41 protein-coding genes, 1 tRNA gene and 2 pseudogenes are annotated in these 52550 nt (G+C 37.4%); 19 read left to right on the forward strand and 25 right to left on the reverse strand.

Translation table 11 applies throughout. From position 1 onward, the window contains the following. Both H4J39_RS00695 and H4J39_RS00700 read left to right on the forward strand, forming a co-directional pair. Positions 1-193 (forward strand): annotated as a pseudogene (locus tag H4J39_RS00695) (GNAT family N-acetyltransferase); the annotation flags it as partial. 219 nt (positions 194-412) lie between these two features. Then, positions 413-1456 (forward strand): Glu/Leu/Phe/Val dehydrogenase, encoded by a 1044-nt coding sequence (locus H4J39_RS00700; protein WP_182225544.1) that lies wholly within the window; start codon positions 413-415, stop codon positions 1454-1456. A gap of 152 nt (positions 1457-1608) precedes the next feature. On the opposite strand, the gene H4J39_RS00705 is transcribed toward H4J39_RS00700, so the two are convergent. After that, positions 1609-3057: a glyceraldehyde-3-phosphate dehydrogenase gene (locus H4J39_RS00705; RefSeq protein WP_182225545.1), complete on the reverse strand. Its 1449-nt coding sequence runs from the start codon at positions 3055-3057 to the stop codon at positions 1609-1611. Positions 3058-3223: 166 nt separating this feature from the next. On the opposite strand from H4J39_RS00705, the gene H4J39_RS00710 reads away from it, so the two are divergent. Then, complete coding sequence (locus tag H4J39_RS00710; RefSeq protein ID WP_182225546.1) at positions 3224-4024, forward strand: DUF2989 domain-containing protein; 801 nt, start codon at positions 3224-3226, stop codon at positions 4022-4024. A 28-nt stretch (positions 4025-4052) separates the two neighbouring features. Here the strand turns inward: H4J39_RS00710 and msrB are convergent, their stop codons facing one another. Together msrB and gndA are read right to left on the reverse strand one after the other, a co-directional pair. Continuing rightward, positions 4053-4427, reverse strand: a complete 375-nt coding sequence (msrB, locus tag H4J39_RS00715; RefSeq protein ID WP_182225547.1) for a peptide-methionine (R)-S-oxide reductase MsrB — start codon at positions 4425-4427, stop codon at positions 4053-4055. 14 nt (positions 4428-4441) lie between these two features. Then, positions 4442-5980 (reverse strand): NADP-dependent phosphogluconate dehydrogenase, encoded by a 1539-nt coding sequence (gndA, locus tag H4J39_RS00720; RefSeq protein WP_182225548.1) that lies wholly within the window; start codon positions 5978-5980, stop codon positions 4442-4444. A gap of 202 nt (positions 5981-6182) precedes the next feature. Between gndA and gap the strand changes: the two genes are divergently transcribed. Then, entirely contained in the window at positions 6183-7187 is a 1005-nt protein-coding gene (gene gap, locus H4J39_RS00725; RefSeq protein WP_182225549.1) for a type I glyceraldehyde-3-phosphate dehydrogenase, read from the forward strand. A gap of 245 nt (positions 7188-7432) precedes the next feature. Beyond that, positions 7433-9619, forward strand: coding sequence for a bifunctional diguanylate cyclase/phosphodiesterase (locus H4J39_RS00730; RefSeq protein ID WP_182225550.1), 2187 nt, complete (start codon positions 7433-7435; stop codon positions 9617-9619). Between the two features lie 47 nt (positions 9620-9666). On the opposite strand, the gene H4J39_RS00735 is transcribed toward H4J39_RS00730, so the two are convergent. Genes H4J39_RS00735 through zwf form a run of 5 tightly spaced genes read right to left on the reverse strand, consistent with a single transcriptional unit; the run spans position 9667 to position 15358 of the window. Further along, positions 9667-10308: a bifunctional 4-hydroxy-2-oxoglutarate aldolase/2-dehydro-3-deoxy-phosphogluconate aldolase gene (locus H4J39_RS00735; protein ID WP_310649700.1), complete on the reverse strand. Its 642-nt coding sequence runs from the start codon at positions 10306-10308 to the stop codon at positions 9667-9669. A 9-nt stretch (positions 10309-10317) separates the two neighbouring features. Continuing rightward, complete coding sequence (locus tag H4J39_RS00740; RefSeq protein WP_182225552.1) at positions 10318-11304, reverse strand: glucokinase; 987 nt, start codon at positions 11302-11304, stop codon at positions 10318-10320. Beyond that, positions 11301-13139: a phosphogluconate dehydratase gene (gene edd, locus H4J39_RS00745; RefSeq protein WP_182225574.1), complete on the reverse strand. Its 1839-nt coding sequence runs from the start codon at positions 13137-13139 to the stop codon at positions 11301-11303. Before edd ends, H4J39_RS00740 begins: the two co-directional genes overlap by 4 nt. 15 nt (positions 13140-13154) lie before the next feature. Then, complete coding sequence (gene pgl, locus H4J39_RS00750) at positions 13155-13850, reverse strand: 6-phosphogluconolactonase (RefSeq protein WP_182225553.1); 696 nt, start codon at positions 13848-13850, stop codon at positions 13155-13157. A 38-nt stretch (positions 13851-13888) separates the two neighbouring features. Then, entirely contained in the window at positions 13889-15358 is a 1470-nt protein-coding gene (gene zwf / locus H4J39_RS00755; protein WP_182225554.1) for a glucose-6-phosphate dehydrogenase, read from the reverse strand. Positions 15359-15729: 371 nt separating this feature from the next. Here zwf and H4J39_RS00760 point away from each other — a divergent pair, with 371 nt between their 5' ends. From H4J39_RS00760 to H4J39_RS00770, 3 genes are all read left to right on the forward strand, one after another. Then, positions 15730-16578, forward strand: a complete 849-nt coding sequence (locus H4J39_RS00760) for a MurR/RpiR family transcriptional regulator (protein ID WP_182179949.1) — start codon at positions 15730-15732, stop codon at positions 16576-16578. A gap of 72 nt (positions 16579-16650) precedes the next feature. Then, a complete protein-coding gene (gene pyk, locus H4J39_RS00765) occupies positions 16651-18102 on the forward strand; it encodes a pyruvate kinase (RefSeq protein WP_182225555.1) in 1452 nt (483 codons plus the stop codon). Positions 18103-18255: 153 nt separating this feature from the next. Continuing rightward, positions 18256-19257 carry an ATP-dependent 6-phosphofructokinase gene (locus tag H4J39_RS00770; RefSeq protein WP_404842674.1) on the forward strand — a complete coding sequence of 334 codons (1002 nt, stop codon included), beginning with the start codon at positions 18256-18258 and terminating at the stop codon, positions 19255-19257. A gap of 76 nt (positions 19258-19333) precedes the next feature. On the opposite strand, the gene H4J39_RS00775 is transcribed toward H4J39_RS00770, so the two are convergent. The 7 genes from H4J39_RS00775 to H4J39_RS00805 form a co-directional block, all read right to left on the reverse strand. Beyond that, positions 19334-20545 (reverse strand): EAL and HDOD domain-containing protein, encoded by a 1212-nt coding sequence (locus H4J39_RS00775; protein WP_182225557.1) that lies wholly within the window; start codon positions 20543-20545, stop codon positions 19334-19336. Positions 20546-20714: 169 nt separating this feature from the next. Beyond that, positions 20715-21611: a M28 family peptidase gene (locus H4J39_RS00780; protein ID WP_182225558.1), complete on the reverse strand. Its 897-nt coding sequence runs from the start codon at positions 21609-21611 to the stop codon at positions 20715-20717. Positions 21612-21636: 25 nt separating this feature from the next. Continuing rightward, a complete protein-coding gene (locus H4J39_RS00785) occupies positions 21637-22836 on the reverse strand; it encodes a lipopolysaccharide assembly protein LapB (protein ID WP_182225559.1) in 1200 nt (399 codons plus the stop codon). Positions 22837-22987: 151 nt separating this feature from the next. Continuing rightward, a complete protein-coding gene (locus H4J39_RS00790; RefSeq protein WP_182225560.1) occupies positions 22988-24259 on the reverse strand; it encodes a hypothetical protein in 1272 nt (423 codons plus the stop codon). A 34-nt stretch (positions 24260-24293) separates the two neighbouring features. Further along, positions 24294-24866: a tRNA-(ms[2]io[6]A)-hydroxylase gene (locus H4J39_RS00795; RefSeq protein WP_182179935.1), complete on the reverse strand. Its 573-nt coding sequence runs from the start codon at positions 24864-24866 to the stop codon at positions 24294-24296. Between the two features lie 100 nt (positions 24867-24966). Then, positions 24967-29172: a thrombospondin type 3 repeat-containing protein gene (locus tag H4J39_RS19010; protein WP_182225561.1), complete on the reverse strand. Its 4206-nt coding sequence runs from the start codon at positions 29170-29172 to the stop codon at positions 24967-24969. 170 nt (positions 29173-29342) lie between these two features. Then, positions 29343-30014 (reverse strand): hypothetical protein, encoded by a 672-nt coding sequence (locus H4J39_RS00805; protein ID WP_182225562.1) that lies wholly within the window; start codon positions 30012-30014, stop codon positions 29343-29345. Between the two features lie 162 nt (positions 30015-30176). Here H4J39_RS00805 and H4J39_RS00810 point away from each other — a divergent pair, with 162 nt between their 5' ends. Then, positions 30177-30707, forward strand: coding sequence for a DUF2937 family protein (locus H4J39_RS00810; RefSeq protein ID WP_182225563.1), 531 nt, complete (start codon positions 30177-30179; stop codon positions 30705-30707). Positions 30708-30965: 258 nt separating this feature from the next. Here H4J39_RS00810 and H4J39_RS00815 read toward each other — a convergent pair whose 3' ends face one another. The 9 genes from H4J39_RS00815 to H4J39_RS00855 form a co-directional block, all read right to left on the reverse strand. After that, positions 30966-31256 carry an integration host factor subunit alpha gene (locus tag H4J39_RS00815; RefSeq protein ID WP_070373739.1) on the reverse strand — a complete coding sequence of 97 codons (291 nt, stop codon included), beginning with the start codon at positions 31254-31256 and terminating at the stop codon, positions 30966-30968. Positions 31257-31259: 3 nt separating this feature from the next. Continuing rightward, complete coding sequence (gene pheT / locus H4J39_RS00820) at positions 31260-33671, reverse strand: phenylalanine--tRNA ligase subunit beta (protein WP_182225564.1); 2412 nt, start codon at positions 33669-33671, stop codon at positions 31260-31262. Between the two features lie 11 nt (positions 33672-33682). After that, complete coding sequence (gene pheS, locus H4J39_RS00825) at positions 33683-34663, reverse strand: phenylalanine--tRNA ligase subunit alpha (protein WP_182179926.1); 981 nt, start codon at positions 34661-34663, stop codon at positions 33683-33685. Positions 34664-35374: 711 nt separating this feature from the next. After that, positions 35375-36478: a phosphoribosylaminoimidazolesuccinocarboxamide synthase gene (locus H4J39_RS00830; RefSeq protein ID WP_182224374.1), complete on the reverse strand. Its 1104-nt coding sequence runs from the start codon at positions 36476-36478 to the stop codon at positions 35375-35377. 289 nt (positions 36479-36767) lie between these two features. Continuing rightward, positions 36768-37127: a 50S ribosomal protein L20 gene (gene rplT / locus H4J39_RS00835; protein ID WP_182179924.1), complete on the reverse strand. Its 360-nt coding sequence runs from the start codon at positions 37125-37127 to the stop codon at positions 36768-36770. A gap of 15 nt (positions 37128-37142) precedes the next feature. Then, on the reverse strand, positions 37143-37337 hold the full coding sequence (rpmI, locus tag H4J39_RS00840) for a 50S ribosomal protein L35 (protein WP_070373745.1): 195 nt from the start codon (positions 37335-37337) through the stop codon (positions 37143-37145). A gap of 215 nt (positions 37338-37552) precedes the next feature. Then, a complete protein-coding gene (gene infC / locus H4J39_RS00845; RefSeq protein WP_182179923.1) occupies positions 37553-38107 on the reverse strand; it encodes a translation initiation factor IF-3 in 555 nt (184 codons plus the stop codon). A 114-nt stretch (positions 38108-38221) separates the two neighbouring features. Next, a complete protein-coding gene (thrS, locus tag H4J39_RS00850) occupies positions 38222-40132 on the reverse strand; it encodes a threonine--tRNA ligase (RefSeq protein WP_182225565.1) in 1911 nt (636 codons plus the stop codon). 140 nt (positions 40133-40272) lie between these two features. Next, a complete protein-coding gene (locus H4J39_RS00855; RefSeq protein ID WP_182225566.1) occupies positions 40273-41916 on the reverse strand; it encodes an NAD(P)/FAD-dependent oxidoreductase in 1644 nt (547 codons plus the stop codon). A gap of 151 nt (positions 41917-42067) precedes the next feature. Here H4J39_RS00855 and fdxA point away from each other — a divergent pair, with 151 nt between their 5' ends. The 9 genes from fdxA (at position 42068) to H4J39_RS00900 (ending at position 50175) form a co-directional block, all read left to right on the forward strand. After that, entirely contained in the window at positions 42068-42397 is a 330-nt protein-coding gene (gene fdxA, locus H4J39_RS00860; protein WP_182225567.1) for a ferredoxin FdxA, read from the forward strand. Positions 42398-42499: 102 nt separating this feature from the next. Continuing rightward, entirely contained in the window at positions 42500-43366 is an 867-nt protein-coding gene (locus tag H4J39_RS00865; RefSeq protein WP_182225568.1) for a fructosamine kinase family protein, read from the forward strand. 127 nt (positions 43367-43493) lie between these two features. Further along, complete coding sequence (locus H4J39_RS00870) at positions 43494-43715, forward strand: CPXCG motif-containing cysteine-rich protein (RefSeq protein WP_182225569.1); 222 nt, start codon at positions 43494-43496, stop codon at positions 43713-43715. Positions 43716-43862: 147 nt separating this feature from the next. Next, complete coding sequence (locus tag H4J39_RS00875; protein ID WP_182225570.1) at positions 43863-45224, forward strand: MATE family efflux transporter; 1362 nt, start codon at positions 43863-43865, stop codon at positions 45222-45224. A 102-nt stretch (positions 45225-45326) separates the two neighbouring features. Further along, a tRNA-Val gene (locus H4J39_RS00880) sits at positions 45327-45403 on the forward strand. A gap of 195 nt (positions 45404-45598) precedes the next feature. Next, complete coding sequence (locus tag H4J39_RS00885) at positions 45599-47044, forward strand: P-loop NTPase fold protein (protein ID WP_182225571.1); 1446 nt, start codon at positions 45599-45601, stop codon at positions 47042-47044. Between the two features lie 233 nt (positions 47045-47277). After that, entirely contained in the window at positions 47278-48435 is a 1158-nt protein-coding gene (locus H4J39_RS00890; protein ID WP_182225575.1) for a phage major capsid protein, read from the forward strand. Positions 48436-48445: 10 nt separating this feature from the next. Continuing rightward, a complete protein-coding gene (locus H4J39_RS00895) occupies positions 48446-48988 on the forward strand; it encodes an HK97 family phage prohead protease (protein WP_182225572.1) in 543 nt (180 codons plus the stop codon). Then, positions 48988-50175, forward strand: a complete 1188-nt coding sequence (locus H4J39_RS00900) for a phage portal protein (RefSeq protein ID WP_182225573.1) — start codon at positions 48988-48990, stop codon at positions 50173-50175. The genes H4J39_RS00895 and H4J39_RS00900 overlap by 1 nt, the downstream gene beginning before the upstream one ends. A gap of 524 nt (positions 50176-50699) precedes the next feature. Here the strand turns inward: H4J39_RS00900 and H4J39_RS19015 are convergent. Next, positions 50700-51341 (reverse strand): PEP-CTERM sorting domain-containing protein, encoded by a 642-nt coding sequence (locus tag H4J39_RS19015; protein WP_259368711.1) that lies wholly within the window; start codon positions 51339-51341, stop codon positions 50700-50702. Between the two features lie 985 nt (positions 51342-52326). Between H4J39_RS19015 and H4J39_RS00910 the strand changes: the two are divergent. Beyond that, a pseudogene (locus H4J39_RS00910) lies at positions 52327-52550 on the forward strand (hypothetical protein); the annotation flags it as partial.

Raw genomic sequence — 52550 nt, forward strand, 5'->3', positions numbered from 1 at the left:
ACTCGCTATTGCAAAAGACCTCAAATTGGATGAGGTTTTTATTTACAGCCCACTTGATAACGTTGAATATTTTAGAAACTTTAACTTTATCAGTGCAGGGGCCGTTTTTATGGAGGCAGGCATGCCACGACAGCGTATGGCTTGCTCTGTTGACAATGTCAGTAAATCCACCAACTTCGCTTTCAATCACTGATTTATTACCCTTATAAACAGTAATCACCGCTGTTGTTTTGCCTACCTTTTAATTGTTGTGCTTTATTCTATACATTTATCCTAACAAACCGACAATAATTTTTTGATGCCACATCTAGCGAAGCATTAGGCTAAATGCTATTGTGCGCACCGAAACAATACAACTCTTATTACATAAGTAAAAAGAACATTAAAAAACTTTTTACGTGGAGATTTAGAAGTGGCAATTTTTGATTTAGTAGATTTCGACAATCATGAACAAGTTGTTTATTGCAGCGATGATGCAACAGGCTTAAAAGCGATAATTGCAGTACATAGTACAGCACTCGGACCAGCAGCAGGTGGCTGTCGTTTTTGGGATTACGTAAACGATGAATCAGCATTAAAAGATGTTTTGCGTTTATCAAAAGGCATGACCTACAAAAATGCTATGGCCGGCTTAAAGCTCGGCGGTGGTAAAGGGGTTATTATTGGTAATCCTAAGCACTTAAAATCAGATGATTTATTCAAAGCTTATGGTCGAGCAGTAAATAACTTAGGTGGTCGTTATTACACCGCTGAAGATGTAAATATTACCACAGGTGATATGGCTGTTGTTAACCAAGTAACTGACTTTGTATCAGGTTTAGAAGGAAAAAGTGGTAACCCTGGCCCCTTTACTGCGCTAGGGACTTTCTTAGGTATTAAAGCTGCCGTTAAGTTTAAATTAGGCACAGATGATTTAACGGGAATTAAAGTTGCCGTTCAAGGACTTGGTAGTGTTGGTTATTCATTGTGTGAAAAACTTCACGCTGCGGGTGCAAAACTGATTGTTACTGATATCAATCAACAGATTTTAGATAAAGCGGCCACAGAGCTAAATGCAACGATTGTCAGTCTTGATGATATCTATAAACAAGAGGTTGATGTTTATGCGCCTTGTGCATTAGGTGCTTCAATTAATGATGATACGCTTGCAGAAATTAAAGCAGTAATCATTGCTGGCTGTGCTAACAATCAACTTGCAGAAAGCCGACATGATCAAGTACTTTTAGAGAAAGGTATTTTATACGCACCCGATTACGTTATTAACGCAGGTGGTATTATTAATGTTGCTCTTGAGATTTATCCAGAACCTTACTGTGCAGATAAAGCGACAAGTTTAGTCCAAAATATCTATCATACCCTAATGAATGTATTTGAAACGGCGAAAGAGAAAAACTTACCTACCGGTCAAGTCGCTGATGAAATGGCGAGAGCTATTATAGCAAAAGGTAAAAAGTAGCATTTCATAAAAATAAAGAACCGCATTTATGCGGTTTTTTTTTCGCTAAAATTAGTGGGAGAGGGAAATAAAAAAGTCGCTTAAAAGCGACTTTTTATTAATAAAATTGACGTTGAATGTAAAAAAACAGTAAAGGTCAATTCATAACAAACTTAGGTAATTGGTAACGTGGGTACTTGAATACCTGCCATTTCTAGCATAACACGGACAACCTGACAGCTGTAACCAAATTCATTGTCATACCATACATATAATACAGCGCGATCGCCATCGACAATCGTTGCTTGAGAATCAACAACACCCGCGTAACGCGAACCCACTAAATCTGTAGAAACAATTTCAGTTGAAGCTGTGTAGTCTACTTGATTTTGTAGTTTTGAATTTAACGAAATATTACGCAAATAATCGTTTAGAGCGGCTTTATCTGTCGACTTTTTCAAGTTCAAATTCATGATAGCCATTGAAACGTTTGGTGTAGGCACACGAATGGCATTACCTGTTAACAAACCTTTCAATTCAGGTAATGCTTTAGCAACAGCTTTAGCAGCTCCCGTTGTACTAATCACCATGTTTAACGGTGCACTGCGGCCACGACGTGGTGCTGGATGGTAGTTATCAATCAGGTTTTGATCATTCGTGTATGAATGAACCGTTTCAACGTGACCATTTTTAATACCAAACTCATCGTTAATAGCTTTTAAAACAGGTGTAATAGCGTTAGTTGTACAACTAGCAGCAGAAATAATTTTGTCATCGGCTAAAATCATATCTTGGTTTACGCCATAAACGATATTTTTAATATCACCTTTAGCGGGAGCTGTTAACAATACTTTCGCAACGCCTTTTGACTGTAAATGTTGACCTAAACCTTCTTCGTCGCTCCATACTCCTGTGTTATCAACGACTAAAGCGTCATTAATTCCATATTGTGTATAGTCGATATCGCTAGGGCTTTTTGCATAAATCACTTGGATAAAGGCACCGTTAGCTTTAATGACACTATTTTCTTCATCTATAGTAATACTGCCGTTAAAAGCACCATGCACTGAATCACGTCGTAATAAACTTGCACGTTTAGCTAAATCACCTTTACCGCTGGGACGAATAACAATAGCGCGTAAATTTAATTTTGAACTTGGACCAGCACGTTCAATTAATAGTCGAGCTAATAAGCGTCCAATACGACCAAAACCATAAAGAACAACATCTTTTGGTTTTTGAATGTCTGAATTTTTGTTAATAGTCACTAATTCTTTTTCTAAAAATTGTTCAATTGATAAGCCATTGGCTTGACCTTGAAACAAGTAACGATAAGCTAATTTACCTACATCAATGCGAGCAGGTGCTAAGTCCATCTTGTTTAATGCATCAATAAAAGGAAAGCTTTCACGTAAACGTAATTTACTCTCCTCATGTAAAGCGACAGACTTATGTGCTTTAATAATGTCAATTGCAGAAGCATTGACTAATGGTCGACCATAAATAGATACTTCAAGACCTTTGTTTCTGAAAAGTTGCCCTATAATAGGTTGCATATTTTCAGCAAATGTTTGGCGTTCTTGCCAGCTAGCTTGGTATTGTTCCTCAAGAAGAGAAGTCATTGCGTAAACCTTTTTATTTCAGTCAATTGAACGATGAGTTATTATTAATATTAGCTATAATATTAGCACTAACTACAATAATAATTAAATGCGGGACTATTGTAATCGAACCTGAAAACTTTCGCCACTAGTTACACAGGATTTTACTTTCAAATATGGTACTAAAATGAAGACAATATTAGGGTTTTTCTCACTACTTTTTTTATTATCCGCCTGTGATAACCAACCAAATTTTGCGGAGCTTTGTGAAAATAATACAGAAATTTGTGATGAATTTAAGGAAGACTCGTGGTGTAAGCGGGAACGTATCATGGTAGGTTTTGCAAATTTAGAACATAAATCAAACGCTTCAGATTTACAAAAGTATCACCAGTTACTCAGTTATGAAAATTATGCGCAATGTATGGTTCATGCATCAAAAATTGAACATATTAAATTAAAGCATAAACAAACGATGCGAGTAGACAATGCCATTAAAGCAAAAAATCGTATTAAAGAAATTTCAAAAGAAACAGAAATGTCTGAACACCCTCACCTACTTTATTACCATTGGTCACGTTACATTAATGAAGGGGCATTAGACAAGTTTTTAGCCCAAGAAGGTAGCATCGCATTAGAGAACCCTCGGTCTCAATTCAACTTAGCCACTTACTATACAAAAATAGACCCAAAGAAAACGCTTAAGTTACTTTATCACTCTCTTGAGTTATCAAACGAAAATGAGCAAATAAATCCAGAGATTTTTGAGTCAATATCAACTATATTTGTCGAAAAGCAACAAGTAAAACAAGTCTACATTTGGTTACGGATCTTACGTTTATATATGCCAGATCATAAAGAAGTAACAGAGAAGTCTCTAGATAATTATATCAGTGGCTATAACTTAGACAAAAATTTATTAGATAAAGTAGCTAAGTCTACATTAGACAGAATAAAGTCGGGGACGTTTAAAGCCCCCAAAATATAATATTATTTAGCTATTCGCTTTATAGATACTAACGAGAAACAAACTGTAAACTGAGTGAATTAACACAGTAACGTTTACCTGTTGGCTTAGGTCCGTCATCAAAGACATGGCCGAGATGTGAATCACAATCACTACAAGTGATCTCTGTACGTGTCATACCGTGGCTAACATCTTCAATGTAAGCAACATTTGGACTGATCGCTGCAGAAAAACTTGGCCATCCACAACCTGATTGAAATTTATCAGCTGAGGAAAATAATTCTTTTTCACAGCACGCGCAATGATAAATCCCTTCTAGCCAATGATCATTATATTCACCACTAAACGGTTGCTCTGTAGCCGCTAATCGGCATACCTTGTATGCCTCTGGTGATAATTTATCTTGATAAGCGTCTGTAGACATATTGTTATTACCTTTTATTTAGAGTGACCAAATTCGATCATTTCACGTTCAGGATGAGACCATTCGACATGAAATTTCTTTCCTGCTTCTTGATCTAACCGTTCAAAAGTATGGGCGCCAAAGAAATCTCGTTGCCCCTGTAATAAATTTGCAGGAAGTACCGCTGTGCGCATAGCATCGTAATAAGTTAACGATGAACTGATGGCACTGGTTGAAATCCCCATTAAAGCAGTCTCTGCAACGGTTTTCCGCCAATTCAATTGGTGAGCGTTTAGTTGCTCAACAAAGAAGGCATCTAACATTAAGTTTTCTAACTTCGCATTGCGTTTAAAAGCTTCAGTAATAGATTGTAAAAATGCCGCACGAATAATACAACCTGCACGCCATATTTTAGCAATACTGGCAAAATCTAATTCCCAGCCATGTTCTTTTTCAGCTTGCTTCATTAACTGAAAACCTTGCGCATATGCACAAATTTTAGCGCAGTAAATGGCATCATGTAAGCGCGCAATAAAGGCTAATTTCTCTTGTGGGTTTAATGTTATTGCTTCAGGTCCATTGAGCAAACTCGCACTCTGCACTCTTAAGTCTTTAAAAGAAGAAATAGAGCGCGCATATACCGCCTGAGCTATAGTGGGTGCTGGTGTACCTAATTCTAAACTGCTCGTGGCTGTCCATAAGCCCGTACCCTTTTGCCCTGCTTTATCAAGAATCAAATCAACCAGAGGGATGTTATCATCCGTTATTTTATGGCGTAATACTTCTACAGAAATCTCCATTAAATAACTGTCTAAAGGGCCTTGGTTCCATTGTTCAAAAATATCAGCGATTTCATCTGGTGATAAATTCAAACCAGCGCGGAGGGTGTGATAGGCTTCACATATAATTTGCATATCGGCATATTCAATACCGTTATGCACCATTTTCACATAATGTCCGGCACCTGCAGGGCCAATATATGCAGCACAAGGTTCACCTTTTTTAATTGTTTCTCCAGGCTTACTTCGCTCTAGAGGCTTACCTGTTTCGGCATCAACTTTTGCTGATATAGCTTCCCATATAGGTTTGATACGTGTCCACGCATAAGGAGAGCCACTAGGCATTAATGCGGGTCCAAATCGAGCGCCCACTTCACCGCCAGAAACAGCAGAAGAAAATAAAATAAAATTGTTTTTATATTTTTTCTCACGGGCTACCGTATCAACCCAAAGGCTATTACCTGTATCGATAATAATATCATCGGGTTGGATACCTGCACCGATCAGGCTTTCAGAGACTTGATCAACAGGCGCGCCAGCAGGCACAGAGAGTACAATAAGATGAGGGGTTTTTAAGCGTGAGAGTAATTCGGTATATGAAGAACAACCATGAACACGTTGTTTATTTTCACCATTTTCCAACTTGTCTTGGGCAATAACACCAAGCACCTTTTCATTGTCTAAATCAAAAGCAGCAATACTATAGCCATTATCAGCTAAATTTAGCACCAAATTTTTACCCATTACACCTAGGCCAATAAAGCCGATGTCACACAAACTATTGTCTTGTGTCATATTAGAAAGTCCATAAATACTAAGAAATATAATGGCATGCATTCTACCATGAACAAAACTAAGCCACTAGCAATAAAAGCATCCTTATATTCGTAATAAAACGACCTTTAAAGCACTAAAACTCAACTAACCGCAAAGTATTGCTTGTAAAAATCTCAAAATGATGTAATTTTACTACATTATTTTCATTTAAGGTTTCAACATGACTATTAAAGTTGGTATCAACGGTTTTGGACGCATTGGCCGTTTCGTATTTAGAGCAGCAGCACAAAGAAGTGACATTGAAATTGTCGGTATAAATGATCTAATCGACATTGACTACATGGCTTACATGCTTAAATATGACTCAACACATGGTCGATTTAATGGAACTGTAGAAGTAAAAGATGGCCAACTAATTGTTGATGGTAAAGTCATTCGTGTAAGCGCAGTTCGTAATCCCGAAGAATTAAAATGGGATGAGATAGATGTTGATGTTGTCATTGAATCAACCGGTTTATTTTTAACCGATGAAACTGCCCGCAAACATCTCATAGCTGGTGCAAAAAAAGTTGTTCTTTCGGCTCCATCGAAAGATGACACACCGATGTTTGTTTGTGGTGTAAACCTCAACGAATATAAAGGTCAAGACATTGTATCAAATGCATCATGTACCACCAATTGTTTAGCGCCTATTGCTAAAGTACTTAATGATAATTGGGGTATTGAAAGTGGTTTAATGACTACTGTTCATGCAACTACAGCAACACAAAAAACTGTGGATAGCCCTTCAGCTAAAGATTGGCGTGGTGGTCGTGGTGCAGGGCAAAATATAATCCCTTCATCGACAGGTGCAGCAAAAGCGGTCGGTAAAGTTATTCCTGAATTAAATGGTAAACTTACCGGCATGGCATTTCGAGTACCTACACCGAATGTCTCTGTCGTTGACCTAACCGTTAATCTTAAGAAGAGCGCAACTTATCAAGATATTTGCGATGCGATGAAATCAGCCGCCTATGGAGATTTGGAAGGAATTTTAGGTTACACCGAAGATCAAGTCGTTTCTAACGATTTTATTGGCGAAACTTGCACTTCTGTTTTTGATGCGGGTGCGGGGATTGCACTTACTGATAAATTTGTGAAAATAGTTTCTTGGTATGACAACGAAATTGGTTACTCGAACAAGGTACTTGATTTAGTTGCCTACATTAGTGCCTATAAAAGCTAAAATTATTTATCAATACCTGTAACATGAAAAGCCAAATATTTATATTTGGCTTTTTGATTTAAATAAAATGATATAAGTAACATTTACTTATATAAATATTGATTTTAATCAATATTGTTTAACTCCCTCTCTACAAGCCATACATTTCCCTATAAAACGTAAATGATAAGCGATAAGATCATTCTTTAAAGTGTTGACCTTAAGCTTTTTTATTGTGGTTTCCCTTCTCAACAACAAGTTAGCGTATGAACGAATATCGTATTAAAAGTATTGTTAAAAGCTTAGCCAATATAAACAGTGCTAATTTCTTCCATGACATTTGTTTATCATTGAGTAAAGCTATCAATGCTGACTTTGTCTACATTGCATCATTAGATGATAACGACACATTGGCAACCACTATTGCTTTAGCTAGCCAAGGAGAGATCATTGAAAATATTTCTTATTCTTTACCTAATACGCCATGTGAAAAGATAGTTAATTCATTAATTTGTACCCATCGCTCTAATATCCAGCAACTATATCCTAATGATGCACGATTAATTGATATGAGTATTGAAGGCTATGTTGGCGTTCCTCTTAAAAATGTAGAGGGAAATATTGTCGCTATTTTAGTTGCTCTTTTTCAAGAGCCTATTTCTAACACCAATGAAATCGAAACATTATTCCTGTTATTTTCCGGGCTTATTGAAAGAGAGTTACACAAAAAATCCTATTCTGAAAAGTTGGAGTTAACGAATACTATTATAGAAAATAGCCATGAAGCTATTTTAATTACTGACGCACACACTCGTATTATCCATACCAATAAAGCTTTTAGTAAAATTACTGGGTATCACATCGATGAAGTGATAGGGGAAACGCCAAAGTTTTTCCAATCGGGTCATCATGACAAAAACTTCTATCAAAAAATGTGGTCTCAGTTAAAACGTCGAGGACACTGGCAAGGAGAAATTTGGAATAAGCGAAAAAGTGGCGAAATATACCCTGAATGGCTGTCCATAAGTACTATTTATAACAAAGTAAATCAAGAGACTCACTATGTGTCTTTTTTTTCAGATATTACGCAACAAAATAAAGATAAAAGCAAAATAAAGCGCCAGTACTACTTTGATTCGTTAACGAAACTCGCCAATAAGAAAATGTTATTTCAACAAGTTGATCAAGTCATAAAGCAAAATTGCCAAGAAGCGCAGAACATACAATCTTTATGTGGATTATTTGTTATGGATCTTGATCTATTTAAGCATATTAATAACACCTACGGGCATGCCTTTGGCGACAAGCTATTAAGGCTAGTCGCGAATCGTTTGAAATCACTTATACGTGATACAGACACTGTAGCGAGAACAAGTGGTGACAGTTTTGCCCTTTTTATTAAAAACCTGCCAGATGAACAAGGAGCGCAGCGTATTGCTGAAAACATAGCGAAATCTTTTTCAGATCCGTTTCACTTAGATGGTATCACCACAAACTGTTCGCTCAGTATAGGCATTGCACTATTTCCACATGACGAAAAAAATGCAGCAGGTTTATTTAAAAAAGCGGAACAAGCGATGTTTGATGCAAAAGATAATGGGAGAAATTCATTCCGCTTTTTCACCTCTAATATGGGAGAAAGTGCCGCTCGAATTTTAAAGGTAAAAAATGAACTTGAAGAGGCAATTAACAGTAATAAACTCGATGTTGTGTTTCAACCTATAATTTCATTAAAAACCCAATTATGTACCAAATTTGAAGCCCTTGTACGTTGGAATAATAACGGGACTTGGGTGTCTCCTAGTGATTTTATTCCTGTCGCTGAGCACTTTAACTTAATTGATAGAGTAGGTGCTATTGTATTAAAGAAATCTTGCCAAGTACTTAAAACACTTAAAAATGCAGGTTTTACTGACATTATTTTTAATATAAATCGTTCTATTTATGAATTCCCCAAAGATGAAGCCAATAACAATTTATGGTTACATGTTATCGAGGCGTCGGGTCTATCACCTAGTGATATTTGTTTTGAATTAACGGAGAGCGTATTAGCGCCAGAAAACGACAACAATATATCTTTATTAAAAAGCATCCAAGATGCTGGTTGTAAAATAGCGCTTGATGACTTTGGTACGGGCTACTCATCGTTAAGCTATTTACGGCGTTTTTCTATTGATATTCTAAAAATAGACAGAAGTTTTATTAAAGAAATGACCATGGTTAGGGATGACAAAACACTTGTAACCGCAATTATTTCAATGGCAAAAGCATTAGGAATTGCCGTGGTCGCTGAAGGCGTAGAAAAAAAAGAACAAGTAGAAATATTAACAGAGCTCGGTTGTGACTTTATCCAAGGGTACTATTTCTCAAAACCTTTACCTTCTCAAGCATTAGAGAATTTTTTAACAAAATTCAGCTTTACTCACCCTCTCACTGAAAGTACCAATAACTAAACAAAAAGGCTGAAGTAACTTCAGCCTTTTTAGTCTTTAATGAAACGTTATTTTATTTGGGCTAACGCTTGCTTTGCTAGTTCAGTAATTTTAGGCCAGTCTTTATTTTTTATGATCTCGTCAGTAACCAACCAAGAGCCACCACAACAAGCAACATTTGATAAAGCTAAGTAATCATTAACGTTACTTAAATTTATGCCACCCGTTGGGCAAAAACGAATGTCGGGGAATGGCCCACCCATTGACTGTATTGCTTTAACGCCGCCAGAGGCTTCTGCGGGAAAAAACTTCAAATGGTCATAGCCAAAGTCGATACCATCCATCATTTCTGAAATAGATGAAATCCCAGGGATAAGCGCAATGTTACCTTCGTTGCCTGCTTGTAATAAGTCTTTTGTTAAACCTGGGCTTATCGCAAACTTAGCACCAGCTTCTTGGCAACGTTGGAGCATTTCTCGGTTAGTAACCGTTCCTGCACCGACACAAGCTTCAGGTAACTCTTTAGCAATGATTTTAATGACATCAAGTGCTGCAGGTGTTCGTAAAGTCACTTCTAAGACTTTTATGCCTGCAGCAAGTAGTGCTTTGGCAATAGGCAATGCATCTTCAACATCTTTGATAACAAGAACAGGTACTATTGGCCCCATAGCGAAAATGTCTTTTGGCGATAGTTGCCAAGTTTTTGTTATGGTCATGATTTACATTTGTCCTTTCATTGAAGATAATTGTTGACGAATATAGGCTGATGCCCCAATCAAACCGGGTTGAGCTTCGGTGATCACATACGTCGGAATATTGTTAATAAAACTCGATAAACGGCCTTTTGCGTCAAAACGCTGCCTAAAACCACTATCATTTATAAAGTTGATAAAACGAGGCACAATACCTCCAGCAATATACACACCACCAAAACACCCTAATGTTAAGGCCAAATTACCCGCGAAGCTGCCTAAGGTCTTACAGAATTGCTGTAATGCTTTTTCACAGAGTGGACAAGAACCCTCAATCGCTTTAGCTGATATTTCTTCAGCAGATAAGTTGTGCTTAGGCAGGTTGCCAATCGACAGGAAAGCTTGATAAATTTGCTCTAACCCTCTGCCACAAAGTAATTGCTCATATGAAATTCTATGCTGTTTTAGATCAAGTAAATAACTTAATATTTTAATTTCATCTGCGTCAACAGGCGCAAAATCAACATGCCCGCCTTCACCACCTAAACAACACCAACCATCACTGGTCGGTACTAAATTAGCGACACCTAAACCGGTTCCAGGCCCACAAATAGAAATAGGTTTGCCTGCAATAGCAACCCCTTCACCAATCTGTACTTTTTGTGAATCGTTAAGTAAAGGTACGGCATGAGCGATTGCTGTATAGTCATTAATTAAAAATAACTGCTTAATATTCAATGCATTTTTTAATGCCGATTGAGAAAATGTCCACGGTAAGTTGGTCATGGTAATTTGATCATTCTCTACCGGGCAAGCAATGGCCAAACAAGCGTTTAATGTTTTTCCTTCACATGCATGTGAAGATAAATAAACACCAATAACATCGGCTAAGCTGTCATATTTGTCGCACTGATAGGTGTTAATATCAGACGTTGTTCCGTCGTCGTTAACCAGACCAAATCTGATATTAGTACCACCAATGTCAGCAACTAAATTGATGGTTGATTCACTCATGACATTTTTCCGGCTATATCAGTTTCATCAAATAATGAACAAGCACCCGTTTCAGCTGTACTTAAGTTACGACGCATAAAACCAAAAAGCTCTCGTCCCATGCCTTGATGATGACCATTAACTTGAAAAATAGCGTTGTCACGTTGGGCAAGCTCAGCCTCGTCAACCATTAAGGTCAGCTCTCCGGTTTCACCGTTAACTAGAATCATATCGCCCGTTTTCACTTTCGCGATTAAGCCACCATCAAGTGCTTCAGGACACAAATGTATCGCTGCAGGTACCTTGCCGGAAGCCCCTGACATACGGCCATCTGTCACCATTGCGACTTTAAAGCCTTTATCTTGTAAAACACCAAGTGGTGGTGTTAATTTATGTAACTCAGGCATTCCTCGGGCTTTCGGCCCTTGAAAGCGAACAACAGCAACAAAATCTTTCTCTAGCTCACCAGCGTCAAATGCCGCTTGCAATTCATGTTGATCTTCAAAAACAACCGCGGGTGCTTGAATAACAAAACTACCTTCGCGCAGCGAAGATGTTTTAATAACAGAAACACCTAAATTACCTTTAAGGACGCGTAAGCCACCCGTAGGTTTAAATGGCTGAGCAACCGTAGCGATAATACTATCGTCAAGTGACTTTTCAACACAGTCAACCCATTTGAGCTCACCGCTCTCTAAAACGGGTTTTTTAGTGTATCGCGTTAAACCACGACCACAGATGGTTTCTACATCTTCAAAAATTAAGCCACCTTCTATCAATTCTCTAAAAAGTAGTGCCATACCGCCTGCTTCTTGGAACTGGTTAATATCGGCTTCACCGTTAGGGTATATACGTGTTAAAAGTGGAACCGCTTCAGATAAGTCATTAAAATCTTGAAAGTTAATGATAATACCCGCAGCTTTTGCGAAGGCAATAATATGCATTGTCAGGTTAGTTGAACCACCCGTAGCAAGTAATGCAACAATGGCGTTAACAATTGAGCGTTCATTAACCATTCTGCCAATCGGCATATAGTTACCTGATTGTTGTGTTAACCGTGTAACTTGACGTGCCGCTGCTTTGGTTAATTCTTCACGAAGCTGGGTATTCGGCGCGATAAATGAAGCGCCTGGTAAATGAAGTCCCATAACCTCAACCACTAATTGATTTGAGTTAGCCGTACCGAAGAAAGTACACGTACCCGCAGAGTGGTAAGATGCAGATTCAGCTTCGAGTAGCTCGTCTTCATTGGCTTCACCTTTAGCATGTTGCTGGCGTACACGTGCTTTTTCTTTATTGGGTAAGCCTGAAGGCATTGGACCTGCAGGTATAAAAACAGTCGGTAGGTGTCCAAAAGTCATACTGGCAATTAATAAACCAGGCACAATTTTGTCACAGATGCCGAGCATCGCTGCGCCATCAAACATATTGTGAGATAAACCAACAGCAGCAGACATCGCAATAACATCGCGACTCATTAAACTTAAGTCCATGCCGGGCTGACCTTGCGTTACACCGTCACACATAGCAGGAACACCTGCAGCAAACTGTGCTACACCACCCGCATCTCTGACTGCTGCTTTTATAATCGCAGGGTAAACTTCATAAGGCTGATGTGCCGACAACATATCATTGTAAGCTGATACAATGGCGATATCTGAGTGATGTATGCCACGTAGTGAGGCTTTGTCTTCTTTACCACAAGCCGCAAAACCATGGGCTAAGTTACCACATGACAAACCAGCACGATGGACAGTTTGAGAGCTTTCAGCTTCAATTTTGGCTAAGTATTTAGCGCGTGAAATTTTACTACGCTCTATAATTTCATTGGTGATCGCTAAGATCTTTTTATTCATTTTAATCGTCATATGTTACTCCGCCCAATACACTTGTGTATTGATATCTGGGTTTTGTAAGAATGCCCTTATTGGCATTTCTTTTTGATTTTTACTTGAAAGTGCTTTGTCTAAAACGACTTTTTTACCTTTTCCACATACATGCAAAATAATATTTTTACTCTGTGCTAAATGCGCATAAGTAAAAGTGATGCGATCGTTAGGAGCGGTTTGAGGAACAACTTTCATTAAGGCCACTGTATTCTCTAGTGCTAGTGCTGTTGATATTTCATTACTACACGGAAATAAAGAAGCGGTATGACCATCTTCGCCCATACCAAGAATAAGCACATCTAATGGCAATAAGTTACTTTTAGCATCTGCATTTAATAACGCCAAGGTTGCTTGATTACATTCGCCGGCTTTTTTGAGATGAAAAAAACGAGCAGCAGAGGCTTTATTTTGCAATAAGTTTTCATGTACCAAACGCGTGTTACTTGCCTCAGACTCAAACTCAACCCAACGTTCATCGGCTAACGTTACGGTGACCTTTTGCCAATCAATATCTTTATTTGATAATGCAGTAAAGAAACCTTTCGGTGTAGAGCCACCAGAGACAGCAAGGCTTGCTTTACCTTTTTTACTAATAGCGTCTGATAACATTTCGGCCACTGCATTGGCTAAAGCATTATCTAAATCTGCTCGCTGAGCAAAATCATTTAATTGATACATAGTTATTCCCTGAAATTTACATTATCGCTAAAATTTAGTTACTCAACCCACTGGCGATCATCACGAGCAATCATTGAAAGCGATGCAACGGGCCCCCAGGTTCCTGCAGGATAAGCTTTAGGTGCTTCATTACTTGTCTGCCAAGCTTCAATAATACTATCAGCCCAAGTCCAAGCCGCCTCAACTTCATCACGACTGACAAATAATGACTGATTGCCATTAATAACTTCTAGCATCAATCGTTCATAAGCATCAACAACACGCTGATTTTCATAGGTTTCTGAAAAGCTCAAATCGAGTTTATTTTCTTGAATATGCATTTGTGATGCAATACCCGGAATTTTATTCATCATTTGTAACTCAACGCCTTCATCGGGCTGCAAACGAATGGTTAATTTATTAGCGGGTAAATCTACATGGCTCTCTTTGAATATATTGTGAGCTTGGGGCTTAAATTGCACCACAATTTCACTGTGCTTAGCGGGCATACGTTTACCTGTGCGAAGGTAAAACGGAACACCTGCCCAACGCCAATTGTCAATTTCCGCTTTTATTGCGACAAAAGTTTCGGTATCACTTTTTTGATTGGCATCTTCTTCATTTAAATACCCTGGTACAGGTAAACCATTTAAGTAACCATCTGCATACTGTCCGCGTACTGTTTTTTCTTTCACGTTCATGCGGTTAATGGGTACAAGCGCCTTCACAGCCTTTAATTTTTCAGCACGAATGCTCTCTGCACTTAAATCAGCTGGCGGCTCCATCGCTAATAAAGATAGAATTTGTAATAAATGATTTTGTATCATGTCACGCATTTGGCCTGCGTCATCATAGAATCCCCAGCGCCCTTCAATACCAACACTTTCAGCAACGGTTATCTGTACATGATCAATACTATTACGGTCCCAGTTATTGGTAAAAAGTGAGTTGGCAAAGCGCAGTACTAATAAGTTAAGTACGGTTTCTTTACCTAAATAATGATCAATACGGTAAATTTGGTTTTCATTAAAATAACGAGAAACTTGGTCATTAATAACTTTAGAAGAAGCGAGACAATTACCAATCGGTTTTTCCATAACGACACGGTCTGCGTCAGTAATAAGTTTTGCTGATTTTAAACCGTCGGTAATATCGCCATAAATAGCAGGAGGTGTTGAGAAATAATAAACGCGCGTTTCATGTCCACCTTTTAACGTGGTCGCTAAATGGCTGTACGAAGCGGTATCTTTAAAATCTAATTGTTGATAAACCAAACGGGTAATAAAACGAGTCATCACCTCTTTGTCTAAACCCTCTTTAACAAATTCGGTAAGGTTTTCAACCACAAAAGCAGTAAATTCTTCGACTGAATGGTCTTGTCTAGCAACACCTAAAATTCGACTCTCATTGTTCAATAAGCCGGCTTGGTCTAATTGATACAAAGCGGGTAATAATTTACGACGAGACAAGTCACCAAGTGCACCAAAAATGACGATTTCACTGGCAGACTGAAGGTCTGAATTTTTCATATAACATTATCTCTTATGTTGGCTTGTTTTACTGATACCTAATAATAGCTAAAATTATGTCATCAATAAATACAGCATATATTGTAACTAAACTACATTTATCCATAATTTAACGGGTATACTCACATCAGTAAAGAACTTTTTGTAATTAAATTACATTTTAGGTATTATAAATAAATATAGAGTTCAAGAGATGATTTCACTAAAAATTCTCGGCTGGTTAGCTATTTTAGGTTAAAACATTAATTAAAAATTTGCTAAAAATTGCTAATGTGTTTTATATTAGCGGTAATTATGAAATAAATTTTCATTATTCTCGTCATTTAGACAGAAAATTAATTACAATTTTTGTAAAAGTAGGATTAACCGACATGAATATTTTAGAAAAAATCGCCAACGAGTTAGATACGTTCAGTAAATCTGAACGTAAGGTGGCGGAAGTAATATTATCTTCTCCCAGTACTGTTATTCATGCCAGTATCGCAGCATTAGCTAAGCAAGCAAATATCAGTGAACCCACTGTTAATAGGTTTTGTCGTCGTTTAGATACTAAAGGTTACCCTGACTTTAAACTTCACTTAGCGCAAAGTTTGGCAAATGGTACACCTTACGTTAACCGGCACGTTGACGAAAATGATACGGCTGATGAATACACGGATAAAATTTTTGAATCAACCATGGCAAGTCTTGAATTAGCCCGTAAAAGTTTAGATGCTAATGTGATCAACCGATCGGTTGATGTATTAACACAAGCCAATAAAATTTCATTTTTTGGGCTAGGTGCTTCTGCTGTTGTTGCACATGACGCTTTAAATAAGTTCTTCCGCTTTAATGTCCCTGTCGTTTATTTCGATGACATATTAATGCAACGTATGAGTGCTATTAATAGTCGTCAAGGCGATGTAGTGGTGGTTATTTCACATACAGGACGAACAAAGTCACTGGTTGAAGTTGCAAGTTTAGCCAAAGAAAATGATGCGATTGTTATAGGAATTACAACCGCGGGTAGCCCTTTATCAAAAGAATGTAATATCGTTTTATCTGTTGATGTTGCTGAAGATACCGACTTATATATGCCCATGTCATCACGTATTGCTCAACTTGCACTTATTGATGTGCTGGCAACCGGGTTTACATTAAGACGTGGCACGAAATTTAGAGATAATTTAAAGAAAGTCAAAGATAGTTTACGTAGCTCACGTTTTGAGCGTAAAGACTAACTATCAATATTAATGAAGACAAACCTCAATATTTGTCTTCAACAATCACTCCATTATATAATAAGGATTAAGATGCCTAGAAGAACGAAAATTGTAGCGACCTTAGGGCCAGCCACTGATGACAAAGCCGTATTGAAAGAAGTACTAGCCGCTGGTGTAAATGTGGTTCGATTGAACTTCTCTCATGGTATTCCTCAAGATCACATTGATCGTGCTAACAACGTACGCGAAATAGCTAAAGAATTGGGTATATATGTTGGCATTTTAGGCGATTTACAAGGCCCTAAAATACGTATTTCTACGTTTAAAGAAGGTCCCATTAGATTAGCGATCGGTGATAAGTTTGAACTTGATGCGACATTAGAAAAAGGTGAAGGCTGCCAAGAAAAAGTCGGTATTGATTACAAAAAATTACCACAAGACGTTATTCCTGGCGATATTCTTTTACTTGACGATGGTCGTGTGCAATTAAAAGTATTAAGTACACAAGGACAATCAGTTTTCACTGAAGTCACTGTCGGTGGCCCTTTATCAAACAATAAGGGCATTAACCGTCAAGGTGGTGGTTTAACCGCTCCAGCCTTAACCGATAAAGATAAAGAAGATATTAAGTTAGCGGCAAAAATTAACGTCGATTTCTTGGCGGTATCTTTTCCTCGTGATGCAGCAGACATGCGTGAAGCACGTTTATTAGCCCAAGAAGCGGGTTGTGATGCTCGTTTAGTGTCTAAAATTGAACGTGCAGAAGCAGTAAATGATGACAAGATCCTTGATGAAATTATTTTAGCCTCTGACGTTGTTATGGTTGCTCGTGGTGATTTAGGTGTTGAAATTGGTGACGCTGCATTAGTGGGTAAACAAAAACATATTATTGCTCGTAGTCGTCAATTAAACCGTGTAGTCATTACCGCGACGCAAATGATGGAAACGATGATTGAAAACCCGATGCCAACACGCGCTGAAGTTATGGATGTAGCAAACGCTGTGCTTGATGGTACTGATGCAGTTATGCTGAGCGCTGAAACTGCCGCGGGTAAATACCCAGTAGAAACAGTAAAAGCAATGGCATCTGTATGTATTGGCGCTGAAGAACATCGCTCGGTCAACATTTCAAACCACCGTAATGAACTCACTTTTTCTGAAATTTCAGAAACCATCGCAATGTCTGCTATGTATGCTGCAAATCATCTTGTTGGTGTTAAAGCGATCATATCTTTGACTGAATCAGGGCATACCAGCAAAATAATGTCGCGTATTACTTCTGGCTTACCTATATATTCTTTATCTCGTCACCAGAAAACACTCAATAAAACCGCTATTTACCGTGGTGTTTATCCTGTTGAGTTTGACTCTACTCATTTTTCAGACGAAGAATTGTCAAATGAAGTACTGAATAAAGTACTTCATAAATCAAATTTAAAAGTTGATGACATCGTTATATTCACTCATGGTGACATGATGGAAACTGTTGGTGCAACCAATACATTGAAAGTGTTAACGGTGACCAAAAAGCATTTAAGTTAATTAGATAAAGTTAAGCAATAAATAGGCACGTTAAAAAGGTAGCACTTTAGCTACCTTTTTTTATTGGCAAAATTTGCTTAAGGTAAGCAATGACGAATGTAAAAAACTTCAGTAAGATAGACCTTACGATATAACGTTAAAAAACTGATTATGATGATAAAAAAGGTTGCAGTGTTAACAAGTGGGGGTGATGCTCCCGGTATGAATGCAGCGATACGTTCGGTGGTACTTGCTGCCCATCACTATAAATTACAGACTATCGGTTTTTATTCTGGCTATAACGGTTTAATAGAAGACAGTTCAACCCCCCTAACCCCAGCAAGTGTTAATGGTATTATCCACCGCGGTGGCACTATTTTAAAAAGTGCTCGCTGCCCTGCTATGCATACTGAGCAAGGCTTAAAATTAGCCGCAGCAACACTGGAAAAAGAAGAAGTAGATGCATTAATTGTCATCGGTGGCGATGGTTCTTTTAACGGTCTACTCGCTTTAAATCAACATTGGACAGGCCGTATTATTGGTATTCCTGGAACCATTGATAATGATATTGACGGCACAGACTTCACCATTGGTTTTTCTACGGCGGTCAATACCGGTATTGAAGCTATTGATAAAATACGCGATACCGCAGAAGCTTTTGAACGCATTTTTATTGTTGAGTTAATGGGACGCCGTAGCGGCCATATCACTTTTAACGTTGGCATTGCTTGTGCTGCTGAGCAAATACTTTCCTTCGAGAACTTCTCTCAAGATGACGAGCAAGAAAAGCTTAGCCATTTAGCAAAAGAAATTAGCCGAGCACAGCAAAACAGGCATGCGAGTTACATCATTGTTATAGCCGAAAACCTTTGGCGAGGTGGGGCAACCGAGCTTGCAAGACAATTAAAGGAAACGGCAAACATTGACTGCACCGCTTGTATACTTGGCTATATTCAACGAGGAGGATCTCCTGTCGCTAAAGACCGAATTTTAGCAACAAAAATGGGCGTTGCCGCGGTACAAGAACTGATTGCAGGCAATGACAAAGTGATGATCGGAGAACGTAATAATCAGTTGTTAACGGTACCCCTTGCGGTTGCTGTTTTGCATAAAGAAAAAGTCAGTGAAAATTTAGTTTCAGCCCAAGAAAATATCCTCGCCCTTACCGCTCAGTAACGTTACCTCAACAAAAACGCCTATACAAAAGGGAATGAATAGGCGTTTAAAATTTCACAGAGTAATGAACGATAAGTTATATATCGAGGTCTTTACACCATTGACAAGCGGCAACAAACTCTTGTTGAATAAAAGTGGCATCAAGTGAGTACAACTCAATTAATTGATTTATATTTTCGCCATTACCCGTTATATATTTCATGGTAAAATCAAGTAATTCACCCAACAAGCCAGAATGATCAACTAACGCGTTTTCAATTGGAATAGCCAACGGCATTGTTTTAACAATTTCATTAATGGGCATGCGTAAAACAACTTCAATGGCACTTAATAAGCCAGTGATAAAAGCAAAATCACTGATCTCTTTAAAGACCCCTTCTTTTGCTAGTGAGGTCATCAATTTTGCAGTGATTAACGCTTGCTTCGATATTTCATCTGTTTTTTCTGACGTCAGCTTAGATAAAGCCAAAATAGTAACAAACTGTTTAAGTTTATCTTCACCTAAATAAGCTGCGGCTTGTTTTAGAGAAGTAATTTCAACCCGTGTTGATGTTGCAACATTGTTGACCATTTTTAATAAACCAACCGTCAAATTCACATCATGGCTGATGATAGTCGCGATAGTTTCAAAATCGAGTGGAGAATGAAATGTTTCACTGATTAAATTCAACATTTGAGTTTTTATTGGCGCAAGTATTTGCCCTTCTACCATTTCAGGTTCGTGATAAAAGTAACCTTGATAATAGTTAAAACCGACTTCTGCTAAGGCTTGTACTTGAAAATTGGTTTCCACTTTTTCTGCAGCAAGTTTAATGTCGTGATCTTTTAAACGTTCAAGTACTTTATGTAAACGTTTAGGATTAACCACTTCTATGTCAACTTTGATGATTGCTATATAAGGAAATAGCACATCCCACTTTTCGTCCAGATCATACTCAGTTAGTGCAATTTTATAACCTTTTTCGTGATAAAACTTAATGATTTTAAACAAACGCTCTGTCGGTAGTTTATGACCAACAAGTTCAATGACAATCGCGTTTTTATCAAACATTAATGGGTATTTGTTAACCAGACATTTTTCAGTAAAATTAATAAAAGCCAGCTTGCCCATGCTAATAGAACGAATGTCACCTTGGAGATGATTTTGAATGATTAATTTTGAGCTCGCGACGTCTTGATCAATATCAGGAAATTTATTATCAGGGCTATCTCTAAATAAAAGTTCGTAACCAATAGTGGTATGGGTTCTATCTAATATTGCTTGTCTTGCTATATAGGTGTTATACATATATTAAAACTAAAAATGTCATTGTGTATTATTAACTTTAACATACCTTACTTTTCTTACATTTGGAAAGTAAATAAGCCCTGAGGGCTTAATTTATTGAGAATTGAGCCTGTAATATATCTTTTGGTATTTTACAAAATAAATATATCTACTGATCTACAGTAAATATTTATATATTGTGATCAAGAAAGATCAATTGTTGATAAATCGCATCAGTCGCCAAATGGAAAAACTCATGATTAACATTACTGTAGGTGTCACTCGATTCGTGGTAGTTAATGTGAGTACCCACGCCAAAATAAATAAACGGGATCCCTGCCTGATGAAATACTCCATGATCACTCGATAATAACCATTTTATCCGACGGTTTCCTCTAAAGCTTTTAACCTTAAAGCCCTCTATTATTGGAATATCGAATGAATTTTGCAAAGCCGTTAATTGTTCTATATTACGATCGTTAAGTAATTGATTAAAGCCTCGGGTCATATAGCGTAATTTTTTTGTTCTTTTACTACCTGCCAACATATCTAAATTTATATTAATTTTAGTATGGCGCATAATATTTGGATGATCTTTAACAAACGCTTTAGCCCCTGTTAACTTAAGTTCTTCACCATCAGTAAAAAGTAAAATAATATTATGCTTTAAAGGATTTTTAATAAGTTGTTGAGCAATAGAGAGTAACGCAGACGTTCCTGATGCATTATCATCTGCTCCGTTGTAAATTTTGTTTCCTTTTTTACCGATATGATCAAAGTGCGCAGAAAAAACGATATAACTCTCTGTTTCCTGGTGGCCAGGGATCATCGCAATAATATTACTTCCGCTCATATGACTAAAAAACTTATGTCGATAATCTTTATTCAAAGGGGGTATTGAATGACTAACTAATTGATTAATTATATACTCTTGAGCTTTTCTATTACCAATACTATCAATTTTACGTCCAGCTAATTCGTCAGACGATAAGTAAGATAGATGCTCAAGTAATTGCTCTTTGTTAAGTGTAATATTCGCTATATCGACGATGGAAGCGCGAGCGTAGCCGCTTAAAGTCAGGTACATAAATAAACTTAACGTTAGTAACTTTTTAATGACCTAGCTCCTGCTTTTTTAAAAAATTCAATTTTGCTATGTATGTTTCATCAATGCTATTAATCCTGTTATACGAAATAGCCTTATCCATTGCTCGTTGTGCTTTTCTATTTTCATTTAAGGCATAATAAACTTTTGCTAAACCAAAATAAAAGGCATGTTCATGTTTATTTAGTTTTATCGCTTGACGATAATAAGCTAACGCTTGTTTGTTATTGGCTAAATAAAAGGCTTCATCTGCAAGTAAGGCAAAATAATATGGATTATTTTCTCTTTCATTTTTTAGTGTTTTTCTTATATTCGCTAACTCTTTTCTGTCTTTTTGATTATCAAGTAATAATGACATATTAGACATTGCAGTAAAGTTTTCAGGGTTAACCTCAAGTGCATATTGATAGCTTTTTTTAGCCAAGGCGACATGACCACTCATGCGGTACAAAATACCTAAGTTTGCCCAAGCCGGACTAAAATTTGGTGCTATGGTTGTTGCTGCTTTAAAATAGGCATAAGCTTTACTGAACTGTTTATTAACCAATGCTTGTGCTCCTTTATTGCTATAAAACATTGACAACACGTATGACTGGCTAATAATCGTTTTAGGAAATGACGCTTTAATAACAAAGGGATCAAAATCAATCGTTAAAATGTCACTACCGAATACAACTTGAGCATGTGGACTTTTAGGCTTAGTAACTACTAAATTCACGTGACCAGTTAACATATTATATGCACCATTTCGTACCCAATACTCAGGTATTTTAACCTCCTGAAAATCGACCGCTAACTGAGCTTCTTTGGCTAAAGCATAGGCCATAATAGTAAGCGATAAACAGTTCGCCTGTTGATTATTATATGCACCAATAGCACTGACATTAGCCGCACTGTTATAAGCTAAGGCTACATTGTCTTGATCAAATATATGTTTAAGTAATTTTGTTGCTCTTCTTTTTATATCCCGCTCAGTCATTAACTTTTCTTTTACCATTAGGCGCATTCGATCATCTAAAGCAAAGATGTCTTCTTTGCTTTCTACTTTCACAGCTTGGTAGTTAGGAAAATACTCATCAAAATATAGATTTTCATTCACATAAACATTTTTATGCGCTAACTTACCACTGGTTTGACATGCCGATAACAGTAAAGTTAAAAAGAATAAACAGAGCACTTTACTGAAATTATTTATAAAAATATTCATAAATCCTCCCATAAAAATGTAATGACCTTGGGAAAAAAATTCCGGTCTCTTAAAAGTATACTAGGGATCTCATATTTATTTATATTATTGAGGAATATTAGTAATCAGTAACTGTGATATTTTTTATAGAAGACTTTAGCTGGTTAGCTTATTAAACCCTAAATGGCGCTTTTGATAATGCTTGTGCTAGGGGAATATCTTGATAATAATTTGCGCGAACACTATGAATAAATTTTAGTGTTTTGAAGGCGTCAAACCAAACGTCTAACTGTTTATTAAATTGCTTTTCGCTATTATTTATTTGTTTCTTAACAAAACTATCAAATCCAATTTCAGTTAACGCTATGCTTACTGGTGTTGAGCGTTGTTGTAACCATGTTGGTAAATCAGCACGGTGATGCCATAAATCAGAAAATGAACACAGTGTAGATTTCAATAATATGAATATTTCAGGATGGTAGTAACAATAATCTTGCTTATTCTCTTGTAAGTCTAGAATTTTTTGTACTGCGGGCCCCGTGCCAAAAGGCACTCGCTGAGACGTTCTTGCTTCAAGCGTTACAATCACTTCTTCAATAAATTCAACATCGCCTAACTTAGCGAGTTTGTTTAATAAATAAAAGTCTTCACCTGCGCTTCTTTTTGGAAAACCGCGCGCTTGAACATAAACCTCCGCTTTAAAAGCTAAAAGACTACCAATAGTGAAAAAAGCATACGGTGAATTAGCATAATGTAAGCCGGCAACATAATAACGTAATGCGGTTTCATACAGAAAATTAGCCTGATGAACACGTTTATCATCGCTACTATGCTGAAAATTAAAACAACAAACTACCGTACTTTTATCGCGTGAATGAAGTGCACTAAAGTAATTGTCGGGTAAATAAGCATCGGCATCACTTGAGCAAATCCATGGCTGCTCTACTCTCTTTATCGAGATTAAATAAGCGCAGAGATCTGCGCCTATTTTACGGGCGAGCCCTACGCCCTGCTCTTTTTCTATCCCATGCGTAAACCTGTCAACCACTAAAAGCCAGCTCTGGCTTTGATGTACTTTAATTAATGTTAAGTTTTCATGCTGCCACGATATATCACCGCAAGAGAGTGAGTATTTGTGTAATGTTTTTTGAGGGTTAAGACTATTAACGTGGGTGTTTTTTAAATCTTTACTATAGCGTTCAGTGATTTGAGCAGCTGAAGATTGGGCTATTGGCTCGTTAATAACGACGACCATAAGCACAGGAGACTTTACAAGTGATGAAGCTAAAAAGCGCTCAATAAAAGCGCTCGTTTCTTGATAAGCAGGGATCACTAATACGTGTTCCACCAAAAATTCGTCAGGTAAAAGTAATTCGTGCTGAATTAATACCTCAACTTCATTTTCAGCATAGCGGCTAAAATATTGGTTAAATGCTTTTGACATCAGCTTAGCCTGTTAATACTTTATCGTTAAAGCATTAATGCAGAGCTGCTCTAAAAGGGAGTTTTGCACAAATTTCAGCTTCCAGCGTTAACACTTCGTCTAAACGTATATCGACTTCTTCTTTATCAAAATATTCGTATGCAAGCTCAATAAAAAGATTTTTATGCTTTTCTTCAGATTTTGCAATAGCGTCATATAAAACTTTATCTTTGCCTTCAGGTAATGCTTCAGCAATAAGAGAAAATCGTTCATAGCCTCTTGCTTCAATAACGCCAGCAACGATTAATCGGTCCATAAAAAAGACTTCAGTGCCATTGCGAAACGCCTTGCGAATTTGCGAGATATAAGGGTCTTTTGTGTCTGCACCCAACTGAATTCCACGCGCATTAATTAATTTTAACACTTGTTTAAAATGAATCAGTTCTTCGATAGCTAAATCAGCCATCGCTTTAACCATATTTTTCCTATCCGGATAATGTGAGATCATAGACATTGCCATACCTGAGGCTTTTTTTTCTGCGGTAGCATGGTCAAGTAAAAAGGCATTAAAATCAGCGAGTGCAACTTGCGCCCATTCTTTGGGAGTATGGTATTTAAGTTCAAACATAATAATACTTATTATTTATTGGCAGAGGAAATTTGCCCGCTATTTTATAGGAAAATAACGGGCGAACAAACATAAATGTTAACTTGTTTGTGAAACTATTTTATAGACTGCTTTGCCTAAATTTTTTCAAACGTAAACTGACTACAATAAATAATAACAGCCAATACATACTGCCACTGCTTGATTGCTCTGGATCTGTTTCTTTTGCCACTTCGGCATTAGGGACTAACGCAATTCCACCCGGATCGTCAATAATACCATTCACAAGGCCATCGGCATCATTTGCACCACCATCTTCAATCCATAAACGTACACATTGATGTCCTGCCGATAAACCGGCTTGATATAAATTGCTTTGCGGTGGTGGACATACATCGTTGTCTGCTGCGCTAGACGCTAAACTATTATTGCTGTTTTCCACAAAATTCTGCCAACCATTTAGACGGTTAAATTTTCGATAAAGCGAATTGTTTGGAATGCCATCATTTAAAGGGATAACAACATATGCAGATGCACCAAACGGAGTAACATTATGAATTTCAAAATCAAAATAATCACTACGATGATCATATTCATCGGTTGGCACTAAGCCTGTTGCATCCATTTCTTGTTGGCTCATTTGCACGCCATCCGAAAATTGCTGTAAAGCATATTTACCCAAACGTAATCTCAAGCCCGGTTCAGTTTCCATCAATTTAGTTTCACCAGCGTTTACATGCAATGGCTGGAGATAGGCAATATTGTTATTGTCAAGAAATGCTGGAACACCATCGTTGTCATTATCAGCATAGCCTTCAATATTGTCAGCAATACCATCACTGTCGGTGTCACTGCCATCGAGTCGAGCTAAAGTGTCATTAACAGGGATATTAAGGCGATGTGTTTGTGATAATTCGCCGTTACCATTATCGGTAACACTGACTTCTACCACAATTAAACGCTGTATTTCATCAGGTAAAAGAAATGAATCTGGTTGTAAATAAACTTTTAATTGATTCGCGCTTATTTCGGCATTGATATACTCAGGCAATAACCAATTAATGATGTGTAAATCATCAGGGTTAACATCCTTTATTTTTAATTCGATCGTCACTTCACCTTGATCTTTACTAATGCTTGAAACGGCTATGTTATTTTGCGTCATGCGCAACTCTGTCACCGGTACAATGTTAGTTTCAGTAATAACAATGGTATGGGTTTTGTGTACACCCGCATTTATTTCACTGCCAAAGCTCAATATAAGTTGTTCATCATTTTCTGCTTGAAAGTCTTTATTGATCAAGACATCAATAAAGCCTGAGGTTCCCTCATTAATAACCACTTTATTATCGGCTATCTTATAATCAAGTGAGTCAGCATTACCTGAAATAGCAAAAGGTAATTCAATAGGATAATAAGGTGCTTCGCCTGATAGAAGAACTTCTACTCTAGCTGTTACACCTTCACCTAATATTTGCGTGGCACTAAAATTCACTAACGGATAAACATTAAGGATTTGTTGTATGGTTGAAACATTTCCTGCATCGTCAACCGCGCGCCAAGTAATATTGTAAACCCCAGAGGTAATATGCTTTTGACCCTGTTCAAAGCCAACGGGCGTTAATGAGCAACAATTAGCGCCGTCACGTCCATCTTCAACAGAAACTTCCGTTAGCCTAACCAACTGCTCGCGTGTTAGTGCGGTAAAGGTATGGTTAGCGTCAAGGTGCACAGCTTCAGGTACCGTGATCACCGGCGCATAATCATCAATTAATGGATTGGTGTTATTGCGCTCTTCATCTACGTTTAAGGTGCCGTCAGAATCTGTATCAGCTAAAGCATCATTAACGTTTAATGGGTTAAAGCCATATTGAAGCTCAAAAACATCACTCATGCCGTCATTGTCATCATCAGGGTCAGCATTATTACCTAAGCCATCTTCATCAGAATCTGTTGACTCAGAGGCATCTTCTGGAAAGTCATCTTGAGAGTCAATCACACCATCATTGTCATCATCGGGATCGGCATTATTGCCAATACCATCCCCATCAGTATCAGTATCTTCAGCTGCATTAAATGGAAAGGCATCATCAATATCAAGCACACCATCATTATCGTCGTCACTGTCACTGTTATTGCCAATACCGTCATTATCACTATCTTGAGACTCATCAGCGTGAAACGGAAAAAGATCGTCACTATCAGGGACACCATCGCCATCGTCGTCGTCATCGGTATTGTTACCTATGCCGTCACCATCGGTATCGAGTCTCTCAGTAAAGTCTAATGGAAAGTCGTCAATGGAGTCTACGAAGCCATCATTATCATCATCACTATCGTTATTATTACCAACGAGATCGCCATCGCTATCAAGTGTTTCTGAAGCATCTAAGGGAAAGGCATCTTCTGAATCAGGGATTCCATCACCATCATCATCAGTATCTGCATTATTACCCAGTAAATCACCATCAGTATCTAAGTACTCATTAACATCAAATGGAAAGGCATCTAAGCTATCAATAAACCCATCATTGTCATCATCAGCATCAGCATTATTACCGATACCATCACCATCTGAATCAGAGTCTTCAGCGCCGTTTAATGGAAAAGGATCATTTATATCTAAAATGCCATCACCGTCATCATCGGTATCTGCATTGTTACCCGTTCCATCAGTATCAGTATCTACATACTCACTTGCATCTAATGGGAAGGCATCGTTGCCGTTGGCAATACCGTCACCATCTATATCAGGGTCGCTGTTATTGCCTATAAAGTCACCGTCGGTGTCTTCCCACTCTGTTGGATCAAATGGGAAAAGGTCCGCAGAATTAACGATGCCGTCACCAACACCCGTAAAATCGTGCGTGTCAATATCAAGATCGGTATTATCAGCGACACCATCACCATCAGTATCTGTGGTTGCTAGTGGTAAAAGTGAGTTTGCCAGTGTTTCATTTATATCTAATATGCCATCATTATCATCATCGGTATCAGCAATGTTGCCCGTACCATCGCCGTCAGTATCTATTGACTCAGTGCCATCTAAAGGAAATCTATCATTACCGTCAGCTACGCCATCGCCATCATCATCATCATCAGCAAAATTTCCTATTCCATCACCATCGGTATCAATATATTCGGTTGCGTCTAATGGAAAAGTGTCATTGGCATCAATCACACCATCGTTATCATCATCGGCATCAGCGTTGTTACCTATGCCGTCAAAATCACTGTCTATCGATTCACTTGCATCAAGCGGAAAAGGGTCACTACTGTCAAAAACACCATCATTGTCATCATCTGTATCAGCATTGTTACCGGTACCATCACCATCAGTATCAATAAATTCAGCACTGTCTAGCGGAAAAGCATCGTTAACATTTAAGCGACCGTCTCCATCAGCATCGGTATCGCCATTATCGCCGACACCATCATTATCAGTGTCTAACCATTCACTAGCATCTAAAGGAAAGTCATCACTGATATCAGGAATACCATCGCCAACCCCAGTAACATCATGAGTGTCGTCATCGGTGTCAGCATTATTACCAACATTGTCACCATCGGTATCAAACCACTCCAAGTCGTTATTTGGATAAATATCAATACCATTTGCATAACCGTCGCCATCGGTGTCGTTATCAGCATTATCTCCTATGCCATCATTATCAAGGTCACTTTGTTCTGAGTTATATAGCGGAAACGCATCGTTGACATCTAAAATGCCATCACCGTCATCATCGGTATCGGTATTATTACCTATGCCATCAAAGTCAGTATCAAGTTGTTCTGAATTATCGAGAGGAAATGCATCATATAAGTCAATAACACCGTCACCGTCATCATCGGTATCAGCGTTATTACCGATAGTATCGCTGTCAGTATCATCCCACTCTGCTGGGTTAAGTGGGTATACATCAACTACATCAACAACCCCGTCACCATCATCATCAAGGTCAACCGTATTGCAAAGCGTATCTCCATCGGTATTTAACCATTCGAAAGCGTTTTCGATAGCAGGGTCATAAATATCAATAACGGCATCGCCATCACGGTTGTTATCAGAAATATCAGGTATCCCATCACCGTCATCATCAGGGTCAGCGTTATTACCGACACCATTTAAATCGGTGTCATACCATTCTGTAGCATCGCTTGGAAATAAGTCATAAGCACCGCCAATAATAACCGTATCATCATAGCCATCGCCGTCGGCGTCAAGAAGAGGCGTAGGTAGAAGACATTGCACGGCTGCATGAGCAGAGAAGTTGATCATAATCGCTGATATAAGTAAAACAGCTTTTAAACGAATTTTTAATGGCATAAATATTCCCACCAATAACTGATATTTATAACTTGTTACGACAAGTTATTACGTCTTGAAATTAAAAAAGTGCCAATGTAGTAGCGAATATTCTTAATCTCATACTTCACATTGTAAACTTTACCAAAAAAAACGGTTGGCCTTTTGTTAAAATAATTTATTGATCAAACTTAATAATCTAAGCCACGGCCAAAACGATAACTCAACCCTATATAAGCAGAGGTTACAGCGCCGAATTCAGAAAAACTGGGTTGATATTTCACCCCGAAATTTATCGATGTATTACGGTCAAGTTTGTAATAAGCGCCAACACCTATGACGGCATTAATATCACTTTTTTCAGAAAAGTATCGAACTTCTTCCTCTAAGCCTGGTGTTTCAGGCCACGTAAATTTATTTTCGGTCAGGGCTGCTGATGCTCCGACTTGATATTCGATAGTAAGATTTTTAAAAAAAGAGTTATAGCTTTGTATTTTGTGACGATAACTGAGCAGCGCATCAATAGTATCTATTTTGAAAAACAACTCATCGTTATTCCACTCAACTTTTACGTCATCTAAACTGCTATAAGCAACAGTCCAATATAAATTACTGCCTTTGGTAAAGGTGTCTGCTAATGCAAAACTGTAACCTTTACTCGTAGACTCTTGCCCTTTGTGAAAGTTACCGGCTATTTCTAGCGCGTTTACATGAGAAGCAAGAAAACTTGTCGCAATAAAAACGCCACCAACGGCAAAAACATTCCGCAGCTTACTTAAATTTTTAGACATTATAGTTTTTTGAACATGAGTTGTTTGCAACGCTAAATTTTCTTGTTCGTTGTTACTTATATTATTTATCACTATTTATACCACCATCAAAAATTTGACTGTTTACTGCATTCACATTAAATGCGTAATCGATTTTAGAAATATGCAATTTTTAAACCATAAAATTTTAAAAAATATAAACAAAGGTATGTTACTGTTATTTTTTACTCATCTTTATTTAATCGATAAATTTCTATGTTTAGAATTATTAATAATATTATTGATCGTTGTTTTTTTACCATAACATTTATTTTAGGTGTGCAACTACCTGGATTAATCATTCAATATAAGCACCGACTTTCTGGACATTTATCTGAAGCAGAATTGCATTTAGTACAATTTCAAACCCTTGCTGATCGACATTATCAAGGTGATTTATCTGCCATGATAATAAAATACCAAGCTAATTCAGAGCCCTCTATTGTTAATACCGCTGAAATCATTAAGCAATTAATGTTAAGAGTTGACTATTTACAATCACAACTTAGCGGTGTAACGAACAACGCTTATATCGAACAAGTTTATAACTTTATTATTTATGCTGACAGAACCATTATTAAAGATACCTTAACTGATTTTTCAATCACTATTCCATTGGCACTAAATGCACTCGTTACTGGTGCTGTAATCGCTATTGTTGGTTTATTAATTAAAGAAATAGTTGGCTACTTGATCAGAGTGATAAGTAAAAAAATGTCGTCAGAAAAGCAACTCAAAAAACGATAACATCATCTCAATTACGCCTTCGATACCCTATTGTAATGACACAGCAAGGTTATAACTGATGAACACAAGGCATGGATTCACGACTCTGATTGTTTTCGAGCGTGTTACCTACTTAAAAGGACGGTGCACTTAAGAGAGAAATTTGCAAAAGATTTAAAATAAAAAAGGCTGCCGAAGCAACCTTTAATAAACATATTCTCATGTATCATAAAATACAAAAAGAAATGCGCTAACTATTATTTTAACGCTATGGTTTAATTAGCCGTTACCGTTTTCAACGCGACTCTTTAATTTTTGTCCTGGACGGAAAGTAACAACTTTACGAGCAGAAATTGGAATATCTTCACCCGTTTTAGGGTTACGGCCTGGGCGTTCGCTTTTTACACGAAGGTCAAAGTTACCAAAACCAGAAAGCTTTACTTGCTCGCCACTTTCTAGAGTTTCGCGTATTTCTTCAAAAAACACCTCAACCATATCCTTTGCGTCGCGTTTGCTCAGCCCAACTTTCTCAAATAAATGTTCTGCTACTTCTGCTTTCGTAAGCGCCATTACCTAATTCCTCAGTGATGCATTTAGCTCAGTTTCTAATGTGTCTACGACACGTTCAACGACTTCATTAATGTCTTTTTCTTCAAGGGTTTTATCACAATCCTGTAAAGTCATCGCTATCGCTAAGCTCTTAAACCCTTCATCGATACCATTTCCTCGGTATACGTCAAACAAGTTTAGATCAACTAAATAATTTCCGCCAACCTTTTCAATAAGTTGTAAGACATTTTTTGCATTTATTTTCTCTTCAACGATCACTGCAATGTCACGTCTATTGGCAGGAAAGCGAGATATATCACCAGCTTCAGGAATTTTTTGTGTTGAAATTTCGGACAATAAAAGCTCAAAAATAAATGTCCGACCATTTAATCCTAATTTTCTTTCTAATTCAGGATGTAAGGTACCAACATGGCCTACTAACACGCCATTCTTATGAATAGCGGCTGTTTGACCCGGATGAAGTGCGGTTATTTCATCTTGTGAAAACTCATATGAAGAAGCGTCTGCAGTTAATGCAAGTAGTGCTTCAACGTCTGATTTTACATCAAAAAAATCAATGGCTGACTTTTCCATATCCCAATGTTCTTCGTTACGCTGCCCGGTAACTACCCCTGCAAACATTTGTTCTTGGCGAACACCGTTCTCTGCAGTTTCATCCGGTACAAAACGTAAACCCGTTTCAAATAAACGTAGTCGAGATTGCTGACGGTTTTGGTTATAAATAACTGATTGCAATAATCCGGTCCACATACTTAAACGCATTACTGACATTTCAGAAGAAATAGGATGCGGTAAAGTCATTACTTCTTGTTCAGGATGAATTAGCGATTGAACTTTAGGGTCGACAAAACTATAGGTTATCGCTTCTTGGTAACCACGATTAACCATTACATTACGTAAGCGTTTTAATGGCAGAGACTTTTCTTTTTGTTCACGCATCGTCAACGTTGCTTTTGGCGAAACATTTGGAATATTGTTGTAACCAAAAATACGCGCAACTTCTTCGATTAAATCAACTTCTACTTTAATATCAAAGCGGTATGCTGGAACAACAACCGTCCAGATTTCATTTTCAAAAGTAACATTAAAACCTAAACGGGTTAGGATTTCAGTGACTTTAGCATCATCAATATGATGACCAATACGGCCATCAAGTTTTTCTCTACGCAAAGTAACTGTTTTTTCTTTAGGTAAATTTTCATCACTGAGTGCTTCAACGATAGGACCCGCTTTACCACCAACGATTTCCAATAATAAGGTCGTTGCACGTTCCATAGCATTTCGTTGTAATTCAGGGTCGATACCACGTTCATAACGATGAGATGAATCAGTATGTAATCCGTATTGACGTGCTTTACCCAAAATAGCTAACGGAGCAAAAAAAGCACTTTCTAAGAAGATGTCAGTTGACTTATTTTCTTCATCAGATTTAACACCCGATTCTTTTCCGCCAAAAATACCCGCCATGGCTAATACTTTATTGTCATCAGCGATCACTAAAGTTTCAGTTGAAAGTGTAACTTCATTACCGTCAAGTAAAACCAGCTTTTCACCTGATGTTGCATAACGAACGTTAATTCCACCGTCGAGTGCAGACAAATCAAAAGCATGCATCGGATGCCCTTGTTCGAGCAACACATAGTTGGTTACATCGACAACAGGGTCTATTGAGCGTGTACCGCAACGGCGTAATTTTTCTACCATCCATAACGGTGTTTTCGCCGTTACATCAATATCTTTAATGACTCGCCCTAAATAGCGTGGACAAGCTTTAGGTGCTGATAACGTAATTTCTCGAACATCATCTATTGTAGGAGCTACAGCAACAATTTCTGGTTCAGTAATGTTTAAACTATTTAATACCCCTACTTCGCGTGCTAAGCCTTTAAGGCCAAGACAATCACCACGGTTAGCGGTTAAATCAACGTCGATAGTAACATCGTTCAAATCTAGGTATTCACGAACACACATGCCTATAGGAGCATCTTGTGCTAGTTCCATAATACCATCTGAGCTGTCAGACAAACCAATCTCTGATTCACTACACAACATGCCATGAGAAGGTACGCCACGTAATTTTGCTTTTTTAATTTTAAAGTCGCCAGGTAAAACTGCGCCAACAGTAGCAACAGCTACTTTGAGACCTAAACGACAATTTTTAGCGCCACAAACAATATCGACTAATTCGCCATCATTGAATTCGCTACCTAGATTTATTTTTGTAACTTGCAGTTTATCAGCATCAGGATGCGGCCCACATTCAACCACTTCACCAATTAATACACCCGTAAATTGACCGGCAACTGGTTCTACAGCATCAACTTCTAAGCCAGCCATAGTAATTTGATGAGCTAATTCACTCGATGAAATGGCAGGATTAACCCACTCACGTAACCACGATTCACTAAATTTCATTATTGGCTTTCCTACTTGAACTGTTTTAAGAAGCGAAGATCATTTTCGAAAAATGAACGTAAGTCATTTACGCCGTAACGTAACATTGTTAAGCGTTCAACGCCCATACCAAAAGCAAAACCGGTATAAACTTCAGGGTCAATACCCACTGACTTCAATACGTTAGGGTGCACCATGCCACAGCCTAAGACTTCTAACCATTTTCCATTTTTACCCATAATATCCACTTCCGCAGAAGGTTCTGTAAACGGGAAATATGAAGGACGGAAACGAATTTCAACTTCTTCTTCAAAAAAGTGGTGTAAGAAGTCGTGTAAAATACCTTTAAGATGCGTAAAACTAACATCTTTGTCGACCATCAAACCTTCAACTTGGTGAAACATGGGTGTATGTGTTTGATCATAGTCATTACGATAAACTTTGCCCGGAGAAATAATACGCAGCGGCGGCTGTTCTTTTTCCATGGTGCGAATTTGTACACCAGAGGTTTGCGTGCGTAATACTAATTTTGGATTAAAGTAAAAAGTATCATGGTCTTGACGTGCAGGATGATGTTCAGGAATATTCAAAGCATCAAAATTATGAAAATCATCTTCAACTTCTGGACCTTCTTTGACTTCAAAGCCCAAATCACCAAAAAAACTTTCAATACGTTCAATTGTGCGTGTTACAGGATGAAGCCCACCTAAATCATTACTACGTCCAGGTAGCGTCACATCAATAGATTCAGCGGATAATTGCTTAGCAATAACTTCTGCACGTAATAATTCACCACGTTCAGTCAATAATTTTTGTACTTGCTGTTTAGCAATATTGATCACTTGCCCTGCTTTAGGCTTCTCTTCTTTAGGTAATTGACTTAACCCTTTCATTTGCTCAGTGAACAAACCTTTTTTACCTAAAAAGTTAACACGAACTTGGTCAAGTTCGGTAGGATCTGTTGCTGCAGAAATAGCTTCTTCTGCTTGCAATATAATATCGTCTAAATTCATGAGTTCCTCTAAGCGGCTCTAAAACCTTGCTGTAAATTTCAAAGTTTTGGCTAGACTGATTGTATTAATAAAAATTGTTGTTGATTCTACACAATATCTAAGCATAAATGTAGCGGAATAACGTGATTTAAAAGGGTTTTTAAAACTTTATGACCTTCTATTACTTTTAAGTAGATAAAAGCCTTAAACGGCTCATTAATTTAAGCCTTTTATCGATATTAACTCGAAAGAAATATTTTCAGCAATAACAAAAATTTACTTGAGCTTCGAACACTTCTTTTTTAATGGAAGCGATGAGCCCTTTTATATCAAAACGCCAAAGCATATTATCTGTTGCATTTAAAAAGTTAGGCTATCGTTTAGAAATCAAGGTATTGGCTAGCAAAAGAAGTTTATCGTGGGCAAGTATGGAGTAATTGATAGCGAATCATTTAGAATCAAAACACTTAACTTAAACAACTCCCGTAGTTTACAACAAGTTAAAGAGCCACTTTTTACTATTGCTCAGGTGGTGTTAAGTAAACAAGAAAGAAACATAAACGGTTGGAGAAACTCGCCAATAAATTGTCATTGGTGTTAAAAGAAATGAAAGCGTCAGGACAGTTTCAAGATTTACTTAAACCTGCTATTAATAAAGTGACTAAAACAATAAACCCCACTCAAGAGTAGGGTTTATAAAAATCATCAACGATTTACACTCAACTAAAAGTTTTAGTCAATTAACTGGTACTGCTCGCGTAAAATATCGATAATTTCAGCTTTAGGATTAGCAGACAAGACAATTTTTTGCCCGGTAATTTTTTCTGCAATTGCTGTATATGTGTTTGACACATCCATTAATACTGATACCGGTAATTCATTGTCGCGAGCTAAGGCTTCACGTTCAGGCATACGGGCTTTATTTAATAAAATGTCTGCATCAGGAAAGTGTGCTAATAATAATTGGCGGAAACCTTCTTTTGAGTTTTCAACGACTTTGCCACCACGGTATTGCTCGCCATCCCAAATGCGTGAAGAGTCAGGAGTGCCCACTTCATCCATATAAATTAACTTGTCGTTACCAGCCCTGTCTTTTACATAGCCAAACTCAAACTTAGTATCAACAAAAATTTGGTCAAGCTTTGCGAGCGAATCAGAAATAACGTCAAAACCTTCCGTTAACAACTTTTCGTATAACGTTATATCGTCAAGTGATTTGAAATTGAATGCTTCAAAATTATCTTCAATGTTCTTGCGCGTAATATTTACATCGTCAACAGCGGGTACGCCAGGGATCCCTTCTAAAATACCTTTCGTTGATGGTGTTTGTAATAACTCAGGTAACTTTGAATCTTTAGTTAACCCTTCAGCTAATTCAATACCACAAAATTCACGCTCGCCTTTTACGTATGAACGCCACATTGACCCCGTTATATACTGACGACAAATAGCTTCAATCATGACCGGTTTTGCTTTTTGAACGATCCACACAAACGGATGTGGAATATCAAGAATGTGACTGTCGGCTAGGCCTTGATCTTTAAAAAGCTTAAACCAATGATTTGAAATAGCATTAAGTGATGCGCCTTTGCCTGGTACACCTTTCATGCCGCCTTCGCCTTGCCAAATGCAATCAAAGGCAGAGATACGGTCGCTGATCACCATAATAGCTAATGGTGTGTCATCGGCAACATCATAACCTTTTTCTTGAATTAACCGTTTACTATCTGCATCAGTTAACCAGTAGACACTACGAACTTTGCCGCTGTGAACAGGTGCATCGGTGCGAATAGGTAAATCATTGTTTACCGCTAAAATTTGATCTGCAAGACTCATCGGATTAAACCTTAATTATCAAGTTAAAATTAATTGTAGCGAATAGTATTTTTAGATATTAACGTCACTCATTGACATCCTGTACATAAAATAATATTCGGTATAATTAATAAAACAATTTTAATACATTTTAACGAAGATATTTAGTTTATTTTCAAGGTTAAAGCACGGAGCTAATGACTATTAGTAAGTACTTTAAAACGCAGAAAGTGAGCTAAAGAACAAGTTAGAATGATTAAAAAAGAAAAGGACGCCTAATGGCGTCCTTGTCTCAAAGATTTTTCAAATTCTATGCAGCTAAAGCAGCTTTCGCTTTTTCAACTAAGAATGTGAATGTCACTTTGTCGTATACTGCAATATCAGCTAGGATCTTACGATCGATCTCAATAGCAGCCTTTTTAAGACCATTAATGAAAACACTGTAAGATAAACCATTTATGCGAGCTGCTGCATTTATACGAGTTATCCAAAGCTGACGGAATTGACGTTTACGTTGACGACGATCGCGGTAAGCGTACTGACCTGCTTTAGTTACTGCTTGATAAGCAACACGGTAAACACGGCTACGTGCTCCGTAATAACCTTTAGCTTGCTTTAGAACCTTCTTGTGACGTGCACGAGCTTGTACACCACGTTTTACTCTAGCCATTCTATATCTCTCCTATTAACCGTGACGTAAAAGTTTTTTAACTGACTTAATGTCAGCTGCCGAAATCATGCACTTAGCACGAAGATGACGTTTAACTTTAGTACGACGCTTAGTCAAGATATGACGAAGGCCAGCTTGTTTGAACTTGTAGCCAGAGGCTGTTTTTTTAAAGCGCTTCGCAGCACCTTTGTTAGTTTTCATTTTAGGCATGAATATTACTCCGCATTCATGTTTGTGTTATTACACAGAAACATTGCCATTGAAATTTAGCAACTTAGGCGAAAAACTTAACTTGCTTATTTAAGATTAAACAAAAATAAACGTTAGTTTCTACTTTCAGGCCTAAAATTACCCGTTAAAAACAATAAGGGTGAACTTAATTTTAATTTTCATAAAAATGAGTTACTTGAAATACCGGTTATTGATTATTTTTTTGGTGCTAGTACCATCACCATTTGTCTTCCTTCCGCACGACGCGGGAAGAATTCAACTACAGTTAACTCTTCTAAATCTTGCTTAACGCGAGTTAGAAGTTGTAAACCAAGTTCTTGGTGAGCCATTTCACGACCACGGAAACGTAAAGTTACTTTAACTTTATCGCCCCCTTCTAAAAAGCGCTTCAGGTTGCGTAGTTTTACCTGATAGTCGCCTTCATCTGTTCCAGGACGGAATTTAATTTCCTTAACCTGTATCTGTTTCTGGTTTTTGCGCTGTTCTTTTTGTTCTTTAGCTTTTTCATAGATAAACTTACCGTAATCCATAACGCGGAGTACAGGAGGTTTAGCCGTAGGGCTTATTTCAACAAGATCAACACCAGCTTCATCAGCTTGATCCATTGCTTCATCTAATGTGACGATGCCACCAGGCTCTCCGTCAAATCTAATCAAACGAACTTCATTATCAGCAATACCTGTAATTAACTCATTTAAACGATGTGCTGGCTCTTTTTGCCCGCCTCGTTGTCCACCTTTAATAGCCATGTTCCTCCAAAGAACTTTGTTCCAAGTAGCTGGTGTTATTTTTAACTTAACAACTACTCAGATTAATAAAATATTTTTATGCTTGTTTAAACGTTATTATAAGTAATTTATTCGTTAACTACGAGCGTTAACTTCTTCACTTAATTTTGAAATAAAGTCATCAACAGACATTTTTCCTAAATCTTCACCACTTCGCGTTCTAATGGCAATTTCGCCAGCTTCCATTTCTTTGTCACCAACAACTAACAAATATGGAACACGCTTCAAAGTGTGCTCGCGGATTTTAAAGCCTATCTTCTCATTTCTCAAGTCTAGTTTTACTCTAAATCCACTTTCTTTTAGTTTTTTAACAACTTTTTCACAATATTCGTCTTGTTTACCCGTAATATTCATCACAGTTGCTTGAATTGGCGATAACCACGTTGGAAATTTTCCCGTGAACTCTTCAATCAAAATTCCAATAAAACGTTCAAGTGAACCTAAAATAGCGCGATGAATCATGACAGGAATGTATCTTTCGTTGTCTTCACCGACATAAGTTGCGCCTAAACGCTCAGGCAAAGAAAAATCGAGTTGTACTGTACCACATTGCCAAGCACGACCTAAACAATCCATTAGAGTAAATTCAATCTTAGGACCATAAAAAGCCCCTTCACCCGGTAAATATTCAAATTTGATGTTACTGTCAGTTAGCGCTTGTGCAAGACCTGCTTCAGCTTTGTCCCAAACATCGTCGCTACCGATACGATTTTCTGGACGAGTAGACAATTTAACAACAACATCTTCAAAACCAAATGAACCATATACGTCGTAAACCATTTCAATACATTTCTTCACTTCGTCTTGAACTTGTGATTCCATGCAGAAAATGTGAGCGTCATCTTGCGTAAAGCCACGAACACGCATCAAGCCATGTAAAGAACCCGATGGTTCATTACGGTGACAACAGCCAAATTCAGCAATACGTAAAGGTAAATCACGGTACGATTTTAAACCTTGGTTGAATATCTGTACATGACCTGGGCAGTTCATTGGTTTTATTGCATATTCACGCTTTTCAGATTCAGTGGTAAACATGCCATCAGCATATTTGTCCCAGTGACCTGATTTTTCCCAAAGACTTCTGTCCATCATCATTGGCGCTTTAACTTCGTCGTAATCATATTCGTGTAATTTTTCACGAATAAATTTTTCTAACTCAGTATAAATTGTCCAACCATCGTTATGCCAAAACACCATTCCTGGCGCTTCTTCTTGCCAATGGAATAAATCTAATGTTTTACCAATTTTACGGTGATCGCGCTTTTCAGCTTCAGCTAAACGAACGATATATGCTTTAAGTTGCTTTTTATCAGCCCATGCTGTGCCGTAAATACGTTGCAGCATTTTGTTGTCTGAATCGCCACGCCAGTATGCACCGGCTACTTTCATTAGTTTAAACTGATGACAATGACGCATACTTGGCACATGAGGGCCACGACACATATCAACGTATTCTTGATGATGGTATAAAGCAGGCGTATCTGTTTTCTCGATGTTTTCATCAAGAATTTGTAATTTGTAGGTTTCACCACGCTCAGTAAACGCATCGTAAGCGTCTTGCCATGTGCCTGTTTTCTTAACAACTTCATAACCGGTACGAGCAAGTTCTGTCATACGCTTTTCAATTTTGGCTAAGTCGTCTTCACTAATAGACTCTTCAAGATCAATATCGTAATAGAAGCCATTCTCAATCGTTGGACCAATTGCCATTTTAACATTTGGGTATAACTGTTTAATAGCATGCCCTAATAAATGAGCACAAGAGTGGCGAATTATCTCAAGACCTTCACTGTCTTTACTAGTAATAAGTTGCAAAGCAGCATCTTGGGTAATTAATTCACAAGCATCAACAAGCTTGCCGTCAATACGCCCGGCAATCGTTGCTTTAGCAAGACCAGGACCAATATCTAAGGCAACATCCATTACAGATACGGCATTATCGAATGAACGTTGTGAACCGTCAGGGAGAGTAATTACAGGCATTAATTTTCCTTTATTTCAGTGGCGGCGCATACGAAGCGTCGCTTGAATTTATTTTTAATGTTTAAAGCTATTTCTTTTGGGAAATATTTGAGGTCGCAAATATAGGGGAAATCCCTTTTATTTGCAATATAAAGGCAGACTTATCTTTCTGCTACCATAGCCAATGCCATTGCTTCAGCCACTTTAATACCGTCAATACCTGCAGACAATATTCCGCCCGCATAACCCGCACCTTCTCCTGCAGGATAAAGCCCCTCAACATTCAGGCTTTGCATTGTTTCTCTATCACGCGTTATTTGAATCGGTGAAGATGTTCTTGTTTCAACAGCCGTTAATGTTGCATCAGCCATTGAAAAACCTTTAATCTTGCGTTCGAACGCAGGTAAAGCTTCACGAATAGCTTCAATGGCGTAAGCAGGTAAGGTTTCACTCAAATCGCAATATTTAACACCCGGCTTATATGAAGGCGTAACATCACCGTGCTCACCACTTTTACGCCCAGCAAGAAAATCGCCAACTAATTGAACCGGAGCGTCATAATTTTCTCCACCAAGTTTAAATGCTTTTTCTTCTAAACGGCGTTGAAACTCAATACCAGATAATACATCTGAAGCATCATCTTCGTTGGCAAAGTCGCTAGGCTCTATGCCAACAACAATCGCGCTATTTGCATTACGTTCGTGACGTGAATACTGACTCATGCCATTGGTGACTAGGCGCCCTGCTTCTGAAGCTGCTGCAACCACGGTTCCGCCTGGGCACATACAAAAGCTATAAACACTACGACCACTTTTACAATGATGAACAAGTTTATAGTCAGCAGCCCCTAATATTGGATTGCCAGCGTTGTTACCAAAACGAGCATCGTCGATAACTGACTGCTCATGTTCGATGCGAAAGCCAACAGAAAAAGGTTTAGCTTTAACAGATACTTTGTTTTTAATAAGCATTTCAAAGGTATCGCGTGCACTATGACCAATAGCTAAGGCAACATAGTTAGTGTCGATACGTTCACCACTAGCGAGTGTTAAACCAGTGATGCGTTTACTTCCCTCTCCACCTTGATTTTCATCAAAGTGAAACTCATCAACACGTTGTTCAAAACGAATTTCGCCACCCAACTCAGTAATTTTAGCGCGCATTTGTTCGATCATGGTTACCAATTTGAAGGTACCAATATGCGGTTTACTGACAAATAAAATTTCTTCTGGTGCGCCAGCATCAACAAACTCATGTAATACTTTACGACTGTAATGCTTTTTATCATTAACTTGGCTATATAATTTACCGTCAGAAAAAGTACCTGCCCCACCTTCCCCAAATTGCACATTAGATTCGGTGTTAAGTATTTTCTTTCGCCAAAAACCAAAGGTGTCTTTAGTGCGTTGACGTACTTCTTTGCCACGCTCTAAAATAATGGGATTAAATCCCATTTGAGCAAGCACTAAGCCGATAAATAAGCCACAAGGACCAAAGCCAATAACAACCGGGCGCTGTGCTAGCTTTTCAGGCGCTTGAGCAACAAAATTGTAGCGCATATCAGGGCTAACTTTTACTTGATTGTCTTTAACAAACCGTTCAAGTAATTCGTCATTAAGACAAGTGTCTACATCAAGGGTGTAAATCAATATTATTTTTGCTTTTTTACGGGCGTCATATCCGCGTTTAAATACGGTAAAGTCAATGAGCTGATCTTCAGAAATGGATAATTTATTAAGAATAGCCTTCTTAATATCGGCTTCTTGGTGATCAAGCGGCAATTGAATATTTGTTAAACGCAACATATTATGGCGGTTCCAAAAAAGGAGAAATAAAATTTTGGGCATTTTACCTGAACATACCGCTCAGTTAAATCAACAATTGAAATTATTACTAAGCTAGGTATGATCAGCTCAAAATATTTCCTATCATCAAAATTCAAAAAGTAGAGTACCTATGGCGTTTGTAGTCACCGACAATTGTATAAAATGTAAATACACCGATTGTGTCGCGGTATGTCCTGTTGATGCTTTTTATGAAGGCCCTAATTTTTTAGTCATAAGCCCTGATGACTGCATAGATTGTGATTTGTGTCCGGTTGAATGCCCAGCAGGTGCTATTTTTCAAGAAGATGAAGTCCCTGAAGATCAAAAAGAGTTTATTGAACTCAATGCTGAGCTCGCTAAAGTGTGGCCAAGAATAACAGAAGTAATTCCCGCCCCTGCCGATGCAAAAGAATGGGATGGTATACCCAATAAAATTGATCACTTAATTATTGAAAATTGATCACTTAATTATTGAAAATTAAAACGCGTTCTTCAAAATAAACACATTATTCAATTATTACCTATACTCGTATCAGAAGGGTTAATAAATAATTGGTGCATTATGTGGCAATGTATTGAGCAAGCAATCACAGCTAAAACGGGCGAAAAATTTGCTATTGAAAATAAACGCCTTATTTCAACGAGTGAAACCAACTTAGCTTTCCAATTAAGTGATGAACAACATAACTACTTCGTCAAAATTAAAGACAAAAGTCACTTCAATCACTTTGAATCAGAAGCTTACGCCCTTAATCAAATAGATTCTCTAAAACAAGTTACCTGCCCTAAAGTCATAGCGTTAGGAAACACACGCAATAAAAGCTTTATCGTGCTTGACTACATTCCATTTGCACAAGCGACTGAACAAGACTGGCATCATTTTGGTGCTAAATTAGCGATGATGCATAAATGTTCGTCTCATGGACAGTTTGGCTGGCAACACGACAATTATATTGGTGACACCTTACAACCTAATAACTGGCGTAGTAATTGGAAAACATTCTTTGCTGAACAACGCGTCGCGTGGCAATTGCAATTACTGAGTGAAAAATCGATAAAACTAGGGGATATTGATCACATTGCCCACATCTGTCATGACATATTAAATCATCACGATGTTAAACCTTGTCTCGTTCATGGTGATTTATGGCTAGGCAACTTAGGATTTACTGCCTCTGCTTCAGTGATATATGATCCCGCCTGTTATTACGGTGACCGCGAAGTAGATATTGCCATGACTGAGCTTTTTGGCCAACTACCTTACGATTTTTATCAAGGTTACCAAGATGTTTTTCCCCTTGATAAAGGCTACGAACAACGCAAACTTATTTATAACTTTTATCATATTCTCAATCACGCTAATTTATACGGTGGCGTATATATTGACCAATCAAGGGCATTATTGTCACGTATTTTATCATTACATTGATTTAAAAATAATAGTGACGGAACACAATACGTTAAATGATTTATATCAGTTTATCCTTAATTTAGTTAGCGATTTTTACGAATGTAAGCATACTTAACAATTAGTAACAAAGCGTCTAGGAGGCAACATGTCCCGGGAATCAAACTTAAAAGTAACAAAAGACAAACGTATTAGCTGCCCTCATTGTGGTCATCATATGCACTTAACATTAGATGCATCAGCGGGTGATCAAGATTATTACGAAGAATGCCCGTCTTGTTGTCGAGATATTCATTTAAATATGCACATTGATGAATACCGCCAAAAAATTCAATTGGTCATTGATAGTGACGACGAACAAGTATTCTAGTCATACCATCAAATGTCGGTGTCATTTTTCTTTGCTTTTACTTGTAAATTAACAAGAGAAGCATTGCACAACTGCTTTAAACCTATATCATTCTTGTACTGATCATTTTTATTCTTAAAATGATGATTTTATAAGTATCCTTCCCCAATGAATATTACTGATTTTAGAAAAAACACCAAAAGCCTAATGAAACTGGCTTATCCTATTTTGATCGCTCAACTCGTACAAACACTGATGGGATTTGCAGATACTGTAATGGCCGGTAGAGTGAGTGCTACAGACATGGCGGCCGTAGCTGTTGCCAGCAGTATTTGGCTCCCTTTAATATTAACTATATATGGTTTGGTCATGGCACTTGCAGCCATAGTATCGCAACTTGCTGGAGCAAAAAAATTCCATTACGTTGCCAGGGCGACATATCAAACCGCATGGATAGCATTAACCTTAGGTATTTTATTAATCGCTTTATATTATGTGATCACCCCTTTAGTTATTGAACAGATACCATTAGAGGCACATTTAAAACAATTAATGTTTGATTACTTAGGTTACATCGTTTGGGGTGGGCCAGGCTTTTGTTTATATCTTGTATTAAGAAATTACTCTGAGGGCTTATCGCATACCAAACCAACAATGATCATCAGTATCATCGGTTTGTTAATTAATATTCCTGCCAACTATATTTTTATCTATGGTGAATTTGGTATGCCTGCGTTAGGAGGTGCTGGTTGCGGCATTGCCACTGCCATTGTTTACTGGGTTATGTTTATCTCAATGTTTATATATTGTTATGTATCGAAAAAATTAAAACATGCCTCTTTATTTGAACGTTTTTACTGGCCGAATTGGCAAGAAATTAAAGAAATATTGGCGATCGGTTTTCCTATTGCAATGTCATTACTCTTTGAGGTCAGTTTATTTGCTGCGGTTGCAATTATTCTAGTGCCCTTTGGCGCAGAGGTTGTGGCTAGTCATCAAATAGCCATTAACTTCTCTGGCTTAGTCTTTATGGTGCCATTGAGTTTAGCCATGGCCGTGACCATACAAGTAGGATTTGCTGTTGGTAATAACGAGTTAGCTAAAGCTAAAGAAATATGTCATTACTCACTGATATTGTCACTCATTATTGCCGTTGGTACAGCGCTACTAACGATTACTTTGCGTTATCCAATCGCTGAAATTTATACACTTGACAAAAAAGTGATTGAGTTAGCCGCGAGCTTAATGTTCTTGGCTTCTTTATTTCAGTTCTCTGATGCAATACAAGTTATTTCTGCAGGTGCATTACGTGGATATAAAGATACCAAATCTATCCTGTATATTACTTTCTTCTCATATTGGATTATTGGCTTAACTTTAGGTCTGATTTTAGGGTTAACCAACTGGATAATTGACCCTATTGGCCCTTATGGTTTTTGGATAGGTATTATTTTTGGATTAACCACCGCTGCCGTTTTATTAGCATGGCGATTAACTATCATTCAAAAAAGACTCGAAGTGGCGCATTAATAAGCAAACAGTGAATTATTTAAATTGAAAAGAACAAAACTACTTGCAACTAAGATTTCATATCGATAATATGACGCCCGTTGGTTAAAGCAACTAACGATTGCTCGCTTAGCTCAGTTGGTTAGAGTACTTGCATGACATGCAAGGTGTCACTGGTTCGAGTCCAGTAGCGAGCACCACATTCCAAGTTAGTAGTAACTAACTTATAGCCGTTGTGTACACTCACATGTACACAACGGCTTTTTTATATCCCCTTTACAAAAAATCACATATCCCAATATAACTATTTGAATAACTTATAGTTGATTAATTTAGTATTTTTAAGCAATCTATCAAGACTAGATATAAATCATCATAAATTCTTAGAGGTCGATGTGACAAAAGCAAACTGTAAATACCCTGAATGGCTAACTGATTACACCTTCGATAACTGTAAATTAAACCGTAAAGAATATGGTCAGTTTCTCATTAACTATATAGTGGGAGAAAAAGATGGTTTTGTTTTAAATCTTAATGGTGAATGGGGTACAGGGAAAACTCAATTTCTTCGTCGTTTATATTCAGAGTTAGTAAAAAATAAGCATCCGTGTATATATATAGACGCATGGGAAAGTGATTTCTCTGATATTCCACTATCCGTAGTTTCTAGTGAGTTAACCAGCCAATTATCTCTTCTTAATGAAGATATAGGTGGAAACCTAGAAGAAGTTGGCAAATTTTTAGGTAAAGCACTTAAAGGCACAATTATTGGTGGCGCGGGTCTTCTTACTAAGTATTTTTTAGATGACTCTGCTGCAGGAAGAGAGCTAACCAAGACACTTTTCGAAAAAGATCCAAAAGAATTTTTAAAGTCAGTTCAAAGTAACCATCTAGAGCAGGTTGATGCAATTAAACAAATTCGATTAAATTTAGGACATTTAGCTGAAGTAATTGAAAAAAATTATGGCTTTGCTTTGCCTATCGTTGTACTAGTCGATGAATTAGATCGTTGCCGACCAAATTACGCCATTGAAATGCTAGAGGTGATAAAGCATTTTTTTACTACCAAAAATTTTGTATTTGTAGTTGCAACAGATACAAAGCAACTTAAAGAATCTATTAAAGCGATATACGGCTCTGAATTTGATTCATCTACATATTTGAAAAGATTTTTTAATAGAGAAGCTCGACTCCCTACCCCTGATATTGAGCATTATCTTGATATCCAAAAATTCGACTTCTCTGAATATCAAGAAAAAGTAATACTATATCCAGATATCAGACAAGATACCTCTACTACAATTAGAAATTACCTTGATTGGTCAGCAAAGGCTTATGATTTAAGTATCAGAGATATTGATCAGACTATTGATAAGTTAAAGTCATGTTTAAGAACTGCTTTATCTGTATATAAATCATCCAAAAAAGTACAGTTTGTTAATATATTTAACTTAATATCCGCAATTGTTGAGTTTGATAAAAATATACCTCAATTTAATTCTCGCACCGAAAATAAACCTGAAACTAATATACAATTTAAAAATAATTTTCACATCGAAAATGACTGTAAGTATTCAGATTTCTATAAAGTGAATATGTTCACATCAGTTATCCACCTTTATGATACAAGTGACCATTACGGTCAATCAGTAACATATAAATTGTGTGGCACAGACAGAAGGTTGCATGAATTGAAAAGGGATAACTTTGAGGGTGTAGTTCAAAGAGCTGTAGATACAAACAACAATATAATGGCAAACATGTTTTCTAATACAAATGCTAAATGGTGGTTATGGGAAGACTATAATAAAGTGGTCAAGCTTGCAGGAAATATTGAATAAATAAAGACAAAAAAGCCCTTAAAGACGTGGTCATCAATAAGGGCTAAAAGTGAGTACTATTGCGAGAAAAACATGAGAAGAACTACGTCTCAAAAAAATATAGCATACTTATTCACTAAATATTAATATAATCGCGTAAAAGGTGAATATAAATATCAATTATTCACGCTTTATGCAACATTACCTTTGATAAGTGAATAATAATTCACTACTAAACATTCAAAGGTGAACACATAAAAAAATTATTAGAACTACGTCAACGAAAAGCGGATCTTGTTACTCAATCAAAAATCATTCTGACTAAAGCTGAAACTGAAAAGCGATCAATCAATGAAGCTGAGAACACTCAATTAACAGAGTTACGCTCTCAACTCACGTCTATTAATACTCATATCGAACATGCTCAATCTCTAGCTGATGAAGAACGCTCATTAATTGGCGAAACGATTGAACAGCGATCAACTGACAAACCTACCAATGCCGAGCTTCGAACTTTTGTACAAACTGGCGATATTCGATCTTTATCTAATGGCGTGAATGCAGATGGTGGCTTTACGGTTATTCCAAGCTTAGATAAAAACATTGAAGTATTACTTCGTGAAGAATCAGTTTTCCGTAAAAATGCAATGGTGAAGCCTTGTTCAAGTAAGTCTTACAAAAAGCTTGTTTCTGTTGGTGGCACTACTACTGATTGGTGTGCAGAAAGTGACACTCGCAACGAAACAAATACAAGTAAGTTAGAAGAAGTAGAAATTTTTGTTAACTCTTTATACGCCTATCCGAAAACAACACAAGAGCTTTTAGATTGGTCAGATTTTGATGTTTCTGGCTGGCTAGAAAGTGAAGTATCAGCCGAAAGTGGTTTAAAAGAAGAAACTGCATTCTTTTCAGGTGATGGCGTGAAAAAAGCTAAAGGGATCTTAACTTATACCCGTTCTGCTGATGTTGATGGTACTCGCGCCTTTGGTGAAGTCCAAGAAATTACGAGTGCCGCAAGTGGTATTATTGATTTTGATGATTTAGTGACATTACAGCACAGTATTGCAGTTGCTTACCGTAAAAATTGTAAGTGGTATATGTCTGATGCAATGGCGCTATCACTTCGTAAAATCAAAAATGCTGATGGTGATTATATTTGGAAGGATTCACTTGTTGAAGGTCAGCCAGATACTTTGCTTGGTAAACCTGTTGAGATTAGCGATCACATGGGGCAAGAAGTCATGTTTGCTGATCTATCTAAAGCTTACTACATCATTGATGGCACTACAGGCACACGCTTAATTAAAGATAATGTGACTCAGCCTGGCTTTGTAAAAATGCATGCCTCTCGATATGTTGGTGGTGGGTTAGTTAACGATCGTGCTTTAAAAATACTCAAGAAAGCGGCTTAAGGGGTAATTTATGGAGCGCAGAGCCTTAGATAACTTATCCATTAAAGGTAAGAAAATTATCGGTCGACCTGTGCTTTTTAATGCTGAGTCTGAAAACCTTGGAGGGTTTGTTGAAATCATTGCTCCCAATGCTTTTTCAGAGCATCTAGCTTCGAGTGAGTTAGATGTAAAAGCATTATATGAGCATGATAGAAAACTACTTCTTGGTCGTACAACAAGCGGAACTTTGATTATCACTGGAGATAACCAAGGTTTACTAGTTGAGATTGATCCACCCGACACACAAACAGCGCGTGATCTTCTCGTTAGTATTGAACGTGGGGATATATCAGGCATGAGCTTTGGCTTTATTACTGAGGTTGATGAATGGGATTACTCACGCGATCCAGCATTAAGAACTGTCATAAAAGCTAAGTTACTTGAAGTAACTGTCACCAGTGACCCTGCTTACAAGCAAACTGATGTGCAAGTAGCTCAACGGTCTTTAAGTCAGCACCAAACAAACCACAACTTAAATCATAAATTTCATCTTGAATTAATGGAGTTGATCTAATGTTTAATCTTTTTAAGAAAACAGAAACTCGTAGCAATAAAACACTCGATCAGCTTTTAGCTATTGGAACACCTACCAATAGTGGTCAACATGTTAATGCTGAAACAGCTCAGTCATTGCCAGCCGTTTTATGTGCTGTAACGACTATTAGTGAAGCCATTGCCAGTTTACCTATTCACGTATACCAAATGGATCAAAGTGGCGATAAACAACGTGCTAGAAATCATTATGCGGAACGTTTATTAAACTCTAGTCCTAATAGTTACCAGACAGCGTATGACTTCAAAATAGCTCTGTTACGTGCTGTTTTATTGCGTGGTAATGCCTTTACTCATATTGAATACGATGGGGCAGGTAAACCAACGGCTTTACATTGGTTGCACCCTGATAGCGTGATCGTGAAGAAGTTACCCAATCATCGTTTAGGTTATCAAGTAACACTTGAAAGCGGAAAAATTAAAATACTTCACCAAGAAGAGATTATCCATATTAAGTATATGTCTGATGATGGCATTGTTGGTAAGTCTCCTATACAGATCGCTCGTGAGAGTATTGGTTTAGGTTTAGCTCAACAAGAACATGGCGCAAGATTATTTCAAAACGGTGCAATGCCATCGGGTGTATTAGAAACTGATGCCGCCTTTAAAGACCCTAATGCAGCAAACCGAATACGAACAGAGTTTAATCAAAAATATCAAGGTGTAGATAAACGCGGTGAAGTAATATTTCTTGAGCAAGGGCTAAAATATAAACCGTTGTCTATCAGTAATACGGATTCTGAATGGCTTGAATCACGTAGTTTTACGGTTGCCGATATTGCTCGTATCTTCAAAATTAGCCCCTTATTACTCCAAGACCTATCACATGGTACTTATAGTAATTTTAGTGAAGCACAACGAGCGTTTTTAAGTCACACACTACGTCCTTGGTTAACTAACTTACAGCAAGCATTCAATAACCGATTAGTATCTATTAGATCACAAGGTAGTACATTTATTGAGTTCGAAACGAAAGACCTACTCAGAGCCAGTACAGAAGAACGATTCAGCGCATATGATGTTGCCATTCGTAATGGCATCATGTCACCTAACGATGCTCGTAAAGCTGAAAATATGCCTGCGCGTGATGGTGGTGATGAGTTCAGTCAGTCATGGTTGAATCAGTTATCTAGTTCTTCAAATAGTTGACAACATAAATGGCTGATTTAATTTAAACCCTCTAACGTCAAAAAATGCCACACTGAAGACATTAATATTTCAGAATTTATACTGAAAAATTTTGTATGTTTTGATCTACAGCGGACATAATTAAGCAACGACATTACACAAGCAGCTTCCTTATAGCAGACGTTCCCAACAGATGAGTACAGGGGAGCTTTTGATGATGGTTTTTTCTAAATAAATAGTTCAACAGACAGTCGCCAAAGCCACCACAGCAGTCATAGTGACTTTAAATCAAAGCGAGATTTTTTTAACTAAACCTCACATTCTATGGGATAGGATTTTGGGTTAAAACTATGAATTTGACACCAGTAGGGCTAAACATTTAGTGGTAACAGCTAGAGGTGCCTACTCTTACGGCATAGAAAAGCATTAATTATCCTATGGTGATGGTTTTATGATGAAATAACTTGATTTACCAATCACCAGAAACAAAAAAACACCAATCATGACAATTGATGTTTTCTACAATCAAGTTTTAAAAAACTAACTTAAGATTGGTTCTTAAATCGACGCGATGCTAAACCAATCATTCCTAATGCAAAAATAGCAAGTGTTGATGGCTCTGGTACGTCTACAGTTGCATTAGTTGTAAATACAACTCGATCCCAAGATGTGCTGTTGTTCAAATTCGTTACTGAACCCGCACGCCATCCACCATTCACGCTAATTGCGGTGGTTCCATATCCTCCGGAGGTGTGCCATGACAATCTCTTGCCTGCATTTTCAGAACGTGTGTCTGCTGAGCCTTGACGTATAGAATCACCTAAATGTGCAAAACCTAAAGAGCCACCATTATTATACCATTCAGCACCATTTAATGACTTTGTTACATTTTGTGCAGTATGTGTAATAAAGTCGGTCCATTTTACAGCTGCTAGTAATTTAATTGTATTACTGCTTCCATTAATAGCACCCAACATAATATAATCCTGATGCCCAGAAAACATGCTACTTACGTTAATAGACGAAGCATAGTCACCGCGATACAATAAATTCCAGCCCCAAGAATTGGTGACATCTGTATATGAAACATCTTCTTGTACACCATGTGGGATTAATCCAGCATTAGCAAAATTGCTTATCGATAATATTGCACCTAAAAGAGCAGATTTTAAAAATATAAATTTCATTTGTATTCCTTTTATTATATTTATTAGTTAAAAGTTAAGATATATACAGTTAAAAGCAAAAAACACACCAATATTTAAATATCAAATAATTTCAACAACTTAAGTATTTAAAAAAGGTTGTGATGTGGAAGTTTTGTAAAATAACCTGACACAACTAAACTTATCAATCTGTTGAATTAACGATATAATATTAATAAGCAGTATTTAATTTGGTTTTAGTATGAAAATGTAAATAAGTATTTGAATATCATCTAAAGCCATATTCCAATCATCGAAATACTCGTCCAAATTAGCACAAGCATGTATTTCAGTTAGTTAAATTGATTAAAACTTAGAGGTGCTAATTATTGTTAATCATCACTCAAACACTATAGCAGACCAGTGAATACCGAATATTTAGACCCGCTAGCAACTGACTTGTAATTAGTTGCATGGCATGTCATCCATTGGTATTACTATGAATTTAAGGTGATGATTTTATAAAGTAAGTTATCAATTTCTCGATTCATGAAATTAGCATAAAACCAAATGGTAAAATTCAATATCTGTATACTAACGGAGTTTTATCCGTTGATAGTGAAAGTCAGATATTAGTAAAGTGACTTTTGATTCATCATCCTATTAACTATTATGTTTCCTCATAGTAAACAGACATATAATGGACCCACTGTTGGCAATTGGCTATCCAATGTCATTAACTTAAGGATTTAACACATACGTTTATAGCTCATTAAGTGAGCATTAGCATGAATAAAAATTAGTGCCAAAAACATACCGATTAGGAAATTTGGTTTAATCGTCACTTATGCCACTTTGTTGGGCTAAGATATGCTCAGTAATTTTAATCCTTCATAAATCACAGATGAATACGCCTAGGCATCTACAAGCCTTGGCACTTATAATCACCACATTGTTACAAAGAGTAACCTTTCTAGTTTAATACACTCAAAGCACAAACAAATAAATCACTCCCCTAAGGAACAAAATGAAAAAATTTACTATCCCTCTAATCACTTGTCTAGCCTTAAGCGCTTGTTCTACTTTTGACCCATATACGGGTGAGCAAAAAGTTACCAATACCGCCAAAGGCGCGGGTATCGGAGCAGGTGTTGCTGCTGTGGCGGCTTATTTAGCCAATAAAAATGAGGATGATATAAGTAAAAGGAATCGTAGAATTTTGAAAGCTGCAACCGGCGGCGCTGCGATTGG

The sequence above is a fragment of the Colwellia sp. Bg11-12 genome (assembly GCF_014076955.1).
GTDB lineage: Bacteria > Pseudomonadota > Gammaproteobacteria > Enterobacterales > Alteromonadaceae > Colwellia_A.

What these genes read in the sequence shown, in the direction of transcription:
- H4J39_RS00740 (WP_182225552.1), bottom strand. Translation starts at nt 11,304, where the DNA reads ATGAGTGAATCAACCATCAATTTAGTTGCTGACATTGGTGGTACTAAT.
- rplT (WP_182179924.1), bottom strand. Translation starts at nt 37,127, where the DNA reads ATGGCTAGAGTAAAACGTGGTGTACAAGCTCGTGCACGTCACAAGAAG.
- H4J39_RS00730 (WP_182225550.1), top strand. Translation starts at nt 7,433, where the DNA reads ATGAACGAATATCGTATTAAAAGTATTGTTAAAAGCTTAGCCAATATA.
- H4J39_RS00830 (WP_182224374.1), bottom strand. Translation starts at nt 36,478, where the DNA reads ATGAGTCTTGCAGATCAAATTTTAGCGGTAAACAATGATTTACCTATT.
- H4J39_RS00855 (WP_182225566.1), bottom strand. Translation starts at nt 41,916, where the DNA reads ATGTTGCGTTTAACAAATATTCAATTGCCGCTTGATCACCAAGAAGCC.
- H4J39_RS00775 (WP_182225557.1), bottom strand. Translation starts at nt 20,545, where the DNA reads ATGTATAACACCTATATAGCAAGACAAGCAATATTAGATAGAACCCAT.
- fdxA (WP_182225567.1), top strand. Translation starts at nt 42,068, where the DNA reads ATGGCGTTTGTAGTCACCGACAATTGTATAAAATGTAAATACACCGAT.
- gndA (WP_182225548.1), bottom strand. Translation starts at nt 5,980, where the DNA reads ATGACACAAGACAATAGTTTGTGTGACATCGGCTTTATTGGCCTAGGT.
- H4J39_RS00760 (WP_182179949.1), top strand. Translation starts at nt 15,730, where the DNA reads ATGAATATTTTAGAAAAAATCGCCAACGAGTTAGATACGTTCAGTAAA.
- msrB (WP_182225547.1), bottom strand. Translation starts at nt 4,427, where the DNA reads ATGTCTACAGACGCTTATCAAGATAAATTATCACCAGAGGCATACAAG.
- pgl (WP_182225553.1), bottom strand. Translation starts at nt 13,850, where the DNA reads ATGTATCAATTAAATGATTTTGCTCAGCGAGCAGATTTAGATAATGCT.
- H4J39_RS00795 (WP_182179935.1), bottom strand. Translation starts at nt 24,866, where the DNA reads ATGTTTGAACTTAAATACCATACTCCCAAAGAATGGGCGCAAGTTGCA.
- H4J39_RS00865 (WP_182225568.1), top strand. Translation starts at nt 42,500, where the DNA reads ATGTGGCAATGTATTGAGCAAGCAATCACAGCTAAAACGGGCGAAAAA.
- zwf (WP_182225554.1), bottom strand. Translation starts at nt 15,358, where the DNA reads ATGAAAAATTCAGACCTTCAGTCTGCCAGTGAAATCGTCATTTTTGGT.
- pheT (WP_182225564.1), bottom strand. Translation starts at nt 33,671, where the DNA reads ATGAAATTTAGTGAATCGTGGTTACGTGAGTGGGTTAATCCTGCCATT.
- gap (WP_182225549.1), top strand. Translation starts at nt 6,183, where the DNA reads ATGACTATTAAAGTTGGTATCAACGGTTTTGGACGCATTGGCCGTTTC.
- rpmI (WP_070373745.1), bottom strand. Translation starts at nt 37,337, where the DNA reads ATGCCTAAAATGAAAACTAACAAAGGTGCTGCGAAGCGCTTTAAAAAA.
- H4J39_RS00895 (WP_182225572.1), top strand. Translation starts at nt 48,446, where the DNA reads ATGGAGCGCAGAGCCTTAGATAACTTATCCATTAAAGGTAAGAAAATT.
- H4J39_RS00815 (WP_070373739.1), bottom strand. Translation starts at nt 31,256, where the DNA reads ATGGCGCTTACGAAAGCAGAAGTAGCAGAACATTTATTTGAGAAAGTT.
- H4J39_RS00710 (WP_182225546.1), top strand. Translation starts at nt 3,224, where the DNA reads ATGAAGACAATATTAGGGTTTTTCTCACTACTTTTTTTATTATCCGCC.
- thrS (WP_182225565.1), bottom strand. Translation starts at nt 40,132, where the DNA reads ATGCCTGTAATTACTCTCCCTGACGGTTCACAACGTTCATTCGATAAT.
- H4J39_RS00870 (WP_182225569.1), top strand. Translation starts at nt 43,494, where the DNA reads ATGTCCCGGGAATCAAACTTAAAAGTAACAAAAGACAAACGTATTAGC.
- H4J39_RS00810 (WP_182225563.1), top strand. Translation starts at nt 30,177, where the DNA reads ATGTTTAGAATTATTAATAATATTATTGATCGTTGTTTTTTTACCATA.
- H4J39_RS19010 (WP_182225561.1), bottom strand. Translation starts at nt 29,172, where the DNA reads ATGCCATTAAAAATTCGTTTAAAAGCTGTTTTACTTATATCAGCGATT.
- pyk (WP_182225555.1), top strand. Translation starts at nt 16,651, where the DNA reads ATGCCTAGAAGAACGAAAATTGTAGCGACCTTAGGGCCAGCCACTGAT.
- H4J39_RS00780 (WP_182225558.1), bottom strand. Translation starts at nt 21,611, where the DNA reads ATGTACCTGACTTTAAGCGGCTACGCTCGCGCTTCCATCGTCGATATA.
- H4J39_RS00785 (WP_182225559.1), bottom strand. Translation starts at nt 22,836, where the DNA reads ATGAATATTTTTATAAATAATTTCAGTAAAGTGCTCTGTTTATTCTTT.
- infC (WP_182179923.1), bottom strand. Translation starts at nt 38,107, where the DNA reads ATGGCTATTAAAGGTGGACAACGAGGCGGGCAAAAAGAGCCAGCACAT.
- H4J39_RS19015 (WP_259368711.1), bottom strand. Translation starts at nt 51,341, where the DNA reads ATGAAATTTATATTTTTAAAATCTGCTCTTTTAGGTGCAATATTATCG.
- H4J39_RS00875 (WP_182225570.1), top strand. Translation starts at nt 43,863, where the DNA reads ATGAATATTACTGATTTTAGAAAAAACACCAAAAGCCTAATGAAACTG.
- H4J39_RS00790 (WP_182225560.1), bottom strand. Translation starts at nt 24,259, where the DNA reads ATGTCAAAAGCATTTAACCAATATTTTAGCCGCTATGCTGAAAATGAA.
- edd (WP_182225574.1), bottom strand. Translation starts at nt 13,139, where the DNA reads ATGAATAAAAAGATCTTAGCGATCACCAATGAAATTATAGAGCGTAGT.
- pheS (WP_182179926.1), bottom strand. Translation starts at nt 34,663, where the DNA reads ATGAATTTAGACGATATTATATTGCAAGCAGAAGAAGCTATTTCTGCA.
- H4J39_RS00770 (WP_404842674.1), top strand. Translation starts at nt 18,256, where the DNA reads ATGATAAAAAAGGTTGCAGTGTTAACAAGTGGGGGTGATGCTCCCGGT.
- H4J39_RS00705 (WP_182225545.1), bottom strand. Translation starts at nt 3,057, where the DNA reads ATGACTTCTCTTCTTGAGGAACAATACCAAGCTAGCTGGCAAGAACGC.
- H4J39_RS00900 (WP_182225573.1), top strand. Translation starts at nt 48,988, where the DNA reads ATGTTTAATCTTTTTAAGAAAACAGAAACTCGTAGCAATAAAACACTC.